Source organism: Enterobacter sp. RIT418 (genome assembly GCF_003057745.1).
Classification (GTDB): Bacteria; Pseudomonadota; Gammaproteobacteria; order Enterobacterales; family Enterobacteriaceae; genus Enterobacter.
In genome coordinates, this window is record NZ_QBJD02000002.1 from 113,752 (window position 1) to 171,422 (window position 57,671).

General features: G+C 57.9%; 50 protein-coding genes and 3 tRNA genes (2 of these 53 only partly in view). 15 read left to right on the forward strand and 38 right to left on the reverse strand.

Annotated elements, in window-relative coordinates; genetic code table 11:
• The 10 genes from surE to cysG all read right to left on the reverse strand — a co-directional run.
• A protein-coding gene (surE, locus tag DBY73_RS02805; RefSeq protein ID WP_112009701.1) for a 5'/3'-nucleotidase SurE crosses the window boundary here: on the reverse strand, positions 1-649 show its 5' portion. 107 nt of this gene lie to the left of the window's left edge; 649 of the gene's 756 nt are visible here — the first part of the coding sequence; it begins with the start codon at positions 647-649; the stop codon falls past the left edge of the window.
• A complete protein-coding gene (gene truD / locus DBY73_RS02810) occupies positions 630-1,679 on the reverse strand; it encodes a tRNA pseudouridine(13) synthase TruD (RefSeq protein ID WP_112009702.1) in 1,050 nt (349 codons plus the stop codon). Before truD ends, surE begins: the two co-directional genes overlap by 20 nt.
• The gene (gene ispF / locus DBY73_RS02815) at positions 1,676-2,155 is read right to left on the reverse strand and encodes a 2-C-methyl-D-erythritol 2,4-cyclodiphosphate synthase (protein ID WP_112009703.1); all 480 of its coding nucleotides are present in this window, start codon (positions 2,153-2,155) and stop codon (positions 1,676-1,678) included. The genes truD and ispF overlap by 4 nt, the downstream gene beginning before the upstream one ends.
• Positions 2,155-2,865: a 2-C-methyl-D-erythritol 4-phosphate cytidylyltransferase gene (gene ispD / locus DBY73_RS02820; RefSeq protein WP_112009704.1), complete on the reverse strand. Its 711-nt coding sequence runs from the start codon at positions 2,863-2,865 to the stop codon at positions 2,155-2,157. The genes ispF and ispD overlap by 1 nt, the downstream gene beginning before the upstream one ends.
• A gap of 19 nt (positions 2,866-2,884) precedes the next feature.
• The gene (ftsB, locus tag DBY73_RS02825) at positions 2,885-3,196 is read right to left on the reverse strand and encodes a cell division protein FtsB (protein ID WP_003862095.1); all 312 of its coding nucleotides are present in this window, start codon (positions 3,194-3,196) and stop codon (positions 2,885-2,887) included.
• Between the two features lie 165 nt (positions 3,197-3,361).
• Entirely contained in the window at positions 3,362-3,685 is a 324-nt protein-coding gene (locus tag DBY73_RS02830; protein ID WP_112009705.1) for a DUF3561 family protein, read from the reverse strand.
• A 58-nt stretch (positions 3,686-3,743) separates the two neighbouring features.
• Entirely contained in the window at positions 3,744-4,349 is a 606-nt protein-coding gene (gene cysC / locus DBY73_RS02835; protein WP_112009706.1) for an adenylyl-sulfate kinase, read from the reverse strand.
• Positions 4,349-5,773: a sulfate adenylyltransferase subunit CysN gene (gene cysN / locus DBY73_RS02840; protein WP_112009707.1), complete on the reverse strand. Its 1,425-nt coding sequence runs from the start codon at positions 5,771-5,773 to the stop codon at positions 4,349-4,351. Before cysN ends, cysC begins: the two co-directional genes overlap by 1 nt.
• A gap of 9 nt (positions 5,774-5,782) precedes the next feature.
• Positions 5,783-6,691 carry a sulfate adenylyltransferase subunit CysD gene (gene cysD, locus DBY73_RS02845; RefSeq protein ID WP_112009708.1) on the reverse strand — a complete coding sequence of 303 codons (909 nt, stop codon included), beginning with the start codon at positions 6,689-6,691 and terminating at the stop codon, positions 5,783-5,785.
• A 9-nt stretch (positions 6,692-6,700) separates the two neighbouring features.
• Entirely contained in the window at positions 6,701-8,059 is a 1,359-nt protein-coding gene (cysG, locus tag DBY73_RS02850; RefSeq protein WP_112009709.1) for a siroheme synthase CysG, read from the reverse strand.
• 239 nt (positions 8,060-8,298) lie between these two features.
• On the opposite strand from cysG, the gene DBY73_RS02855 reads away from it, so the two are divergent.
• Positions 8,299-9,342, forward strand: a complete 1,044-nt coding sequence (locus tag DBY73_RS02855; protein ID WP_112009710.1) for an aminopeptidase — start codon at positions 8,299-8,301, stop codon at positions 9,340-9,342.
• 55 nt (positions 9,343-9,397) lie between these two features.
• On the opposite strand, the gene cysH is transcribed toward DBY73_RS02855, so the two are convergent.
• The 3 genes from cysH to cysJ form a co-directional block, all read right to left on the reverse strand.
• Positions 9,398-10,132, reverse strand: a complete 735-nt coding sequence (gene cysH, locus DBY73_RS02860; protein ID WP_112009711.1) for a phosphoadenosine phosphosulfate reductase — start codon at positions 10,130-10,132, stop codon at positions 9,398-9,400.
• A gap of 89 nt (positions 10,133-10,221) precedes the next feature.
• The gene (gene cysI, locus DBY73_RS02865; RefSeq protein WP_112009712.1) at positions 10,222-11,934 is read right to left on the reverse strand and encodes an assimilatory sulfite reductase (NADPH) hemoprotein subunit; all 1,713 of its coding nucleotides are present in this window, start codon (positions 11,932-11,934) and stop codon (positions 10,222-10,224) included.
• Positions 11,934-13,739 carry an NADPH-dependent assimilatory sulfite reductase flavoprotein subunit gene (gene cysJ, locus DBY73_RS02870; RefSeq protein WP_112009713.1) on the reverse strand — a complete coding sequence of 602 codons (1,806 nt, stop codon included), beginning with the start codon at positions 13,737-13,739 and terminating at the stop codon, positions 11,934-11,936. The genes cysI and cysJ overlap by 1 nt, the downstream gene beginning before the upstream one ends.
• A 304-nt stretch (positions 13,740-14,043) precedes the next feature.
• Here cysJ and queD point away from each other — a divergent pair, with 304 nt between their 5' ends.
• A complete protein-coding gene (gene queD / locus DBY73_RS02875; protein WP_181573196.1) occupies positions 14,044-14,409 on the forward strand; it encodes a 6-carboxytetrahydropterin synthase QueD in 366 nt (121 codons plus the stop codon).
• Between the two features lie 28 nt (positions 14,410-14,437).
• Here queD and queE read toward each other — a convergent pair whose 3' ends face one another.
• The 3 genes from queE to DBY73_RS02890 are packed head-to-tail and all read right to left on the reverse strand — an operon-like array spanning position 14,438 to position 17,430.
• A complete protein-coding gene (gene queE / locus DBY73_RS02880) occupies positions 14,438-15,109 on the reverse strand; it encodes a 7-carboxy-7-deazaguanine synthase QueE (protein WP_112009714.1) in 672 nt (223 codons plus the stop codon).
• Positions 15,110-15,163: 54 nt separating this feature from the next.
• Positions 15,164-15,871, reverse strand: a complete 708-nt coding sequence (locus DBY73_RS02885) for an N-acetylmannosamine-6-phosphate 2-epimerase (protein ID WP_112009715.1) — start codon at positions 15,869-15,871, stop codon at positions 15,164-15,166.
• On the reverse strand, positions 15,868-17,430 hold the full coding sequence (locus tag DBY73_RS02890; RefSeq protein WP_112009716.1) for a maltose/glucose-specific PTS transporter subunit IIC: 1,563 nt from the start codon (positions 17,428-17,430) through the stop codon (positions 15,868-15,870). Before DBY73_RS02890 ends, DBY73_RS02885 begins: the two co-directional genes overlap by 4 nt.
• 166 nt (positions 17,431-17,596) lie before the next feature.
• Between DBY73_RS02890 and DBY73_RS02895 the strand changes: the two genes are divergently transcribed.
• Positions 17,597-18,421, forward strand: coding sequence for a MurR/RpiR family transcriptional regulator (locus DBY73_RS02895; RefSeq protein ID WP_112009717.1), 825 nt, complete (start codon positions 17,597-17,599; stop codon positions 18,419-18,421).
• Between the two features lie 54 nt (positions 18,422-18,475).
• Here the strand turns inward: DBY73_RS02895 and eno are convergent, their stop codons facing one another.
• From eno to rlmD, 5 genes are all read right to left on the reverse strand, one after another.
• Positions 18,476-19,774 carry a phosphopyruvate hydratase gene (eno, locus tag DBY73_RS02900; protein ID WP_112009718.1) on the reverse strand — a complete coding sequence of 433 codons (1,299 nt, stop codon included), beginning with the start codon at positions 19,772-19,774 and terminating at the stop codon, positions 18,476-18,478.
• A gap of 80 nt (positions 19,775-19,854) precedes the next feature.
• Positions 19,855-21,492 (reverse strand): glutamine hydrolyzing CTP synthase, encoded by a 1,638-nt coding sequence (gene pyrG, locus DBY73_RS02905; protein WP_112009719.1) that lies wholly within the window; start codon positions 21,490-21,492, stop codon positions 19,855-19,857.
• Positions 21,493-21,715: 223 nt separating this feature from the next.
• Positions 21,716-22,507 (reverse strand): nucleoside triphosphate pyrophosphohydrolase, encoded by a 792-nt coding sequence (mazG, locus tag DBY73_RS02910; protein ID WP_112009720.1) that lies wholly within the window; start codon positions 22,505-22,507, stop codon positions 21,716-21,718.
• Positions 22,508-22,573: 66 nt separating this feature from the next.
• Positions 22,574-24,805 (reverse strand): GTP diphosphokinase, encoded by a 2,232-nt coding sequence (relA, locus tag DBY73_RS02915; RefSeq protein WP_112009721.1) that lies wholly within the window; start codon positions 24,803-24,805, stop codon positions 22,574-22,576.
• A gap of 51 nt (positions 24,806-24,856) precedes the next feature.
• The gene (gene rlmD / locus DBY73_RS02920) at positions 24,857-26,155 is read right to left on the reverse strand and encodes a 23S rRNA (uracil(1939)-C(5))-methyltransferase RlmD (protein WP_112009722.1); all 1,299 of its coding nucleotides are present in this window, start codon (positions 26,153-26,155) and stop codon (positions 24,857-24,859) included.
• A gap of 57 nt (positions 26,156-26,212) precedes the next feature.
• On the opposite strand from rlmD, the gene barA reads away from it, so the two are divergent.
• Positions 26,213-28,978: a two-component sensor histidine kinase BarA gene (barA, locus tag DBY73_RS02925; protein ID WP_112009723.1), complete on the forward strand. Its 2,766-nt coding sequence runs from the start codon at positions 26,213-26,215 to the stop codon at positions 28,976-28,978.
• Positions 28,979-29,095: 117 nt separating this feature from the next.
• Here barA and DBY73_RS02930 read toward each other — a convergent pair whose 3' ends face one another.
• From DBY73_RS02930 to syd, 8 genes are all read right to left on the reverse strand, one after another.
• Entirely contained in the window at positions 29,096-30,235 is a 1,140-nt protein-coding gene (locus DBY73_RS02930; RefSeq protein WP_112009724.1) for a glycerate kinase, read from the reverse strand.
• A gap of 78 nt (positions 30,236-30,313) precedes the next feature.
• Positions 30,314-31,651: a glucarate dehydratase gene (gudD, locus tag DBY73_RS02935; protein WP_112009725.1), complete on the reverse strand. Its 1,338-nt coding sequence runs from the start codon at positions 31,649-31,651 to the stop codon at positions 30,314-30,316.
• Between the two features lie 15 nt (positions 31,652-31,666).
• On the reverse strand, positions 31,667-33,007 hold the full coding sequence (locus tag DBY73_RS02940; RefSeq protein ID WP_112009879.1) for an enolase C-terminal domain-like protein: 1,341 nt from the start codon (positions 33,005-33,007) through the stop codon (positions 31,667-31,669).
• Entirely contained in the window at positions 33,007-34,362 is a 1,356-nt protein-coding gene (gene gudP / locus DBY73_RS02945; protein ID WP_112009726.1) for a galactarate/glucarate/glycerate transporter GudP, read from the reverse strand. The genes DBY73_RS02940 and gudP overlap by 1 nt, the downstream gene beginning before the upstream one ends.
• A gap of 291 nt (positions 34,363-34,653) precedes the next feature.
• Positions 34,654-35,103 (reverse strand): flavodoxin, encoded by a 450-nt coding sequence (locus DBY73_RS02955; RefSeq protein ID WP_112009727.1) that lies wholly within the window; start codon positions 35,101-35,103, stop codon positions 34,654-34,656.
• A 24-nt stretch (positions 35,104-35,127) separates the two neighbouring features.
• Positions 35,128-35,904 carry a tRNA pseudouridine(65) synthase TruC gene (truC, locus tag DBY73_RS02960; protein ID WP_112009728.1) on the reverse strand — a complete coding sequence of 259 codons (777 nt, stop codon included), beginning with the start codon at positions 35,902-35,904 and terminating at the stop codon, positions 35,128-35,130.
• Positions 35,901-36,230 (reverse strand): YqcC family protein, encoded by a 330-nt coding sequence (locus DBY73_RS02965; RefSeq protein WP_112009729.1) that lies wholly within the window; start codon positions 36,228-36,230, stop codon positions 35,901-35,903. Before DBY73_RS02965 ends, truC begins: the two co-directional genes overlap by 4 nt.
• Positions 36,231-36,860: 630 nt before the next feature.
• Positions 36,861-37,406: a SecY-interacting protein gene (gene syd, locus DBY73_RS02970; protein WP_112009730.1), complete on the reverse strand. Its 546-nt coding sequence runs from the start codon at positions 37,404-37,406 to the stop codon at positions 36,861-36,863.
• Between the two features lie 69 nt (positions 37,407-37,475).
• Between syd and queF the strand changes: the two genes are divergently transcribed.
• From queF to xni, 5 genes are all read left to right on the forward strand, one after another.
• A complete protein-coding gene (gene queF, locus DBY73_RS02975) occupies positions 37,476-38,318 on the forward strand; it encodes an NADPH-dependent 7-cyano-7-deazaguanine reductase QueF (protein ID WP_112009731.1) in 843 nt (280 codons plus the stop codon).
• Positions 38,319-38,435: 117 nt separating this feature from the next.
• Positions 38,436-39,800 (forward strand): nucleotide 5'-monophosphate nucleosidase PpnN, encoded by a 1,365-nt coding sequence (gene ppnN / locus DBY73_RS02980; protein ID WP_100166313.1) that lies wholly within the window; start codon positions 38,436-38,438, stop codon positions 39,798-39,800.
• Between the two features lie 512 nt (positions 39,801-40,312).
• A complete protein-coding gene (locus tag DBY73_RS02985; protein ID WP_112009732.1) occupies positions 40,313-41,602 on the forward strand; it encodes an HAAAP family serine/threonine permease in 1,290 nt (429 codons plus the stop codon).
• Between the two features lie 63 nt (positions 41,603-41,665).
• Positions 41,666-43,033, forward strand: coding sequence for an L-serine ammonia-lyase II (gene sdaB / locus DBY73_RS02990; protein ID WP_112009733.1), 1,368 nt, complete (start codon positions 41,666-41,668; stop codon positions 43,031-43,033).
• Between the two features lie 112 nt (positions 43,034-43,145).
• Positions 43,146-43,901: a flap endonuclease Xni gene (gene xni, locus DBY73_RS02995; RefSeq protein ID WP_112009734.1), complete on the forward strand. Its 756-nt coding sequence runs from the start codon at positions 43,146-43,148 to the stop codon at positions 43,899-43,901.
• Positions 43,902-43,996: 95 nt separating this feature from the next.
• On the opposite strand, the gene rlmM is transcribed toward xni, so the two are convergent.
• From rlmM to DBY73_RS03015, 4 genes are all read right to left on the reverse strand, one after another.
• Positions 43,997-45,097 (reverse strand): 23S rRNA (cytidine(2498)-2'-O)-methyltransferase RlmM, encoded by a 1,101-nt coding sequence (gene rlmM, locus DBY73_RS03000; RefSeq protein ID WP_112009735.1) that lies wholly within the window; start codon positions 45,095-45,097, stop codon positions 43,997-43,999.
• Positions 45,090-45,485 carry a DUF423 domain-containing protein gene (locus tag DBY73_RS03005; RefSeq protein ID WP_112009736.1) on the reverse strand — a complete coding sequence of 132 codons (396 nt, stop codon included), beginning with the start codon at positions 45,483-45,485 and terminating at the stop codon, positions 45,090-45,092. The genes rlmM and DBY73_RS03005 overlap by 8 nt, the downstream gene beginning before the upstream one ends.
• Positions 45,486-45,524: 39 nt before the next feature.
• Positions 45,525-46,442 (reverse strand): glycine cleavage system transcriptional regulator GcvA, encoded by a 918-nt coding sequence (gene gcvA / locus DBY73_RS03010; RefSeq protein ID WP_112009737.1) that lies wholly within the window; start codon positions 46,440-46,442, stop codon positions 45,525-45,527.
• A gap of 347 nt (positions 46,443-46,789) precedes the next feature.
• A complete protein-coding gene (locus DBY73_RS03015; protein WP_112009738.1) occupies positions 46,790-47,017 on the reverse strand; it encodes a YgdI/YgdR family lipoprotein in 228 nt (75 codons plus the stop codon).
• Between the two features lie 192 nt (positions 47,018-47,209).
• Here DBY73_RS03015 and csdA point away from each other — a divergent pair, with 192 nt between their 5' ends.
• Complete coding sequence (csdA, locus tag DBY73_RS03020; RefSeq protein WP_112009739.1) at positions 47,210-48,415, forward strand: cysteine desulfurase CsdA; 1,206 nt, start codon at positions 47,210-47,212, stop codon at positions 48,413-48,415.
• Positions 48,415-48,861, forward strand: a complete 447-nt coding sequence (gene csdE, locus DBY73_RS03025; protein ID WP_112009740.1) for a cysteine desulfurase sulfur acceptor subunit CsdE — start codon at positions 48,415-48,417, stop codon at positions 48,859-48,861. The genes csdA and csdE overlap by 1 nt, the downstream gene beginning before the upstream one ends.
• On the opposite strand, the gene tcdA is transcribed toward csdE, so the two are convergent.
• Entirely contained in the window at positions 48,852-49,658 is an 807-nt protein-coding gene (tcdA, locus tag DBY73_RS03030) for a tRNA cyclic N6-threonylcarbamoyladenosine(37) synthase TcdA (RefSeq protein ID WP_112009741.1), read from the reverse strand. The genes csdE and tcdA overlap by 10 nt on opposite strands.
• Positions 49,659-49,732: 74 nt before the next feature.
• Complete coding sequence (mltA, locus tag DBY73_RS03035; protein ID WP_112009742.1) at positions 49,733-50,830, reverse strand: murein transglycosylase A; 1,098 nt, start codon at positions 50,828-50,830, stop codon at positions 49,733-49,735.
• A 208-nt stretch (positions 50,831-51,038) separates the two neighbouring features.
• Between mltA and DBY73_RS03045 the strand changes: the two genes are divergently transcribed.
• The 3 genes from DBY73_RS03045 (at position 51,039) to DBY73_RS03055 (ending at position 51,357) form a co-directional block, all read left to right on the forward strand.
• Positions 51,039-51,115: transfer RNA gene (locus tag DBY73_RS03045), tRNA-Met, on the forward strand.
• Positions 51,116-51,159: 44 nt separating this feature from the next.
• Positions 51,160-51,236: transfer RNA gene (locus tag DBY73_RS03050), tRNA-Met, on the forward strand.
• A gap of 44 nt (positions 51,237-51,280) precedes the next feature.
• Positions 51,281-51,357, forward strand: a tRNA-Met gene (locus DBY73_RS03055).
• Positions 51,358-51,443: 86 nt separating this feature from the next.
• On the opposite strand, the gene amiC is transcribed toward DBY73_RS03055, so the two are convergent.
• Entirely contained in the window at positions 51,444-52,697 is a 1,254-nt protein-coding gene (gene amiC, locus DBY73_RS03060) for an N-acetylmuramoyl-L-alanine amidase AmiC (RefSeq protein WP_112009744.1), read from the reverse strand.
• A 227-nt stretch (positions 52,698-52,924) separates the two neighbouring features.
• On the opposite strand from amiC, the gene argA reads away from it, so the two are divergent.
• A complete protein-coding gene (gene argA, locus DBY73_RS03065; protein WP_112009745.1) occupies positions 52,925-54,256 on the forward strand; it encodes an amino-acid N-acetyltransferase in 1,332 nt (443 codons plus the stop codon).
• Positions 54,257-54,291: 35 nt separating this feature from the next.
• On the opposite strand, the gene recD is transcribed toward argA, so the two are convergent.
• Together recD and recB are read right to left on the reverse strand one after the other, a co-directional pair.
• Positions 54,292-56,112: an exodeoxyribonuclease V subunit alpha gene (recD, locus tag DBY73_RS03070; RefSeq protein ID WP_112009746.1), complete on the reverse strand. Its 1,821-nt coding sequence runs from the start codon at positions 56,110-56,112 to the stop codon at positions 54,292-54,294.
• Positions 56,109-57,671, reverse strand: the end of a protein-coding gene (gene recB / locus DBY73_RS03075) for an exodeoxyribonuclease V subunit beta (RefSeq protein WP_112009747.1). 1,980 nt of this gene lie beyond the right edge of the window; only the last 1,563 of its 3,543 coding nucleotides appear in the window; the start codon falls outside the window, past its right edge — the gene reads right to left on this strand; its stop codon occupies positions 56,109-56,111. Before recB ends, recD begins: the two co-directional genes overlap by 4 nt.

The following is a 57,671-nucleotide window of genomic DNA, read 5'->3' on the forward strand; positions in this document are numbered from 1 at the left end:
CGGCGGCAAAGTCCGTGTCCGGCCCGGCATCGCACTTCTCGCCGGGAGGGCCGATCCAGTACAGCGTGTTCCCCCGCGGGTCCTGCTGCGGGATCACCTGATCGGCAGGATGACGGCTGCCGCAGCGCGTCACGCGGATGCCTTTGATCTCGTCAAGCGGCAAATCAGGGACGTTAATATTCAGGATGCGTCCAGTGCGCAGCGGCTCGCGGCCAAGCGCGCGAAGAAGCGTGCAGGTTATCGCCGCCGCCGTGTCGTAATGGGTGTGGCCGTTGAGGGAAACCGCCAGCGCCGGGAAGCCGAGGTGACGCCCCTCCATCGCCGCCGCAACGGTGCCGGAGTAGATCACGTCATCGCCCAGGTTTGGCCCGGCGTTAATGCCGGAGACGACGATATCGGGACGCGGGCGCATCAGCGCGTTCACGCCCAAAAAAACGCAGTCGGTTGGCGTGCCCATCTGTACGGCGATATCGCCGTTATCATAGGTAAAGGTACGAAGAGACGACTCCAGGGTTAAGGAGTTGGACGCACCGCTGCGGTTACGATCGGGAGCCACGACCTGAACGTCCGCAAACTCACGGAGGTGTTTCGCCAGCGTCTGAATGCCCGGCGCGTGTATCCCATCATCGTTACTCAGCAATATTCGCATAATCACCCGACGTGTTGATAAGTTCCCTGACTACGCTGGTGGCAAAGCTACCTGCCGGCAGCCAGAAGCGTAACTCAACGGTTACGTCATCCCACCAGTTCCAGCTAAGCTGTTGCGGATAGAGCAGCATCGCCCGGCGTGCCGCGTCGACTTTTTCCCGCACCAGCAATGCTTGTAATTCCGGCATATCCGCAACGGCGGACTGCTCCGCTGCGAGCGCGTCGCCCTGCGTGCCCCAGTCGCCCGTACCGGGCAATGCGGCGGTAATCATCAGCGCTTTTGCATCCACGCGCGCCTGTACGTCGGCCATTTCCTCCGCCGTCGCCACGAACCAGCTCCCGCGTCCCGCTAATTGTAGCGCATCGCCGACAACAACTTGATTCGCGTCCGGTTTTTTCAGCCGCTCGCTCACAATCTGATTAAACAACGCGCTGCGGGCCGCCGACAACCAAAAACTGCGCTTATTCCTGTCCCGGACCGGCGCGTCGCTTTGCGCCCAGCGCAGCGCGCCGAGCAGGTTGCTGCCGCCGATACCGAAACGCTGCGCGCCAAAGTAGTTCGGCACGCCCCGCTCGCCGATAGCGCTCAGGCGCTTTTCCACGTCGTCACGGTTGGTCACTTCGCGCAGCACGAGGGTAAACGCGTTGCCTTTCAGCGCGCCCAGACGCAGCTTGCGCTTGTGGCGGGCATATTCCAGTACCTTACAGCCTTCAAGCTCAAATTTGCTTAAATCAGGCATCGCGTTGCCCGGCACGCGGGCGCAAAGCCACTGCTCGGTGACCGCATGTTTATCCTTCTGTCCGGCAAAGCTCACTTCGCGGGCGTGAATTTTCAGGAATTTCGCCAGCGCGTCGGCCACGAAGCGCGTATTGCAGCCGTTTTTCAATATCCGCACCAGGATGTGCTCGCCCTCGCCGTCCGGCTCAAACCCTAAATCTTCTACCACCACGAAATCTTCAGGATTGGCCTTCAGCAGGCCGTGCCCCTGAGGTTTGCCGTGCAGGTATGTCAGGCTGTCGAAGTCCGTCATTTGGCCGCCTTCACCAGCAGCGCCACGGCTTCACAGGCAATGCCTTCGCCGCGGCCGGTAAAGCCAAGCTTCTCGGTGGTGGTCGCTTTGACGTTAACGTCGTCCATATGGCAGCCGAGATCTTCGGCGATGAACACGCGCATCTGTGGAATATGCGGCAGCATCTTTGGGGCCTGGGCGATGATGGTGACATCGACGTTGCCAAGGGCGTAGCCCTTCGCCTGAATGCGGCGCCAGGCTTCGCGCAGCAGCTCGCGGCTGTCCGCGCCTTTAAACGCCGGATCGGTGTCCGGAAACAGCTTGCCGATATCGCCCAGCGCGGCAGCGCCGAGCAGCGCATCGGTCAGCGCGTGAAGCGCCACGTCGCCATCAGAATGCGCCAGCAGCCCTTTTTCGTAAGGAATACGCACGCCGCCAATGATAATTGGGCCAACGCCTCCAAAGGCGTGTACATCAAAACCGTGTCCAATTCGCATTATGCTTTCTCCGGAGAGGTCGAACGGGTGAGATAAAATTCCGCGAGCTGCAGGTCTTCGGGGCGCGTCACCTTAATGTTATCAGCGCGTCCTTCAACAAGCGTTGGGTGGAAACCACAATACTCAAGCGCCGAGGCTTCGTCCGTAATGGTCGCCCCTTCGGTAAGCGCGCGCGTCAGGCAGTCGTGGAGGAGTTCGCGGGGGAAAAACTGTGGCGTCAGCGCGTGCCATAGATCGACGCGCTCAACGGTGTGGGCGATGGCCCGTTTGCCAGGCTCGGCGCGCTTCATGGTGTCGCGGACCGGAGACGCCAGAATGCCGCCAACCTTGCTGGTTTCGCTCAGCGCCAGCAGGCGCGCCAAATCGTCCTGATGCAGGCACGGGCGCGCGGCGTCATGCACCAGCACCCACTGCGCGCTTTTGGCAGCACGAAGGCCAGCCAGCACGGAATCGGCGCGCTCGGCGCCGCCGTCGACGACGGTAATCTGCGGATGGTTTGCCAGCGGCAGCTGCGCGAAGCGCGCATCGCCAGGGCTGATGGCGATCACCACGTGCGTCACCCTGGGGTGCGCCAGCAGCGCAGCCACGGCGTGCTCGAGGATCGTTTTATCGCCAATAGAAAGGTACTGCTTAGGACATTCTGTCTGCATGCGCCGGCCAAAACCTGCGGCCGGCACCACGGCACATACGTCCGAAAAAGTTGCTGCCATGTCGTAATCCTGGGCCTGATTATCGATTGTTTTGTGCTGAGCCCTGATTGCGTTTAGACGCATCCGGAACCAGACGATAAAACGTTTCGCCCGGCTTAGTCATACTGAGTTCATTGCGTGCGCGTTCCTCAATCGCCTCTTGCCCGCCATTGAGGTCATCAATTTCGGCAAAGAGCTGATCGTTTCGCGCCTTAAGTTTGGCGTTTGTCGCCTGCTGAGCCGCCACGTCATCGCTCACCCGGCTATAGTCGTGCAGCCCGTTTTTACCGAACCACAGCGAGTATTGCAGCCAGACCAGCAAAGCCAGCAACAGCAGCGTTAGTTTACCCATCCTGCCCCCTGAAAAACGGCATCATCATCCCAAAACGCCCCTGGACTCTACGCCGGGGTCACAGAGATGCCGCAACATCGCGGGCAAATGTACCACATTTTTTTCGCAGAATCGCCCTGCACAATATTGCCACACGGTTGTTTACGGTTTGAATTATGGCTGAAGTTAGCCCATGAGCCACAAAAATAACAGACCAAACATCGCCACCACCGTCACAATCGTGACCACGGCGCTGTAAAGCAGCCTGCCGTTGAGGAGCGAGTGCAGCGCAATCCCTACCACGACCGCAACGGGCATCAGCGCGAGGAAGAAAGGCCAGGTATACAGAAAGAAGAACAGCGTATTACCGCCGTAGATAAGAAAGGGAATGCCCAGCGCCAGCAGCCACGAAATGAAGCCGAGCGCGGCCCCGGGGAGGGACCAGGTCGTCTCGTCTTGCGTCGTCAACGGCTCTGATCCGGTGATAATGTAGTTTTCACTGTTGCGCATAGCTAATCCTGTGACTGTGACCTATCGTCCGGGACAACGGCTCCCGAACGATACCGTCTCAGGATCTGATAATATCGTCCCGCCTGAGCAGGTCTAATAATTGGCTTACTAAATTTGTTACCAATTGTTGACCCTCCAGGTGAATCTCAGGGGAATCAGGCGCTTCGTAAACCGAGTCGATTCCGGTGAAGTTTCGCAGCTCGCCCGCCCGCGCTTTCTTATAAAGCCCTTTCGGATCGCGCGCCTCGCAGATGTCCAGCGGGGTATCGACAAACACTTCGATAAAGCGATCGCGCCCGACGCGCTCGCGCACCATCTGCCGTTCCGCACGGTGCGGCGAGATAAACGCGGTCAGCACCACCAGACCGGCATCCGCCATGAGGCCGGCAACCTCGCCCACCCGTCGAATATTTTCTTTGCGGTCTTCGTCGCTAAACCCTAAATCGCTGCACAGGCCGTGGCGCACGTTGTCGCCGTCCAGCAGGTAGGTGCTCACGCCCTGCTGGTGGAGCGCCTCTTCCAGCGCGCCCGCGACGGTGGATTTACCGGAGCCGGAAAGCCCGGTAAACCACAGCACAACCCCACGGTGGCCGTGGAGCTGTTCCCGCTGGGCAACGGTAACCGGATGAGGATGCCAGACGACGTTCTCATCGTGAGCGGCCATTACTTGCCTCCCAGCAGATCGCGTGCGCCCCAGTGCGGGAAATGCTTACGCACCAGCGCGTTCAGCTCCAGCTCAAAGGCGCTAAATTCGCCGGTTGTGGCTGCCTGCGCGTTAGGCTCGCGCACCATCCCGGCCCCCACGGTGACGTTGCTCAGCCTGTCGATAAAGATCAGCCCGCCCGTTACCGGATTTTGCGCATACGGATCGAGCACCAGCGGTTCGTCGAAGGTCAGATCCACCAGGCCAATGCCGTTCAGCGGCAGTTCGTCCACCTCGCGCTGGGTCAGGTTATTGATATCAACCTGATACTGAATACCGTCCACGCGGGCGCGGGTTTTCTTGCCCGCGATTTTGATGTCGTAGCTCTGTCCTGCGGTCAGCGGCTGCTCGGCCATCCAGACCACGTCCACGGACGCGCCCTGCACCGCCGCCAGCGTTTCGCCCGCCTCCACCAGCAGATCGCCGCGGCTAATATCAATTTCATCCTTCAGCACCAGCGTCACCGCCTCGCCCGCGCCCGCTTCCGCCAGGTCGCCGTCGAAGGTCACGATGCGCGCAATGGAGGATTCCACGCCGGACGGCAGCACCTTAACGCGCTGCCCCACCTGCACGGTGCCGGAGGCAATCGTGCCGGAGAAGCCGCGGAAGTCGAGGTTTGGACGGTTAACGTACTGCACCGGGAAGCGCATCGGCTGGGTTTCCACCACGCGCTGAATCTCGACGGTTTCCAGCACTTCCAGCAGCGTCGGGCCGCTGTACCACGGCATGTTCGCGCTCTGGGAAGCCACGTTGTCCCCTTCCAGCGCGGAGAGCGGCACGAAGCGAATGTCCAGATTGCCCGGCAGCTGCTCGGCGAAGGTCAGGTAGCTCTGGCGGATCTCGTCGAAGCGCGCTTCGCTAAACTCAACGAGATCCATTTTGTTCACCGCCACCACCAGGTGCTTGATCCCCAGCAGCGTCGAAATAAAGCTGTGGCGGCGGGTTTGATCCAGCACGCCTTTGCGGGCGTCGATCAGCAGGATCGCCAGATCGCAGGTGGACGCGCCGGTCGCCATGTTGCGGGTGTACTGCTCGTGCCCCGGGGTATCGGCGATAATAAATTTGCGCTTCTCGGTGGAGAAATAGCGGTACGCCACGTCAATGGTGATGCCCTGCTCGCGCTCGGCCTGCAGGCCGTCCACCAGCAGCGCCAGGTCGAGCTTTTCGCCCTGCGTCCCGTGACGCTTGCTGTCGTTGTGCAGGGAAGAGAGCTGATCTTCATAAATCTGGCGCGTATCGTGCAGCAGGCGGCCAATCAGGGTGCTTTTCCCGTCATCGACGCTGCCGCAGGTCAGGAAGCGCAGCAGGCTTTTGTGCTGCTGTGCGTGCAGGTACGCTTCAACGCCGCCTTCATCGGCAATTTGTTGTGCAATCGTGGTGTTCATGGCGGCTCCTTAGAAATAACCCTGGCGTTTCTTCAGCTCCATGGAGCCTGCCTGGTCGCGGTCAATCACGCGGCCCTGTCGTTCACTGGTGGTCGAGACCAGCATCTCTTCGATGATTTCCGGCAGCGTCTGCGCGCTGGATTCCACCGCGCCGGTCAGCGGCCAGCAGCCGAGGGTGCGGAAGCGCACCATGCGTTTTTTGATCACTTCGCCCGGCTGCAGGTCAATGCGATCGTCATCGATCATCATCAGCATGCCGTCGCGCTCCAGCACCGGACGCTCCGCCGCAAGGTACAGCGGCACGATCTCGATATTTTCCAGGAAGATGTACTGCCAGATATCCAGCTCGGTCCAGTTGGAGAGCGGGAAAACGCGAATGCTTTCGCCTTTGTTGATCTGGCCGTTGTAGTTGTGCCACAGCTCCGGGCGCTGGTTTTTCGGGTCCCAGCGGTGGAAGCGGTCGCGGAAGGAGTAGATACGCTCTTTCGCGCGGGATTTTTCTTCGTCACGGCGCGCGCCGCCGAAGGCCGCGTCAAAGCCGTATTTGTTCAGCGCCTGCTTCAGCCCTTCGGTCTTCATGATGTCGGTGTGCTTTGCGCTGCCGTGCACGAACGGGTTGATGCCCATCGCCACCCCTTCCGGGTTTTTATGCACCAGCAGCTCGCAGCCGTAGGCTTTGGCGGTGCGGTCGCGGAACTCGTACATCTCGCGGAATTTCCAGCCGGTATCTACGTGCAGCAGCGGGAACGGCAGCGTGCCCGGATAAAACGCTTTACGCGCCAGGTGCAGCATTACGCTGGAGTCTTTGCCGATGGAGTACATCATCACCGGGTTAGAGAACTCGGCCGCCACTTCGCGGATAATATGGATACTTTCCGCTTCGAGCTGCCGCAGGTGAGTAAGTCGTTTTTGGTCCATAACCGTTCCTTAAGCCAGAGTCACCACAGATGAACGAAGGTTCTCTGCGTCTGTTGTATGTTGAAACCAGGCGAGCGTGTCGTGCAGCTGCACCACTTCCCCGACCACGATCAGCGCGGGCATCGGGGCGTCTTTCGCCAGGGCTGCAAGATCCTGTAATGTGCCGATCGCCACGTGCTGATCGGCGCGCGTGCCGCGGGAGATCACCGCGACCGGCGTGGCCGCATCGCGACCGTGTTGAATAAGCTGGGCGCTGATGTCCGCCGCCTTCATGGTGCCCATGTAGATCGCCAGCGTCTGGCGGCTTTGCGCCAGGTGCGACCAGTCAAACGGCGCGCTGTCGGGCTTGTAATGGCCCGTCACAAAGGTGACGCTCTGGGCAAAATCGCGATGGGTGAGCGGAATACCGGCATACGCCGTGACCGCAGAGGCCGCCGTGATGCCGGGCACCACCTGGAACGGTACGCCTGCCTCGGCGGCCGCCTGCAGCTCTTCGCCGCCGCGCCCGAAGATAAACGGATCGCCGCCCTTCAGGCGCACCACGGTTTTGCCGGCTTTCGCGGCGTCTATCAGCATCTGGTTGGTATCGTGCTGCGGCACGGCGTGCTCGCCCGCGCGTTTGCCCACGCAGATTTGCTCCGCGTCGCGGCGAATAAGCTCGCGCACCCCGTCGCTGACAAGGTGATCGTAGAAAACGATATCCGCCTGCTGGATAACCTGCAGGCCGCGCAGGGTTAACAGCCCCGCGTCACCCGGCCCCGCGCCGACGAGAATAATCTCGCCCTGCACCCGTTCCGGCTGCGCCAGAGAGGCTTCCAGCACCCGTTCAGCTTCCTGCTCGTTGCCCGCCGCCATCAGGCTGGCAAAGCGCCCGCGAAAGGCGCGGTCCCAGAAGCGGCGGCGGCCATCGGTAGTTTTGACCTGAGTCTTGAGACGATCGCGAAAGCGTCCTGCCACGTCCGCCATGCGCCCAAGGCTTGCGGGCAGCAGCGCTTCAAGCTTTTCGCGCAGCAGCCGGGCCAGCACCGGCGCGTTGCCGCCGGAAGAGATAGCCACCAGCAGCGGAGCGCGATCGACAATCGACGGAAAGATAAACGAGCATAGAGGCTGGTCGTCCACCACGTTTACCAGGCGGTGGCGCGCGTTTGCCGCATCGAACACGCGGCGGTTTAGCGCGCGATCCTCGGTGGCGGCAATCGCCAGCACCACGTTGTCCAGCAGCGCGTCATGGAAGTCTTTGCCCTCAATAACCAGCACGCGTGCGCCCGCACGTCGCAAAAAGGCAATTTTGCGATCGGCGATCTCGCCCGTCCCCACAACCAGTACGGGGCGATCTTGAATAGCAGCAAAGAGAGGCAGGTAATCCACGGCGCAACAGCTCAACTAAAAATGAGGAATAGAGGGACTATAGGGGGCGGCTTAGAGCGAATGAAATTACGAATTGGAATGAGTAGTTACTCAATGGAATAACGCGATGGAAAAGCTAATGTCAAAAAGTGCTTAACGCGCGAAATTTCGGGTATTTAAGCGCAATTCAAATTGTGTAAGCGGGATCACGGTTTCATACTAAGCGAGTTAAAATTTTGCTCTGTTTTTAAGGACTCACTATGTTTTCCGCAACGCGCCACCGTATTGCTGCCCTGGCGCTCGGCGTTTGCTTTATTTTTTCCGCCCAGGCAAAAAATCAACCGTATGGTGAAATCGCCAGCCAGCAGGCGCGGCATATTGCTACCGTGTTTCCTGGCCGCATGACCGGCACGCCGGCCGAGATGCTCTCCGCCGATTATATTCGCCAGCAGTTTGCCGACATGGGCTACCAGAGCGACATTCGGGCATTCCACAGCCGCTACATTTATACCTCGCGCAATAAAACGCAGAACTGGCGCAACGTGACGGGCAGTACGGTGATTGCCGCCCATGAGGGAAAAGCGCCTCAGCAAATTATCATCACGGCACACCTGGACACCTTTGCTCCACTAAGCGATGCCGACACCGATAATAATCTCGGCGGGCTGACGCTGCAGGGAATAGACGATAACGCCGCGGGCCTGGGCGTGATGCTTGAGCTGGCCGAGCGCATGAAAAATATCCCAACGCAGTACGGCATTCGCTTTGTCGCCACCAGCGGCGAAGAGGAGGGTTCGCTCGGCGCTGAGAATCTTCTTAAGCGCATGAGCGCAGAAGAGAAGAAAAATACCCTGCTGGTGATTAATCTCGATAATTTGATCGTCGGCGATAAGCTTTATTTCAACAGCGGAAAAAGCACGCCGAACAGCGTGCGGAAATTAACCCGCGACCGGGCGCTGGCGATTGCCCGCAGCCACGGCGTTTATGCCACCACCAACCCCGGCGGTAATCCGCATTATCCAAAAGGCACGGGCTGCTGTAACGACGGGGAAGTGTTTGATAAAGCCGGCATTCCGGTGCTGTACGTGGAGGCCACCAACTGGGGGCTGGGGAAGAAAGATGGTTACCAGCAGCGCGCCAAATCGAAAGCCTTCCCGGACGGGACGAGCTGGCACGACGTCAGGCTCGATAACCAGCAGCACATTGATAGCGCGCTGCCGCAGCGCATTGAGCACCGCAGCCGCGACGTGGTGAAGGTGATGCTGCCGCTGGTGAAGGAGCTGGCGAAGGCAAAGAAAGCTTAGTGCTGCCTGATGCCCTAACCCTGACCCTCTCTCACAGGGAGAGAGGGACATGGGATCACCCTTCGTGCAGCCCGCACTCGCGTTTGAGCCCAAAGAAGCGCGTCTCTTCTTCCGCCATGCCCGGCTCCCATTTGCGCGTGGTGTGGGTGTCGCCGACCGAAAGGTAGCCCTGGTCCCAGAGCGGATGGTATTTGAGCCCGTGCTTTTGCAGGTACTGGTAAATCGTGCGGTTATCCCAGTCGATGATTGGCAGCACTTTGAATACGCCACGCTGTATCGCCAGCACCGGCAGCGTCGCCCGGCTGCCGGACTGCTCGCGGCGCAGGCCGGCAAACCACGTCTGCGCGTTCAGCTCTTTCAGCGCGCGGTTCATCGGTCCGACCTTGTTGATCTCATTGTATTTCTCAATGCCCTCAACGCCCTGCTCCCAAAGCTTGCCGTAGCGCGCCTCCTGCCAGGCCGCACTGTGTTCCGCGCGGTAAATTTTCAGGTTCAGCTTGAGCTTGTCCGTCAGCTCGTCAATAAACTGATAGGTTTCCGGGAACAGGTAGCCGGTATCGGTAAGGATCACCGGAATGTCCGGTCGAATTTGATTCACCAGATGCAGGCTCACCGCCGCCTGTATACCAAAACTTGAAGAGAGTACGTACTCTCCCGGCAGGTTTTCCAGCGCCCACGCCACGCGCCCTTCGGCGTCCAGCTTTTCCAGCTGACCGTTGGTTTCCGCCAGCGCCAGAATGCGTTCGACTTTTGGCAGTTCATTAAGGTCATTTAGATCGAGTATGGACATAGAGACCTCGTTTTTGTGTTTCCCCTCCCCCCGGCCCTCTCCCCTGAGGGGCGAGGGTGAAAAACCAGGTTAGGGTGAGGGGATTTGGGTTACTCCCAGAAATCCCTCGCGGGATCGAGCACCGGGCGAATAATGCCCGCACGCACCGTAAAGTCGCCGAAGCCTTCACCCGCTTCGCGCTCTTTCGCCCAGCGCCCGACAAGCTCGTCGATGGAGTCGAGAATTTCCGGCTCCGTGATATTTTCGCGGTACATGCGCGGGATGCGCGTGCCCATGCGGTTCCCGCCAAGGTGCACGTTATAGCGCCCCGGCGCTTTCCCAACCAGGCCCAGCTCGGCCAGCATCGCGCGGCCGCAGCCGTTCGGGCAGCCGGTCACGCGCATGACGATATGCTCTTCAGGCAGACCGTGTTTTTCCAGAATCGCTTCCACTTTATCGGTGAACGACGGCAGGAAGCGCTCGGCTTCGGCCATCGCCAGCGGGCAGGTCGGAAACGACACGCAGGCCATGGAGTTTTCACGCTGCGGCTTGACCGCGTTCATCAGCCCGTGGTCGCGCGCCAGCTTCTCGATCTGCGCCTTATCGCTTTCCGGCACGCCCGCGATAATCAGGTTCTGGTTAGCGGTAATGCGGAACTCGCCTTTATGGATCTTAGCAATTTCCAGCAGGCCTGTTTTCAGCGGACGGCCCGGATAATCCAGAATACGGCCGTTTTCAATAAACAGCGTCAGGTGCCAGTTATTGTCGATGCCCTTCACCCAGCCGATGCGATCGCCGCGGCCGGTAAATTCGTAAGGACGGATTGGCTCAAACTTGATGCCCGCGCGACGCTCCACTTCCTCTTTGAACGTCTCGACGCCGACGCGCTCAAGGGTGTATTTGGTCTTGGCGTTCTTGCGATCGGTGCGGTTGCCCCAGTCGCGCTGGGTCGTCACCACCGCTTCCGCCACGGCCAGCGTGTGCTCAAGCGGGAGGAAGCCAAACTCGCTCGCGGTGCGGGCGTAGGTTTTCTTGTTTCCGTGCTCGATGGACAGACCGCCGCCCACCAGCAGGTTAAAGCCAACCAGCCTGCCGTTTTCGGCAATCGCCACGAAGTTCATGTCGTTAGCGTGCAGATCGATGTCGTTCTGCGGCGGGATCACCACCGTGGTTTTGAACTTGCGCGGCAGGTAGGTCTGACCGAGGATCGGCTCTTCGTCCGTGGTCGCGACTTTTTCCTGATCGAGCCAGATCTCCGCGTAGGCGCGGGTGCGCGGCAGCAGGTGCTCGGAGATCTTCTTCGCCCATTCGTACGCCTCGGCGTGCAGCTCGGACTCGTACGGGTTCGAGGTGCAGAGCACGTTGCGGTTCATGTCGTTGGCGGTCGCCAGCGCGTCCAGGCCAACGGAGTGCAGCATCTGGTGCACCGGCTTCACGTTCTTCTTCAGAATGCCGTGGAACTGGAAGGTCTGACGGTTGGTCAGGCGGATGCTGCCGTAAATCGTATTTTCACCCGCAAATTTATCAATCGCCTGCCACTGTGTGGTGGTAATCACCCCGCCCGGCAGGCGGCAGCGCAGCAGCATCGCGTGGCGCGGCTCCAGCTTTTGCTCCGCGCGCTCGGCGCGGATATCGCGGTCGTCCTGCTGATACATGCCGTGGAAGCGGATCAGCAGGAAGTTGTCGCCTTTGAAACCGCCGGTCAGGCCGTCATTTAAATCTTCGGCAATGGTGCCGCGCAGGTAGTTGCTCTCTACCTTCATGCGCTCGGCATCCGTCAGTTTGCCTTCGACCACCAGTGGGCCAGGATGTTTTTCGCTCATTAGTAGACATCTCGCTGATAACGGCGCTCAACGCGCAGCTCACTTAAAAATTCATCCGCCGTTTCGGCATCCATACCGCCGAATTGGGCAATCACGTCCAGCAGCGCCTGCTCAACGTCTTTCGCCATGCGATTGGCGTCGCCGCAGACGTAAATGTGGGCACCGTCATTGATCCAGCGCCACAGCTCTGCGCCCTGTTCGCGCAGTTTGTCTTGTACGTATATTTTTTGTGCCTGGTCGCGAGACCAGGCCAGATCGATGCGGGTCAGCACGCCCTCTTTGACGTAACGCTGCCACTCAACCTGGTAGAGGAAATCTTCGGTAAAGTGCGGGTTGCCGAAGAACAGCCAGTTTTTACCGGGCGCTTCATCCGCCGCACGCTGCTGCATAAAGGCGCGGAACGGCGCGATGCCGGTCCCCGGGCCAATCATAATGACCGGCGTTTCCGGGTTCTCGGGCAGGCGGAAGTTGTCGTTGTGCTCGATAAAGACGCGCACTTCGCCCTCTTCCTCCACGCGGTCAGCCAGGAAGCTGGACGCTCCACCGGCGCGCGCGCGGCCTTCGATGTCATAACGCACGACGCCGACGGTCACGTGCACTTCGCTCTCCACTTCCGCCTGCGAAGAAGCAATGGAGTACAGGCGCGGCGTCAGCGGACGCAGCAGGCTTACCAGCGCCTCGGCATCCAGCTGCGCCGGAGAGAAACGCACCATGTCGACAATTGGCGTCGTCGCCGCATAATGCTGCAGCTTCGCCTTATCGCCCACCAGCGGCAGCAGGGACTCGCTGCGCGTTAGGGTGGCATAATTTTCGACAATGTTCGTGGTGTTGACCGTCAGCTCGAAATGCCACTGCAATGCTTCGGAAAGCGCCAGCGTTTTGCCGTCGACGGTGACCGGCTCGTCGCCCTTCAGCCACAGCAGCTCGACCAGCTCTTTCACCAGCGCCGGATCGTTCTGGTACCAAACGCCCAGCGCGTCGCCCGGCCGATAGCGCAGGCCGGAATCGCCCAGGTCGATTTCGATATGGCGCACGTCTTTTTCCGAATCACGGCCGGTAATTTTTTGATTAACGGAGAGCGTCGCGGTCAGCGGCTCTTCTTTCGTATACGGGCTGGTGTGAATGTCGTTCACCGCGCCGGCGGCGGTGACCGCCGCCTGGGCCGGCGTTTCCTGCGGCACCCGGGCTTTTAGCACGTCAACGATGCGCGCGCGCCACTCGGCGGCGGCAGGCTGATATTCGACGTCGGCGTCTACGCGGTCCAGCAGGCGTTCGGCGCCCAGCTCGGCCAGCCTGCTGTCGAAGTCTTTGCCGGACTGGCAGAAGAATTCATACGAGGTATCCCCCAGGCCAAACACGGCAAAGGCCGTGCCGTCCAGCTTTGGCGCTTTCTTCGAGAACAGGAACTTGTGCAGCGCGACGGCTTCTTCTGCGGGCTCACCTTCCCCCTGCGTTGAAGCGACCACCACCAGCAGTTTTTCTGACGCGATTTGCTTAAATTTATAATCCCCGGCGTTGACCAGGTTCACGTTCAGCTTAGCGGCCAGCAGGTCATCACGCAGCGCTTCGGCCACGCGGCGGGCGTTACCCGTCTGCGAGGCAGAGATAAGCGTAATCGCCGGGATCTCAACGGCCGCAGGAGGAGCCGACGCCACGGCGCCAGGCTGCTGGTTAAGCATTCCCCAAAAATAGCCGGACACCCAGGCAAGCTGGGTCGGTGAAAAATCAGTGGTTGCGGCCTGGAGGCGCGCCAGCTGCTCCGGGTTAAGGGGAAGCAGGTTCGAAGGTGGGGCCTGTGTCGTCATGCGTCGTTTTGTTCCAGTAGCAAAGCGGAATTTATGCAAAAAAACCAAACTAGCGATAAGGTTAACGGCGAGGATAATAACAATTAAAGAAGGGATGGAAATAATAAATAACCAAATGGACTAACCTGTTTTAGCTATCGTTCTTAACGATAAAAACGATTAAGTAATTCTATGATTTTATTGCATAAAATTGAAAAAACGCCTCACTTCGGATGCTGGTTCAGGTAAAAGCCGTTTTAGTTAATGCTAAAAAATGTACTTTCCGGTACTATGCGCCGGTTTTTTCCGCATTTTTTGAGAGTTCATGATGTCCACCACACTGTTTAAAGATTTCACCTTCGAAGCCGCCCACCACCTTCCGCATGTGCCTGAAGGGCATAAATGCGGCCGCCTGCACGGGCACTCGTTTATGGTGCGTCTTGAGATCACCGGTGAGGTCGATCCGCATACCGGTTGGATCATGGATTTTGCCGAGCTGAAGGCCGCCTTTAAGCCGACGTACGATCGGCTCGATCACTACTACCTGAATGACATCCCGGGCCTTGAAAACCCGACCAGCGAAGTGCTGGCTAAGTGGATTTGGGATCAGATGAAGCCGCTGGTGCCGCTGCTAAGCGCGGTGATGGTCAAAGAGACCTGTACGGCAGGCTGCGTGTATCGCGGAGAGTAAAAATAGCCCGGCAAAACCGGGCTTTTTTTTAGGCAATATTCAAATACTTGTGCGTCTGCATCGACAGGCGCCAGTTGCGCGCGATGCAGGTTTCAATGCACAGGCGCGTCGCGTCGTCTTTCTGGCTGATCGGCTGCAGGGCAATCACGCGCTGCTTTTCATCCGTCAGCGTTGCCAGCAGCTCGTCCAGCGCTTCGATATCGCGCACGCGGCCCACCGGATGTTTGATCTCGTCCGCGCGCTCCAGCGCCTGAGAGAGCACGTCGTACCCGCCGCGCATATTCACCTTCGGCGATACCGTCACCCAGGTAGCGTGCGAGCAGCGCACCTCGTGCGTGCCGCTGGTCTCAATCTGGCAGCTGTAGCCGTTCTTTTCGAGCAGTGCGGTCAACGGCGTGAGATCGTGAATGCACGGCTCGCCGCCGGTAATCACCACGTGGCGCACCGTCCAGCCCTGACGACCAATAATCGCCAGCAGATCTTCCGCGCTGCCCCCGCCCCACTTATCGCTCTCTTTGGTTTTCGCCAGAATGCTAAACAGCGATACTTCCCGATCTGCGAGCTTATCCCACGTATGTTTAGTATCACACCAGGCGCAGCCAACCGGGCATCCCTGTAAACGAATAAAGATTGCGGGAACGCCGGAAAAGTAACCCTCGCCTTGCAGGGTCTGGAACATCTCGTTAATCGGGTACTGCATAGTCATCTCAGTTAAGGGGATAAACGATAAGTATCGCAGATCCCCGCCTGATGATCATGCCCCATCGGTGCTTTGCGCGCCGATCGCCGCCATAAACCGCTCGGTGATCTGCTGCGGACGGGTAATCGCCCCGCCGACCACGACCGTATGCGCGCCCAGCGCGAGGCACGTCGCCGCCCGCTCCGGCGTGTCCACGTTCCCTTCCGCCACCACCGGGATCGTGACGGCCGCCAGCACGTCGCGAAGAAACGCGCAGTTATCGTCCGGCAGGGCATGGCCCTTCGTTCCTGCGGTGTAGCCGTAGAGCGTGGTGCCGACGCAGTCAAACCCCAGCGCCTGCGCCGTCGCGGCCTCTTCCACCGTGGAAATATCCGCCATCAGCAGGAGCGAGGGATAGCGGGCGCGGATTTGCGCCACCAGCGCGTCGAGCGATTGCCCGCCGGGACGCGGACGCGCCGTGGCGTCCAGGGCAATAATCTCCGGCGAGACGCCCATCAGCGCATCCACCTCTTTCATCGTCGCGGTGATAAAGACGTCACTTCCCGGATAGTCGCGCTTGATGATGCCGATAATCGGCAGCGAAACCTGCTTTTTAATCGCATCGATATCCACCACGCTATTCGCGCGGATCGCCGCGGCTCCGCCCTGCGCCGCCGCCAGCGCCATTCGCGACATAATAAACGGGCTGTGCAGAGGTTCGTTTTCCAGCGCCTGACAAGAGACGATCAGCTTTCCCTTCAGGTTATCCAGTACGGTTTTCATGACGATAAGCTCTCTTCTACTTCATTTTTGATAATTGTGACGTGCGGGCCGTAAATGACCTGAACACCGTTGCCGCGCATAATCACGCCGCGCGCGCCGGTGGCCTTGAGCGCCGCTTCATCCACCTTGCTCCCCTCCTTCACCGTGACGCGAAGGCGCGTGGCGCAGCAGTCCACCTCTTCCAGATTGTCTTTGCCTCCTAGCCCGGCAATCACGGCGGCGGCGCGTTCGCTTTGCGACAGCGCGACGTCGTCCGCCATGGCCTCTTTTTCACGGCCCGGGGTCAAGAAATTGAAGCGGTTAATCAGATAGCGGAAGGTGAAGTAGTAAAGGAAGAACCACGGCACGCCCACCAGCGGCACGAACATCCAGTGAGTTTTGGCCTCGCCCTGAAGAATGCCGAACAGCACGAAGTCAATAAATCCGCCGGAGAAGGTCTGCCCGATGGTGATGTGCAGAATATGCGCGAGCATAAACGCCAGTCCGTCAAACACCGCGTGGATGACATACAGCACCGGCGCAACGAACAGGAAGGAAAACTCAATCGGCTCCGTGATGCCCGTCAGGAAAGAGGTTAACGCCGCGGAGAGCAGCAGGCCCGCAACGCGCTTTTTGTTTTCCGGCTTTGCCGTGTGGTACATGGCAAGACAGGCGCCCAGCAGGCCAAACATCATGGTGATAAAGCGCCCGGACATGAACCGGGAGGTGCCTTCATAAAACTGGCGAGTGGTCGGGTCCGCCAGCTGGGCGAAGAAGATTCGCTGTGTGCCTTCCACCAGATGGCCGTTGACTATCTCGCTGCCCCCGAGCGCGGTAGTCCAGAAGGGAAGATAAAAAATATGGTGTAACCCAAACGGCCCAAGCATGCGCAGGATAAAGCCGTAAAGCATCGTGCCCACATAGCCCGTGGCGTCCACCAGGCCACCTAAGCCGAAAATCAGCTTCTGGAAGTGCGGCCATACCACGGTCATTGCCGCACCAACCAGGATGGCCGCCAGAGAGCTCACGATGGGTACGAAGCGGGAACCGCCGAAAAACCCCAGGAACTGAGGCAGCGCAATCTTGTTGAAGCGGTGGTGCAACGAGCAGGTCACAAGACCAATCACCACGCCGCCAAACACGCCGGTTTCCAGCGTCTGGATGCCCAGCGTCATCCCCTGCCCCACGGCGCCCGGATTTTCCAACGCCAGCTTGCCGGTCAGGATCAGCAGCGCGTTGATGGTGGCATTCATCACCAGAAATGCGAGCAGCGCCGCCAGCCCCGCGGTGCCTTTATCGTTTTTCGCCAGCCCGACCGCGACCCCCACCGCAAACAGCACCGAAAGGTTCGCAAAGACAATCGAACCCGCGCTGCTCATGATGGTAAAGATAGCCTGCAGCCAGCCGACGTCTAAAAAAGGGTACGCCGTCAGCGTGTTTGGATTCGACAATGCCCCACCGATCCCCAGCAGCAATCCCGCCGCGGGCAGTACCGCGATCGGCAGCATGAAGGATTTGCCAAAGCGCTGCGCCTTTTCAAACCATCCGCCTGAAGACGCTCCACTCAACTTTTGCATCATTTTTTTCATTCCTCTGTGTGTTGGTGGTAATTTTTATCATATAAATAATTAAAACCGAAAATTATCACCAACAACCTGGACGGAGATCATACTTTTTAAAATGACTGGCATCTTTCCCCTGCTTTCCGCCACACTAGCCAACGGAGAAACGCATTAAGGATTTTGCATGTCAGAAAATGAAAATCTGCTGCTGAGGCTGCGTCAGGAGCTCTCTGGATACAGTCCAACGCAGCAAAAACTGGGAGAGTTCGTGCTTCACGATCCGGCGCGGGTGCTCTACCTCACCATTACCGAGCTGGCGCGTGAAAGCCACACCAGCGAGGCAAGCGTAACGCGCCTGTGCCGCACGCTGGGCTGTAAGGGCTATAACGAATTTAAAATGGCGCTGGCGCTCGATATCCAGCAGGGGCAGCCCGCCCGTCAGCACGGCGATGCGATCGACAGCGCTGTCGACGAATCCGTTCAGGCGCTGCAGGACACCGCCAGGCTGCTCGACAGGGCATTACTGGAAAAAGCCGCGCTTGCGCTGCATCAGGCGCGGTCCGTGCAGATTTACGGCGTGGCCGCCAGCGCGATTCTGGGGGAGTATCTGCACTACAAGCTGCTGCGTTTTGGCAAACCGGCGCAGCTGTTTAGCGATATGCACCGTGCGGCAATGAACGCGGCTACGCTTTCTGAAGACTCGCTGGTAGTCGCGATTTCCAGCTCCGGTTCAACGCGCGATTTGCTCCACGTGGTTAAGCTGGCGCGCAAGCGTGGAGTTCCGGTGCTGGCGCTCAGCAATACGCCGCGCAGCCCGCTGGCCTCACTCTGCGATATACAGCTGGTGGCAGCCAAGCCTGAAGGACCGCTAAGCGCGGGGGCATTGAATGCAAAGGTAGGTGTGATGCTGCTGATCGAACTGCTGAGCACGTCGCTTATCGCGCTTGATGGGCACTACGGCGAGGTCAGTCAGCAGACGGCCAGCGCAACGCTGCCTCTTCTGCTTTAGGCCAGACATAAAAAAACCCGCCGAAGCGGGTTTTTTTAGAACTAAAGCTCAGGATTACGCCTGACCTTTGATCTCTTTACGACCATTGTATGGTGCTTTTTCGCCCAGCGCTTCTTCGATACGAATCAGCTGGTTGTACTTAGCAACACGGTCAGAACGGCTCATAGAACCGGTTTTGATCTGGCCAGCAGCGGTACCCACAGCCAGGTCAGCGATGGTTGCGTCTTCAGTTTCGCCAGAACGGTGAGAGATCACAGCGGTGTAGCCAGCGTCTTTCGCCATTTTGATCGCAGCCAGCGTTTCGGTCAGGGAACCGATCTGGTTGAATTTGATCAGGATGGAGTTAACGATGCCTTTCTCGATGCCTTCTTTCAGGATCTTGGTGTTGGTTACGAACAGATCGTCACCAACCAGCTGGATTTTGTCGCCCAGTACTTTGGTCTGGTATGCGAAACCATCCCAGTCAGACTCGTCCAGACCGTCTTCGATAGAAACGATTGGGTACTGTTTGGTCAGGTCTTCCAGGAAGTGGGTGAATTCTTCAGAGGTAAACGCTTTGTTGCCTTCGCCCGCCAGAACGTATTTACCGTCTTTGTAGAACTCAGATGCTGCACAGTCCATCGCCAGGGTGATGTCTTTGCCCAGCTCGTAGCCTGCAGCTTTTACAGCTTCAGCGATAACAGCCAGCGCTTCTGCGTTAGAACCCAGGTTTGGCGCGTAGCCACCTTCGTCACCAACAGCCGTGTTCATACCTTTAGCTTTCAGAACTTTTGCCAGGTTATGGAACACTTCAGAACCCATACGAACCGCTTCTTTCAGGGATTTCGCGCCAACTGGCTGAATCATGAATTCCTGAATATCAACGTTGTTGTCCGCGTGCTCACCACCGTTGATGATGTTCATCATTGGTACTGGCATGGAGTATTTGCCTGGGGTGCCGTTCAGTTCAGCGATGTGCTCGAACAGTGGCATACCTTTGGCAGCAGCAGCTGCTTTAGCGGTCGCCAGGGACACAGCCAGGATTGCGTTCGCACCGAAGTTAGATTTGTTTTCAGTACCGTCCAGATCGATCATGATCTTGTCGATGCCAGCCTGGTCTTTAGCGTCTTTGCCAATGATTGCCTGAGCAATAGGACCGTTTACAGCGCCAACCGCTTTCAGTACGCCTTTGCCCATGAAACGGGATTTGTCGCCATCGCGCAGTTCCAGCGCTTCGCGGGAACCAGTAGAAGCACCTGATGGAGCAGCTGCCATACCGACGAAACCACCTTCCAGATGAACTTCAGCTTCAACGGTCGGGTTACCACGGGAGTCGATGATTTCACGACCGATGACTTTAACGATTTTGGACATTAGATTTTCCTCAGTACAAGTTAAACTAAAACTCCAGACAAACAACGCGTACCAAGGGTACGCGTTGTCGTTCTAACTTTTTACTTCGCCTGACGCTTTTGATAGTCGCTGGCGGCTTTCACGAAGCCTGCAAACAGCGGATGTCCATCACGTGGCGTTGAAGTAAATTCCGGGTGGAATTGGCAGGCAACGAACCACGGATGGTTTGGTACCTCAATGATCTCGACCAGCTGATCGTCCCCGGAGCGGCCCGCAACGCGCAGACCCGCAGCTTCAATTTGTTTCAACAGCATGTTGTTGACTTCATAGCGGTGACGATGGCGCTCGGTGATGACCGGCTCGCCGTACAGCTTGCGAACCACGCTATCGTCGGACAGCTGGCAGGCCTGTGCGCCAAGACGCATCGTGCCACCCAGATCGCTCTTCTCAGTACGGACTTCGACGTTACCGTCTTCGTCACGCCACTCGGTAATCAGCGCCACAACAGGGTACTTACAGTCTGGCACAAATTCCGTAGAGTTCGCGTTTTCCATTCCCGCTACGTTGCGCGCAAATTCGATCAGCGCAACCTGCATACCCAGGCAAATGCCGAGGTAAGGAATATTGTTTTCACGCGCATAGCGCGCAGTGGCGATCTTGCCTTCTACACCGCGGTAGCCGAAGCCGCCAGGGATCAGAATCGCATCCAGATCTTTCAGGATTTCAACGCCGCGCGTTTCAACATCCTGTGAATCAATCAGCTTAATGTTCACGGAAACGCGGTTTTTCAGACCACCGTGTTTCAGCGCTTCGATAACGGACTTGTAGGCATCCGGCAGTTCAATGTACTTGCCAACCATACCGATAGTCACTTCGCCTGCCGGGTTCGCTTCTTCGTAGATCACCTGTTCCCATTCTGACAGGTTTGCTTCCGGACAGTTCAAGCTGAATCGTTTACAAATATAATCGTCCAGGCCCTGAGATTTCAACAGGCCAGGGATTTTATAAATGGAATCGACATCTTTCATTGAAATAACGGCTTTTTCCGGCACGTTACAGAACAATGCAATTTTTGCGCGTTCGTTCGCAGGGATAGCACGGTCAGAACGGCATACCAGGATGTCTGGCTGAATACCGATGGAAAGCAGCTCTTTAACGGAGTGCTGGGTCGGTTTGGTTTTCACCTCACCTGCGGCCGCCATGTAAGGCACCAGCGTCAGGTGCATGAACAGCGCGTTTTCACGGCCAATATCTACCGCCAGCTGGCGAATCGCCTCCAGGAACGGCAGAGATTCGATGTCACCCACGGTACCGCCGATTTCAACCAGCACCACGTCATGACCTTCGCCACCGGCAAGGACACGCTCTTTAATGGCGTTAGTGATGTGTGGGATAACCTGAACGGTTGCACCAAGATAGTCACCGCGGCGCTCTTTACGCAGAACGTCGGAGTAAATACGGCCCGTCGTGAAGTTGTTACGACGGGTCATTTTGGTGCGGATGAAGCGCTCGTAGTGGCCAAGATCCAGATCGGTTTCAGCGCCGTCTTCAGTAACGAACACTTCCCCGTGTTGGGTTGGGCTCATGGTGCCAGGATCGACGTTAATGTACGGATCCAGTTTCATCATGGTCACATTGAGGCCACGGGCTTCAAGAATGGCTGCGAGGGAGGCTGCGGCAATGCCTTTACCCAGAGAGGATACGACCCCGCCGGTCACAAAAATATAGTTCGTTGTCATGCTGAACCTGAGAAGTTAGGGTGAAACGATGGAATAACCAGGACGGGAAAGTAGTATACCCGAACACGGCGAGCGCCACAAACATTCATTCTCCGTCTCCATCTCAGGCCATGACAAACATAAGGAGTGAGAAAATAGCCCCTTTTGGGTAAATGTTTTTGACACAAATCAAGCGCTTGTCATTTAAAAAATCACACAAATAGCGCTTGATCGCAAAATTCCGTTAGAGATCAGATTCCTGGCGTTTTACTTCCTGCCATACCTCTTCCATCTGATCGAGGTCGATTCCGGTCATTTCCAGGCCGCGTGAGGCAACGATACGCTCAACTTCGCGAAAACGGCGCTCAAACTTGATGTTCGCTTTTTGCAGCGCGGTTTCCGCTTTTACACCCAGGTGGCGAGAAAGGTTGACGGTTGCGAACAGCAGATCGCCCATCTCCTCCTCCAGCTTCGCTTCATCCACCACGGCCTGCTGCGCTTCGTGCATGACTTCGTCAATCTCTTCATGCACTTTATCCAGCACCGGGCCGAGGGAGGTCCAGTCAAAGCCTACGCCAGAGCAACGTTTTTGGATTTTATGGGCGCGCATCAGCGCGGGCAGGTTCAGCGGGATGTCGTCCAGCGCAGAGTGCTGGGATTTTTCCGCGCGTTCGGCGCTTTTAATTGACTCCCAGCGGGCCAGCACTTCCGCACTATCACCCGCGGTGGCATCGCCAAAAATGTGCGGATGACGGCGCTCCAGCTTGTCGCTGATGGCGGCGCAGATATCATCAAAGTTAAAGCGCCCTTCTTCCTGCGCCATCTGGGCGTAGAACACCACCTGGAAAAGCAGGTCGCCGAGTTCCCCGCGCAGGTCGTCAAAATCCTCGCGGGAGATCGCGTCCAGCACCTCATAGGTCTCTTCGAGAGTGTAGGGCGCGATGGTGGCGAAAGTCTGCTCTTTGTCCCACGGGCAGCCGTTTTCCGGGTCGCGCAGGCGTTTCATGATGCCGAGCAGGCGGTCGATTTGAGTCATAGTGTTTTCCATTAAAAAACAAGCCGGGTGGCGGCAACGCCTTACCCGGCCTTCAGAAGAGTGTGTTTAACCGCCGTGCAGACGACGCGCGTCAATCACGTCCGGCACCTGGTTCAGTTTGCCAAGCACGCGGCCCAGCACCTGCAGGTTGTAGATTTCGATGGTCATATCAATGGTGGCAAGCTGCTCGCGGGTATCGCTGCGGCTGGCGACGCCCAGCACGTTAACCTTCTCGTTGGCGAGAATAGTCGTGATGTCGCGCAGCAGGCCGCTGCGGTCGTTGGCGGTGACGCGCACCACCAGCGAATAGCCCGCGGAGTAGCTCTCGCCCCAGACGGCTTCCACGATGCGCTCCGGCGCGTGCGACTGCAGTTCAGCAAGCTGGTCGCAGTCCGAGCGGTGGATGGAGATCCCGCGCCCCTGGGTGATAAAGCCCACGATATCGTCGCCCGGAATCGGCTGGCAGCAGCGGGCAATGTGGTGCATCAGGTTGCCTACGCCCTCAACCACCACGCGGCCGTTATCCTTGCTGCGCTGCTGCGGCGCGTAGGTTTTCTGCTGCAGCTGCTTCAGCGCTGCCGCATCCTGCTCTTCGGCGCTGGGCTTGTTGAACTGCGCCTGCAGGAAGTTGACCATCTGATTCAGACGAATATCGCCGCCGCCAATGGCCGCTAACAGCTCGTCCAGCTCGTTGAAGTTGTAGCGCGGCAGCAGGAATTTCTCCGCCTCTTTCAGGCTGATCCCAATATGTTCCAGCTCGTCGTCAAGGATCTGGCGACCGGCAAGGATATTCTTATCGCGATCCTGCTTGCGGAACCAGGCGTGGATCTTAGAGCGCCCGCGGCTTGTTGTGACATAGCCCAGGTTTGGATTGAGCCAGTCGCGGCTTGGGTTCGGCTGTTTCTGAGTGATGATTTCAATCTGGTCGCCCATCTGCAGCTGATAGGTGAACGGCACAATGCGCCCACCGATTTTCGCGCCGATGCAGCGGTGCCCCACATCGCTGTGGATGTGGTACGCAAAATCGAGCGGCGTCGAGCCTGCCGGAAGATCAACAACGTCGCCTTTCGGGGTAAAGACGTAAACGCGGTCATCAAAGACCTGGCTGCGGACTTCGTCGAGCAATTCACCGGAATCCGCCATTTCTTCCTGCCACGCAATCAGCTTACGCAGCCAGGCAATGCGGTCCTCATGGCCGGAGCGCGCGCCGCCGGTCGTGCCCTCTTTGTATTTCCAGTGCGCGGCCACGCCCAGTTCGGCGTCTTCGTGCATCTGCTTTGTGCGGATCTGTATCTCAACCGTTTTGCCGCCGGGCCCAAGCACCACGGTGTGAATAGACTGGTAGCCGTTCGGTTTTGGGTTCGCGACGTAGTCATCGAACTCGTCCGGCAGGTGACGGAAGTGAGTGTGCACTATCCCGAGCGCAGCGTAGCAATCCTGCAAACGTTCCGCCACGATGCGCACCGCGCGCACGTCAAACAGCTCGTCAAAGGCAAGATGCTTTTTCTGCATTTTGCGCCAGATGCTGTAGATATGCTTCGGACGACCGTACACTTCCGCGCGCACGTTCTCCTCCTTCATCGCCTGGCGCAGTCCGCCGACGAACTCCTCGATATAGTGCTCGCGGTCAATGCGGCGCTCGTGCAGCAGTTTGGCGATGCGCTTGTATTCCGCCGGGTGCAGGTAGCGGAAACAGTAATCTTCCAGCTCCCATTTAAGCTGGCCAATCCCCAGGCGGTTCGCCAGCGGAGCATAGATGTTTGTACACTCCTTGGCGGCCAGCACGCGCTCGTCTTCCGGCGCATCCTTCACTTCGCGCAGGTGGGCAATACGCTCGGCCAGCTTGATGACCACGCAGCGGAAGTCATCCACCATCGCCAGCAGCATCCGGCGCACGTTGTCGACCTGCTCCGATGAGACGGAATCAGTGTGTGCCGCCTTAAGCTGGCGGATGGCTGCCATATCACGTACGCCGTGGATCAACGCTACCACGGGTTTCCCAACGCTTTCGCGCAGCACGTCTTCACTAACGACGTCAGCGTCAGCGAGCGGAAACAGCAGCGCGGCCTGCAGCGTTTCGATATCCATGTTCAGCATGGATAAGATTTCAACCATCTCCACGCCGCGCCACAGAAGGAGGTCGGCGTCCGAATGCCCCGTAGTGGTGCGCAAACAGTAGGCCCAGGTTTCGGTTAAGCGTTCACACGACTGCTGGCTGGAAATCCCCAGACTTGCGATCCATTTTTGTGGGTCAAACTCCCCAGCCTTATTGAGATGTGCACTTCTTACCGCAACCATCGTCCTCTCCTTTAGGGACAAGGGCCTGTCGAAGTCGACAAGCCAAACAAATTAGATACGTTCAAACAACACCATCGATTCCAGATGTCCAGTGTGCGGGAACATGTCCAGCATTGCCAGACGCTGAATCTGGTAACCCGCCGCCGTTAATGCCTCGCTGTCCCTGGCAAGCGTTGCCGGGTTACAGGAAACATAGACCACGCGCGTCGGCGCGAGGGTAATAATATGTGCCATTACGCCCGGGGCGCCTGCGCGCGCTGGATCGAGGAGAATCTTGTCAAAACCCTGCGTCGCCCAGGGCTGCTTCGTAACATCGTCCTCGAGGTTCTGATGAAAGAATGTCACGTTCTGCAAGCCGTTCTGCCGGGCATTCTCCTGCCCTTTCGCCACCAGCGCCTCGACGCCTTCTACGCCCACCACACTCGCCGCCCGTTGCGCCAGCGGCAGCGTGAAGTTGCCCATGCCGCAGAAGAGATCGAGCACGCGATCGGTGGGTTGAACGTCCAGCCACGCCAGCGCCTGCGCAATCATCTTCTGGTTGACGCCGTCGTTCACCTGGATGAAATCACGCGGGCTGAACGTTAAGCGTAGCCCGTTTGCGGCGTACCAGGGCGCTTCTCCCGTTAGCGGCTCCAGTATCTCGCTTTGCGGCGCGAGGAAAAGCGCGAGCTCCTGGGAATGCGAAAAGCGTTCCAGTTTTTCCCGGTCTTTTTGCGACAGCGGTGCGGTATGGCGTAAAACCATCAGCGGGCCGTTGTTCGCCTGGACCAGCTCAGCGTGGCCGAGATGACGAACGCCCTCCAGCGACGAGAGGCAGGCGCGTACGTCAGGAAGCAATGCCTCAAGGCGGGGCACCAAAATGGGGCACTGCGTGATATCGACAATATCGCTGGAGCCTGATTGACGAAAGCCCATCTCCAGCCGCCCGGCCTTTGGAGAATAGTTCAGGCTCAGGCGCGCGCGGCGGCGGTAGCCCCAGGGCTGGTCGGCAATAATCTCATTAACGTCGTGCTTGAGCAGGCGGGCCAGCGCGCGGCTTTTGCTCTGCTGCTGCAGCGCAACGCTGGCGTGCTGCTGCTGACACCCGCCGCAGACGCCAAAGTGCGGGCAGCGCGGCACGGCGCGTTCAGGGCTATCATTAAGACGACGCTTTACCCGGCCGCGGGCGTACTGCCGTTTATCTTCCGTTAGCGTGATTTCAGCGCGTTCCGTTGGCAACAAGCCTGTAACAAACAAGGCCTTACCGTTGTGGCGTGCAACGCCCTGACCAAAGGGATCGAGGTCCGTTGCTTCAACAGTTATGATCTGACGCGTCGTCACGCGTCGCTTTGCAGAGTAGAATTGCGCCATCGCCGAGATTTTTCTCAAATATACATAATTGTCCTAATTGTCCCATAACGGAACGCCATGACCAACTACAGCCTGCGTGCTCGCATGATGATTTTGATCCTCGCCCCCACCGTGTTAATCGGTTTGCTGCTGAGTATCTTCTTTGTGGTGCATCGCTATAACGACCTGCAGCGTCAGCTTGAAGACGCGGGAGCGAGCATTATTGAACCGCTCGCCGTCTCCAGCGAATACGGGATGAACCTGCAAAACCGTGAATCCATTGGCCAGTTAATCAGCGTGCTGCACCGCCGTCATTCCGAGATCGTGCGGGCCATTTCCGTGTATGACGAACATAACCGCCTGTTCGTAACGTCAAATTTTCATCTCGACCCGGCGGAGCTGCAAATCCCGGACGGTACGCCGTTCCCGCGCCATCTGAGCGTATTGCGCCGCGGGGATATCATGATCCTGCGCACGCCGATTATCTCCGAGAGCTATTCACCTGATGAATCCGCCACCTCCGACGCCAAAGCCGGCAATAACATGCTCGGGTATGTTGCGCTGGAGCTGGATCTCAAGTCGGTGCGGCTACAGCAGTACAAAGAGATTTTTGTCTCCGGCATGATGATGCTGTTCTGCATCGGTATTGCCCTGATTTTCGGCTGGCGATTGATGCGCGACGTGACGGGCCCGATTCGCAACATGGTGAATACCGTTGACCGCATTCGCCGCGGCCAGCTCGACAGCCGCGTGGAAGGATTTATGCTCGGCGAGCTGGATATGCTCAAGAACGGCATCAACTCTATGGCAATGTCGCTGGCGGCGTACCACGAGGAGATGCAGCACAACGTCGATCAGGCGACCTCCGACCTGCGCGAAACGCTCGAGCAGATGGAAATTCAGAACGTCGAGCTGGATCTGGCGAAAAAGCGCGCCCAGGAAGCGGCGCGTATTAAGTCCGAGTTCCTGGCCAACATGTCGCACGAGCTTCGCACGCCGCTCAATGGCGTCATCGGCTTTACCCGCCTGACGCTCAAGAGCGAGCTGAACCCAACCCAGCGCGATCATCTGCATACCATCGAGCGCTCGGCCAACAACCTGCTGGCGATCATTAACGACGTACTGGACTTTTCGAAGCTCGAAGCGGGCAAGCTGATCCTGGAAAGCATTCCGTTCCCGCTGCGCAGCACGCTGGATGAGGTGGTGACGCTTCTTGCCCACTCGTCGCACGACAAGGGCCTGGAGCTGACGCTCAACATCAAAAACGACGTCCCGGATAACGTCATCGGCGACCCGCTGCGCCTGCAGCAGGTCATTACCAACCTGGTAGGGAACGCCATCAAGTTCACCGAAAGCGGTAATATCGATATTCTGGTGGAGAAACGGGCACTCAGTAACAACAAGGTGCAGGTTGAAGTGCAGATCCGCGATACCGGGATTGGTATTCCGGAGCGCGATCAGTCGCGCCTCTTCCAGGCGTTTCGTCAGGCGGATGCCAGCATCTCGCGCCGCCACGGCGGTACCGGTCTGGGGCTGGTGATCACGCAAAAGCTGGTCAAAGAGATGGGCGGAGATATCTCCTTCCACAGCCAGCCAAACCGCGGCTCAACCTTCTGGTTCCATATCAATCTCGACCTCAACCCAAACGTGCTGACGGACGGCCCGATGACCGGCTGCCTGAAAGGCATGCGACTGGCTTACGTTGAGCCTAACGCCGCGGCGGCGCAGTGTACGCTGGATATTTTAAGCACCACGCCGCTTGAGGTGATCTACAGCCCGACCTTCTCGGCGCTGGCTATCGATCATTACGATATTCTGCTGATGGGTATCCCGGTGACCTTCACCGGCGAGCTAACCATGCAGCAGGAGCGGCTGGCTAAGGCCGCCTCAATGACCGACTATCTGCTGCTGGCTCTGCCTTGCCATGCGCAGATTAACGCCGAAGAGCTGAAAAACGACGGTGCCGCCGCCTGTCTGCTTAAGCCGCTTACCGCTACGCGCCTGCTTCCGGCACTGACGGAATATTGCCGCCTGAGCAAGCACGCCCTGCCGCTGATAGAGGAAGAAAGCAAGCTGCCGATGACGGTGATGGCGGTCGATGACAACCCGGCGAACCTCAAGCTGATTGGCGTGCTGCTGGAGGATCAGGTTCAGCACGTTGAGCTGTGCACCAGCGGGGCGCAGGCGGTCGAGCAGGCCAAACAGATGCAGTTCGATCTGATTCTGATGGATATTCAAATGCCGGGTATGGACGGCATCCGCGCCTGCGAGCTGATCCGCCAGCTGCCGCACCAGCAGCAGACGCCCGTGATTGCCGTTACCGCCCACGCGATGGCTGGCCAGAAAGAGAAGCTCCTTAACGCCGGGATGAACGATTATCTGGCGAAACCGATCGACGAAGAAAAGCTGCACAACCTGCTGCTGCGCTACAAGCCCGGTCAGATTGGCGGATCATATACGTTTTCTGCCCAGCCGAGCGAACCGGTTATTGAGGCTAACCCTAACGCGACGCTCGACTGGCAGCTGGCGCTGCGCCAGGCCGCGGGTAAAACCGATTTGGCGCGCGAGATGCTGCAAATGCTGATCGCGTTCCTGCCGGAGATCCGCAACAAAGTGGAAGAACAGCTGGTGGGCGAGAACCCGGAAGATTTGCTGGACGCTATCCACAAGCTGCACGGCAGCTGCGGCTACAGCGGCGTGCCGCGGCTGAAAAACCTCTGCCAGCTGCTGGAGCAGCAGCTGCGCGGCGGCACGCCGGAGGCCGAGCTTGAGCCCGAGTTTCTGGAACTGCTGGATGAGATGGATAACGTGACGCGGGAAGCGAGGAAGGTGCTGGGGGTGTGATACGAAGATCGGGCCCCCTCACCCTAACCCACTCCCCATAGGGGAGAAGGGACAGCTCGGTGCGGTTTTTTCTCCCTCGCCCCTTTGGGGAGAGGGCCGGGGTGAGGGGAATCCCCCCTACAACCCTTTCCCAACCTTAAGCACCGCCGCGATATTCCGCGCGGTCATGCGCAGGTTCGCCTGGGCATTTCCCAGCGCGTCTTCAAGCGAACAGATGCTATAAAGCACGCTAAACACCGCGTCGATGCCGTGGTCATGCACTACGCCGACGTCTGCCGTCAGGCTGCCAGCGATACCGATCACCGGCTTGCTGTAGCGCTTTGCCACCTTCGCCACGCCCACGGGCACCTTGCCGTGAATGGTCTGGCTGTCGATACGGCCTTCTCCGGTTATTACGATATCCGCGTCCGCAACCTGCTCATCCAGACGCAGGGCGTCGGTTACAATCTCAATGCCCTGGCGCAGCGTCGCGCCGCAGAAGGCGTACAGCGCCGCGCCCATGCCGCCCGCCGCTCCGCCGCCCGCAAGAGAGAGCACGTCGATATCCAGATCCCGGGCGATGATCTTTGCATAATGCCCCAGCGCGTTATCCAGCGCGGCGACCATCTCGGCCGTTGCCCCTTTCTGCGGCCCGAATACCGCGGTGGCGCCTTCAGGCCCGGTCAGAGGATTCGTGACGTCGCAGGCCACCTCAATGCGGCACTCGGCCAGACGCGGGTCCAGCCCGCTGAGATCGATCTGCTTAAGCGTCGCCAGCTCCCCGCCGCCATAGCCAAGCGGCTGCCCCTGTTCGTTCAGCAGCGTCGCGCCCAGCGCCTGCACCATTCCCGCGCCACCGTCGTTGGTGGCACTGCCGCCAATTCCGATGATGATATGGTTTACGCCCGCGTCCAGCGCGTGGCGAATCAGCTCACCCGTTCCCCACGAGGTCGTTTTCAGCGGGTTACGCGCTGAAGCAGGCACAAGCTCAAGGCCGCTCGCCGCAGCCATTTCAATAAAGGCGCTCTGCTTATCGCCGGAGATGCCATAAAATGAGGAGATGCGCGTTCCGAGCGGGCCAGTGACCTCAACGACTACGCGCTCGCCGGAGGTTGCCGCCACCATGGCATCCACCGTTCCCTCCCCGCCATCGGCAACCGGGATTTTCACATATTCCGCATCAGGCCAAATTTCACGGAAACCGTCCTCAATAGCCGTCGCCACCTCAAGGGCGCTCAAGCTTTCCTTCCAGGAATCCGGTGCGATAACGAGTTTCATATAGCATCCTTACGCATGTTGACTTTGTTAAGCATACATCAGGGAAAACGACCGCTCGTGGGAGCGGTCCCAATGCCTTTAGCGTACCATGCACGGACGCTTATTGTCGAATGTCCAGTCAGGGATCAGATACTGCATGGCAAGCGCATCATCGCGCGCGCCGAGGCCGTGTTTTTGGTATAGCTCGTGAGCCTGCATAAGCCGATCCATATCCAGCTCCACGCCCAGCCCCGGCGTAGTAGGAACCTGAACCATACCGCCCTTAATCTCGAAAGGCTGCCTGGTCAGGCGCTGATTTCCCTCCTGCCAAATCCAGTGGGTATCAATGGCGGTAATGTTACCCGGCGCGGCGGCGGCGACGTGGGTGAACATCGCCAGCGAAATATCAAAGTGATTGTTGGAGTGCGAGCCCCAGGTCAGGCCAAATTCGTGGCACATCTGCGCCACGCGCACCGAGCCCTGCATCGTCCAGAAGTGCGGGTCCGCCAGCGGGATGTCAACCGACTGAAGCGAGAGCGTGTGCCCCATCTGACGCCAGTCGGTGGCGATCATGTTGGTGGCGGTCGGCAGGCCGGTAGCGCGGCGAAACTCTGCCATCACCTCGCGGCCGGAGAAGCCCTGCTCCGCGCCGCACGGATCTTCCGCATACGCCAGCACGCCTTTCAGCTGCTTGCCAATGGCGATCGCCTCGTCGAGTGACCAGGCTCCGTTCGGGTCCAGCGTGACGCGCGCCTGCGGGAAACGTTTTGCCAGCGCAGAAATCGCCTGTGCCTCTTCCTCACCGGCCAGCACGCCGCCCTTCAGCTTGAAATCGTTGAAGCCGTATTTTTCGTAAGCCGCTTCCGCAAGACGCACCACCGCGTCCGGGGTCATGGCTTCGTCGTGACGAATGCGATACCAGTCGCACGCCTCGTCCGGCTGGCTTTGGTAAGGCAGCGGCGTCTGCTTGCGGTTGCCGACGAAGAACAGATAGCCCAGCATTTCGACTTCGCTGCGCTGCTGGCCCTCGCCGAGCAGGGAGGCCACGTTGACGCCCAGATGCTGGCCAAGCAGATCCAGAAGCGCGGCTTCAATGCCGGTCACAACGTGAATGGTGGTGCGCAGATCGAACGTCTGGAGGCCGCGACCGCCCGCGTCGCGGTCGGCAAAGGCGTTACGCACGGCGTTCAGGACATTTTTATATTCTCCCAGCGCTTTGCCGACCACCAGCGGAATGGCGTCTTCCAGGGTCTTGCGGATCTTCTCGCCGCCGGGGATTTCGCCCACGCCGGTATGACCGGAATTGTCCTTGATGATAACGATGTTGCGGGTAAAAAATGGCGCGTGGGCTCCGCTCAGGTTCATCAGCATGCTGTCATGTCCGGCAACCGGAACGATCTGCATGTCGGTAACGACGGGAGTGGAAAATGTGCTCATTGTTCAATCCTTTTATCAGTGACGTCCAAAAACAGGGCGCTTGCGGTCAAAAGTCCAGCCGGGGATAAGGTACTGCATCGGGCCCGCATCGTTACGTGCGCCACCCGGCAGTTTTTTATAGGCTTCGTGCGCCTGATGGATCTGATCCCAGTCAAGCTCTACGCCCAGCCCCGGTGAATCCGGCACGGCAATGGTGCCGTTTTTAATCTCCAGCGGATTTTTGGTCAGACGGGCTTCCCCCTCCTGCCAAATCCAGTGGGTGTCGATAGCGGTCGGATGACCCGGCGCCGCCGCGCCTACGTGGGTAAACATCGCCAGCGAGATATCGAAATGGTTATTGGAGTGGCAGCCCCAGGTCAGGCCCCAGTCGTCGCAAAGCTGCGCTACGCGGACCGCGCCGGAAAGCGTCCAGAAGTGCGGATCGGCCAGCGGGATGTCCACCGCGTTGAGCATGACCGCGTGGCCCATTTCGCGCCAGTTGGTGGCGATCATGTTGGTCGCGACCGGCAGCCCGGTGGCGCGACGAAATTCCGCCATCACCTCACGGCCGGAGAAACCCTGCTCCGCGCCGCACGGGTCCTCCGCGTAGGTCAGCACGTCGCCGAGGCCTTTGCACAGGGCGATGGCCTCATCCAGCAGCCACGCGCCGTTGGGATCGACGGTGATCCGCGCCTCCGGAAAGCGTTTTTTCAGCGCGCGGGCGCTTTCAATTTCCTGCTCGCCCGGCAGCACGCCGCCCTTCAGCTTAAAGTCCTTAAAGCCGTAGCGATCCTGGGCAGCTTCCGCGAGGCGGACAACCCCCTCGCTGGAAAGCGCCTCCTGGTGGCGAAGGTGATACCACTCGTGGCGCCCCGGCGAACTCGCCAGATACGGCAGATCGGTTTTGTTACGATCGCCGACATAGAACAGATAGCCCAGCACGGTCACCGCGTCGCGCTGCTTGCCCGGCCCCAGCAGCTCACACACCGGGACGTTGAGCGCTTTGCCCAGCAGATCGAGCAGCGCGGCTTCCAGCGCGGCCACCGCGTTGACGCGCAGCTCGAACGTCCAGGCGCCTTTGCCGAAGGTGTCGAAGTCCGCGGACTGGTTGCCCTTGTGCACCCGCTGAACCACCTTGTTTAAACGGGCTATTTCCTGCCCGACGACCTGTGGAATAGCCTCTACCAGCGTCTGGTAGATGACCTCTCCGCCGGGCGCCTCGCCGACGCCGGTATGGCCCGCGCTGTCGGTGAGTACCACGATATTGCGGGTAAACCAGGCGTTATGCGCGCCGCCGATATTCAGCAGCATGCTGTCCTGTCCGGCCACCGGAATGACCTTCATATCGGTTACGACCGGGCTCGATTGGGTTGTCATCATCCGCGCTCCGCAACAGGTTTAAGCTCGACGCGCTTAATGTCGCCCACCAGCACCAGGTAGCTCAGTACGGCCACCAGCGCGTGGATGCCCACGTAGATTAACGCGCCGTTGAAAGAGCCCGTCGTGCCGACGATGTAGCCGATGGCAATTGGCGTCACGATCCCGGAAATGTTGCCGAACATGTTGAACAGCCCGCCGCTCAGGCCGCTGATCTCCTTCGGCGCGGTATCCGCCATCACCGCCCAGCCCAGCGCGCCAATTCCCTTCCCGAAGAACGCCATCGCCATAAAGCCGATGATCATCCACTCTGCGTTAACGTAGTTGCAGAACACCATGGTCATGGAGAGCAGCATGCCCAGCACGATAGGCGTTTTGCGCGCGATATTCAGCGAGCCCGTTCGGCGCATCAGCCAGTCGGAAATTACGCCGCCCAGCACGCCGCCGACGAAACCGCAGATGGCCGGAACCGAGGCCACAAAGCCCGCTTTCAGAATCGACATACCGCGCGCCTGCACCAGGTAAACCGGGAACCAGGTGATGAAAAAGTAGGTTAAGGCATTGATGCAGTACTGGCCCAGGTAGATGCCAATCATCATGCGCGAGCCGACGAGCTGCTTGATTTGCGCCCATTTCTGGCTGAACGGCACTTTGGCCTTCTCGGTTTTCAGATCCATATTGATCAGCGCGCCGCCTTCGGCAATGTACTCCAGCTCTTTTTTGTTCACGCCGGGATGCTGATTCGGCTCGTGGATCACCTTGAGCCAGATAAAGCTGATAACGATCCCCAGCCCGCCCATGAAGAAGAAGACGTGCGACCAGCCCACCTCATGCGTCAGCCAGCCCATGATCGGCGCGAAGATGACGGTCGCAAAATATTGTGCCGAGTTAAAAATGGCGACTGCCGTTCCCCTCTCCTGCGCCGGGAACCAGGCCGCGACGATTCGGCTATTGCCGGGGAAGGAAGGCGCTTCCGCGAGCCCTACCAGGAAGCGGAGGGTGAAGAGCGCAATGATAATGCCGAAGCCGCTAAAGATGTCGACAAAGCCCTGCAGCAGGGTAAACATCGACCAGATAAAGATGGACCAGAAGTAAACGCGTTTAGAGCCAAAGCGGTCAAGCAGCCATCCGCCGGGAATTTGGCCGATAACATAGGCCCATGAAAATGCAGAGAAAACATAACCCATACCGACCGGATCGAGCCCGATATCTTTTGCCATTTCAGAGCCGGCAATCGACAGCGTTGCGCGGTCCCCATAGTTAAAGGACGTGACGATAAACAGCATCACCACAATCCAGTAGCGAGCGTTGGTGCGCTTTTCAGCGCTGCTCGCCGCGTGGCTTAATGTACTCATTGATGCACTCCTGAATCATAGCTTTCGCCTGGTTCATTCTGTAACGCACCTGTAGGGTAATCAGAATGAGAGGTTAGCGGTTGGCAGTTTTGGTACGGCTACGTGCCGTTTTATAGTGACGGGAAAAGTATAAGTAAGGGGGGGTAAGTCCCTCACCGTGCAGGAACACAACATTGAAGGGAGTGTGGAACGTTGTTTGGGGCATAAGCCCAAAGCGGTGGAAGATGGTTCACGGAATTGGCGTTTGGCGGGGGTGATGCAGGCCCGCGCAGGCGAAGCGCGGGCATGATGTTATTTGAGGAGCGTCGCCCAGTGCTCAACCCAGGGATTGGATTCGCTTTCGGGTTCCGGATGTTCGCCGGCGTCGATCAGCAGCATTTCACCCACGCGCTGGGCGCTCTGCTCCTGAAGGAGCGCGTCGAACTGCTTGCCGCCTCCGCAGAAGTTAGCATAGGAGCTGTCGCCGAGCGCAATGATCCCGTAACGCACGTCGGGCTGGTAGCCCAGCTGGTCTTTAATGCCCTGGAACAGGGGAACAATGCTGTCCGGCAGATCGCCCTGCCCCGTTGTCGACGTCACGACCAGGATGTATTTGTCTTTATACTTTTCCCAGTCGGCCAGTTCCGGGTCTTCGTAGACCGTAGCCTTATGGCCCTGATTTGCAAGGATCGCTTCGGCTTCTTCCGCCACCAGCAGCGAGTTACCGTACATTGTGCCGACAAAAATACCCACTTCAGCCATGCTTTGCTCCGTTAATTTTCACAGTTATTGTTCATCCTGAACGCTGCCCGCCGCAAACTCAACCCTTTCATTTTCGGGGAGTTGTCCCAGCCAGCCAAACTGTGACAGCGCCTGCATCCACACGTCGTCCAGCCCTGCGCGAAGGGTCAGCGGCCTGCCGGTAAACGGGTGGGTCAGGCTGAGTTCGCTGGCGTGGAGCATCAAACGGTTGCAGCCAAAGTGCTCTGCCGCGCTGCGGTTCTGGCGCAAATCTCCGTGCTTGCTGTCGCCGATAATCGGGTGGCGAAGGTGCGCAAGGTGGCGGCGAAGCTGGTGCTTGCGCCCGGTTTTGGGCAGAAGCTCAACCAGGCTGTAGCGCGTGGTGGGAAATTTACTGGTCGCCACCGGCATTTCCGCAGTGGCCATCCCGCGATAGTCGGTAACCGCAGGCTGCGGGCCTTTATCATCGCGGGCAAACTTATCGGCAATCTTGTCCAGCTCTTCCACGAGCGGGTAGTCAAGCCGGTCCGACCCGGTCAGCCAGCCGCGCGCGATCGCGTGATAGCGCTTTTGGATCTGGTGCAGTTCAAACTGCTGTGACAGCAGGCGCCCCGCCTCGCTTGAAAGCCCCATCAGCAGGACGCCAGAGGTTGGCCTGTCGAGACGATGGGCGGTAAAAACGTGCTGACCAATCTGGTCGCGCACGGTCTGCATTACCACGACCTTCTCGTCACGATCGAGCCAGCTGCGGTGTACCAGCCATCCCGATGGCTTATTCACCGCCACCAGCCACTCGTCCTGATAGAGGATTTCAATCGTCATGCATCAGCACCGGCAAAAAGCGCGTCCAGGCGAGCCAGCTCGGCGAGCACAGCCTCGCGGGCGGGATGGGTTTGCTCCAGCGCCATTTCATAATAGGGGGAAACGGCAAACGCCTGCGGCAGCGGGTGGCCGCCTTCAAGCAGCGCGTGCATGCGCGGAATCAGCACCCACTGCAGCCACTCAAAGGGTGCCAGGGTATCGAGGCAAAACGGCTGGGTGCTGGCGAAGGCTTCAGGCTGCGGCGCGGTCTCCTGCCACAGCTGGTGATGGCGAAGAAGGGCTTCGATGGCGTGCAACTGCGCACGAACGCTCTCGTGATGCGTCATGGTAACCTCAACTGAAAATCTGAACGGCGCGCAGCATAGCATTGCAGGAAGCAGAAATAAAAAAAGGGAGCACTGTAAAAACAGTGCTCCCGGTTCGTTCCGCAGCATTCCAGCTACAATTTGTGCTCCCTGCTCATCCGTGACAACTTTTCCTGCGCCCAGGGGCGTGTTCATCCGTTAACCGTTGCATCCTGCTCACATCGTCCTGACGTGATTGTTTCATCCTGAAACGTCCTGGCCTTCCTGACCCACCGACCATCCTGACCGGCTCTCTTTCTCCTTCCTGGAGGTGTCCCTTACGCGTCCAGCGTTATCCTCTTTGCTTCATCCTGAAGCCTTCCTGCAGCGCCATCCTGACGTGTCCTGTGTGAAAAACGTCATCATCCTGATGTTCGTTCTTCGTGTCGGCGTCCTGTCGACGGAGATAGAATCCTCTATTCCGCTTCGTCTTACAACCCACCTTATTCGTAGTGTAAGTCTTAAGAAACGCTATCCAGGGTCGCAACAACACCCTAACCAATTGATTTAACAATGAATGATATTTTAAAAAAATTAAGGCAATACTGAAAGTAACGCCGATCTCCTACAAACCTTGTAAGAGATCTCTCACACGTTCGATAGCATCCTGGATTACAGAAGCGGCTCAATTCTGGTAAGGAAATCCGCAAGAGAAGGCGCGAGCACGTCGCGATTGCGGGTACCGATGGTCTCTTTAATCACTTCACCTGACAGATTGCAGACGGAAATGACGTCCAGCTCGCTGTCGAGCGTGGCGATAAAGAGCGTCGGAGAAAGCTTAAGGCGTTTTTGCGTAACCAGGTGACCAATCAGGTTCTCCTGTACGCGCTGGAGATCGTCCTCACTCCAGGTTTGCAGCAGGGTTATTTCCACATCAGCAAAGCGCGCGGTCATATCACCGGCAAACTGGGTGGTATAAAACGCGTGAACCGCGGGTTGTACCACAAGGTCCATTGCGCGTTCAACCGCATTTACATTTTGTTCGTCCGTAAAAGGTTTCGGCTGCCAGATGACGCTGTCTTCAAGCGTAGAGATAATGCACGGCGAAGGCACGCCATATAATTCAGCGCTTTGCGGCCACGTTCCCTGTTTTTCATGCCAGGCGTCGCAATAGCGGGTCGTAAAGTTCGTCAGGGCATTAGCAGTTTCGATATCCACCGATTTCTCTCTTCGTGTAAGACAGGATAAACTCAGCCCATAAGTGTACCTGTAAAGTGGCAACGAAACATGTCTTACGAAAATCATCAGGCGTTAACGGGCTTAACGCTGGGCAAATCGACCGATTACCGCGACACCTATGATGCCTCGCTGCTTCAGGGCGTACCGCGCAGTCTTAACCGCGATCCGCTCGGCCTGCGCGCCGACGCGCTGCCGTTTGTCGGCGGTGATATCTGGACGCTGTACGAGCTCTCCTGGCTTAACGCGCGCGGCCTGCCGCAGGTCGCCGTCGGCCACGTAGAGCTGGATCATGCCAGCATCAACCTGGTGGAGTCGAAAAGCTTCAAGCTGTATCTCAACAGCTTTAACCAGACGAAATTCAGCAGCTGGGAAGACGTTCAGCGCACGCTTGAGCGGGATCTACGTGCGTGCGCGCAGGGTGACGTCTCCGTGTCACTGTATCGCCTGCACGAGCTGGAAGGCCAGCCGATCGCCCACTTCAGCGGGACCTGCATCGACGATCTGGACATTGAGGTGGACAGCTATGAGTTCAGCACCGATTACCTTGAAAACGCGGCAGGCGGCAAGGTGGTGGAAGAGACGCTGGTCAGCCACCTGCTGAAGTCCAACTGCCTGATCACCCATCAGCCTGACTGGGGCTCAGTGCAGATCCAGTACCGCGGCCCGCGGATCGATCGTGAAATGCTGCTGCGCTATCTGGTGTCATTCCGCCACCATAACGAATTTCACGAGCAGTGCGTGGAGCGCATCTTCAACGACCTCCTGCGTTTCTGCCGACCGGAAAAGCTGAGCGTGTACGCGCGCTATACCCGCCGCGGGGGTTTAGACATCAACCCGTGGCGGACCAACACCGACTTTGTGCCCGCAACGGGCCGCCTGGTGCGCCAGTAATATAAATATTTTTCACAATATGCGCGGTCTATTCCGCGCTTAGAGTTGTGAAACGTCATAAGCCAGGGCTATTGTAATCAACAGGGAAAGACGATTTTCGTCCCGTAAGGAGCTCACTTGATTACACATATTAGCCCGCTGGGCTCAATGGATATGTTATCGCAGCTGGAAGTGGACATGCTTAAACGCACGGCCAGCAGCGATCTCTATCAACTGTTTCGTAACTGTTCACTTGCCGTCCTGAACTCCGGAAGCCTGACCGACAACAGCAAAGAGCTGCTGTCACGCTTCGAAAGCTTTGATATCAACGTGCTGCGCCGCGAGCGCGGCGTGAAGCTTGAGGTGATCAACCCGCCGGAAGACGCCTTCGTTGACGGGCGCATTATCCGTTCGCTGCAGGCCAACCTGTTTGCCGTGCTGCGCGACATCCTGTTTGTTAACGGACAAATTCATAACGCCGGGCGCTTCCAGCACCTGGATCTTGAAAGCTCCGTTCACATTACCAACCTGGTGTTCTCCATCCTGCGCAACGCCCGCGCCCTGCACGTTGGCGAAGCGCCAAATATGGTCGTGTGCTGGGGTGGCCACTCGATTAACGAGACGGAATACCTCTATGCGCGCCGCGTGGGCACGCAGCTCGGCCTGCGTGAGCTAAACATTTGTACCGGCTGCGGTCCGGGTGCAATGGAGGCGCCGATGAAGGGTGCCGCCGTGGGCCACGCGCAGCAGCGCTACAAAGAGGGCCGCTTTATCGGCATGACCGAACCGTCGATCATCGCGGCTGAACCGCCGAACCCGCTGGTCAACGAGCTGATCATCATGCCGGATATCGAAAAACGCCTTGAAGCGTTTGTCCGTATCGCCCACGGGATCATCATCTTCCCGGGCGGCGTGGGGACGGCGGAAGAGCTGCTTTATCTGCTTGGTATCCTGATGAACCCGGCGAACAAAGATCAGGTACTGCCGCTGATCCTGACCGGGCCGAAGGAGAGCGCCGACTACTTCCGCGTGCTGGATGAATTTATCGTCCATACGCTGGGCGAAGCGGCACGCCGCCACTACCGCATTATTATTGACGATGCGGCTGAAGTGGCGCGTCAGATGAAAAAAGCCATGCCGCTGGTGAAAGAGAACCGCCGCGATACGGGCGATGCGTACAGCTTTAACTGGTCAATCCGCATTGCCCCGGATCTCCAAATCCCATTCGAGCCGTCGCACGAGAATATGGCAAACCTGAAGCTCTACCCCGATCAGCCGGTTGAAGTGCTGGCGGCCGACCTGCGTCGCGCCTTCTCCGGGATCGTTGCGGGCAATGTGAAAGAGGTTGGCATTCGCGCCATTGAGGAGTTTGGACCTTACAAAATCCACGGTGACCCGGAAATGATGCGCCGCATGGACGACATGCTGCAGGGCTTCGTTGCCCAGCACCGCATGAAGCTGCCGGGCTCCGCGTATATTCCGTGCTACGAAATCATTAAGTAACGTTTCAACTCCCGCATAACGCCGGATAACGAGCGATCGTTATTCGGCTTTTTTATTACCGATGCCATTCATAGCCCTGCTTTATATCAAATGCAGAGTTCACTCAAACGCAAACGATTACCTCGCCTGGTGAACCGAAAATAATTGCCCTTAAACCAAATTTAACGCCAGAAAACTCCAAAAACCCACTTTTTTACAGCAAAAGGCTCCTATCTCGCGGCGCAGGCTTTCGGGCTGCATGTTGTTAATGTTAGCCTTCGCGCCCGTAAATTCTCTTTGACGTTTTTTTAGTAGATAAATGGTCTAAATATATCCATATCAAAAGTGGATTATTGCAATTGGGATCGCGATCACTGAAGGATTCATAACTAGAATGTATCTTTCCGCCCGCCAATAGTTACGGGCAAAAATTATTAAAAAACCGTCACTGAACGAATTTCATATTACCGTCAGGCACTTTTTCATCGGATTTGACTAGAAACCTGACAATTTGCTTCCTCCAGGAGATATAGATGGAAACCACTCAAACCAGCACCGTTGCTTCGATTGATTCCCGAAGCGGTTGGCGCAAAACGGATACCATGTGGATGCTTGGCCTGTACGGCACGGCAATCGGCGCTGGTGTACTGTTCCTTCCTATCAACGCAGGCGTCGGCGGCCTGATCCCGCTGATCATCATGGCGATCATCGCCTTCCCGATGACCTTCTTCGCACACCGCGGCCTGACCCGCTTCGTGCTGTCCGGTAAAAATCCGGGCGAAGACATTACCGAAGTGGTTGAAGAACACTTTGGCGTAGGCGCAGGCAAGCTGATCACCCTGCTCTACTTCTTCGCGATTTACCCAATCCTGCTGGTTTACAGCGTGGCGATTACCAACACCGTTGAAAGCTTCATGGCACACCAGCTGCATATGACGCCGCCACCGCGCGCCATTCTGTCTCTGATCCTGATCGTGGGCATGATGACCATCGTTCGCTTCGGCGAGCAGATGATCGTTAAAGCGATGAGCGTGCTGGTATTCCCGTTCGTTATCGCGCTGATGGTGCTGGCCTGCTACCTGATTCCTAACTGGAATGGCGCAGCGCTGGAAACCCTCTCGTTAAGCAGCGCGTCAGCAACCGGTAACGGCCTGTGGATGACTCTGTGGCTGGCGATCCCTGTGATGGTGTTCTCCTTTAACCACTCGCCTATCATCTCCTCCTTCGCGGTTGCGAAGCGTGAAGAATACGGCCAGGGCGCTGAGAAAAAATGCTCCAGCATTCTTGCCCGTGCGCACGTGATGATGGTTCTGACCGTTATGTTCTTCGTATTCAGCTGCGTGCTGAGCCTGTCCCCGGCGGACCTGGCAGCAGCGAAAGAGCAGAACATCTCCATTCTGTCTTACCTGGCGAACCACTTTAACGCACCGGTTATTGCGTGGATGGCGCCAATTATCGCGATTATCGCTATCACCAAATCCTTCCTGGGCCACTACCTGGGCGCGCGTGAAGGCTTTAACGGCATGGTGATCAAGTCTCTGCGCGGTAAAGGCAAGAGCATTGAAATCAACAAGCTGAACAAAATCACTGCGCTGTTCATGCTGCTCACCACCTGGGCGGTAGCGACCCTGAACCCAAGCATCCTGGGGATGATTGAAACTCTGGGCGGCCCGATTATCGCGATGATTCTGTTCCTGATGCCGATGTACGCGATTCAGAAAGTGCCTGCGATGCGTAAATACAGCGGCCATATCAGCAACGTGTTCGTTGTGGTTATGGGTCTGATTGCCATCTCCGCCATTTTCTACTCACTGTTCAGCTAATACCTCCCGCGCCGCCTTCGGGCGGCGCACTCCTCTCCTCTGACTGATAGCAATGGACGCATCATGATTAGCGTATTCGATATCTTCAAAATCGGTATTGGTCCTTCCAGCTCTCACACCGTCGGACCAATGAAGGCTGGTAAACAATTCACGGACGACCTGATTGCGCGCGGCATTTTGCACGACGTGACCCGCGTGGTTGTCGATGTATACGGGTCCCTTTCCCTGACCGGTAAAGGTCACCACACCGATATCGCCATTATCATGGGCCTGGCGGGCAACCTGCCGGACACCGTTGATATTGATGCGATCCCTGGCTTTATCCAGGACGTGAACACGCACGGCCGCCTGCTGCTGGCGAACGGCGAGCACGAAGTCGAATTCCCGGTCGATCGCTGCATGAATTTCCATGCCGACAACCTGTCGCTGCACGAAAACGGCATGCGTATCACCGCGCTGGCAGGCGACAAGGCGATTTACAGCCAAACGTATTATTCCATCGGCGGCGGTTTTATCGTCGATGAAGAGCACTTCGGGCAAACCAACAGCTCGCCGGTGCAGGTGCCTTATCCTTATAAAAACGCGGCAGATTTACAGCGCCACTGCCAGGAGACGGGCCTCTCCCTTTCCGGGCTGATGATGAAAAACGAGCTGGCGCTGCACAGTAAAGAAGAGCTGGAACAGCACTTCGCGAACGTCTGGGACGTGATGCGCGGCGGCATCGAGCGCGGCATTACTACCGAAGGCGTCTTGCCCGGTAAACTTCGCGTTCCGCGCCGTGCGGCCGCGCTGCGCCGCATGCTGGTCAGCACCGACAAAACCACCACCGACCCGATGGCGGTCGTGGACTGGATCAACATGTTCGCGCTGGCGGTTAACGAAGAGAACGCCGCGGGCGGGCGCGTGGTGACGGCGCCAACCAACGGCGCGTGCGGTATCGTTCCGGCGGTGCTGGCGTACTACGACAAGTTTATTCGTGAAGTGAACGCTAACTCGCTGGCGCGCTATCTGCTCGTGGCGAGCGCGATCGGCTCGCTGTACAAGATGAACGCCTCCATTTCCGGTGCGGAAGTGGGCTGTCAGGGCGAAGTCGGCGTGGCCTGCTCAATGGCTGCAGCTGGCCTGGCAGAGCTGCTGGGCGCAAGCCCAACGCAGGTGTGCATCGCGGCGGAAATCGGCATGGAGCACAATCTCGGCTTAACGTGCGATCCGGTTGCAGGCCAGGTACAGGTGCCGTGCATCGAGCGTAACGCGATTGCCTCCGTCAAAGCGGTTAACGCCGCGCGTATGGCGCTGCGCCGTACCAGCGAGCCGCGCGTGTGCCTCGATAAAGTGATCGAAACCATGTACGAAACCGGTAAAGACATGAACGCCAAATACCGCGAAACCTCTCGCGGCGGCCTGGCGATGAAGATCGTCACCTGCGATTAAGCCTCTCAGGAAGCCTCGTTTTGCGAGGCTTCTTCCCGTTTTTCCCACCGCACATAGTTTCAGGCTGCTGACAGTGTTACCCTTCACCCATTAGATAGAAGGGAGATTATCTGTGGCCGTTCATTTGCTTATCGTCGACGCGCTTAATTTGATCCGCCGTATTCATGCGGTCCAAGGCACGCCCTGCAAGGACACCTGTCTGCACGCGCTGGAGCTGCTTATTCGCCACAGTGAACCTACTCATGCGGTCGCCGTGTTTGATGACGAAGCGCGAAATACCGGCTGGCGGCACCAGCGCCTGCCCGACTACAAAGCAGGACGCGGGCCCATGCCGGACGATCTGCATGCGGAAATGCCCGCAATACGCGCCGCCTTTGAGCAGCGCGGCGTTCCCTGCTGGGGTGCACACGGCAGTGAAGCCGACGATCTGGCCGCGACGCTTGCGGTCAAAGTGGCCAGCGCCGGACATCAGGCCACCATCGTCTCAACCGACAAAGGCTACTGCCAGCTGCTCTCTCCGACTATCCGTATTCGCGACTATTTTCAAAAACGCTGGCTCGACGCGCCGTTTATCGCCAGTGAGTTTGGCGTATCACCTGAGCAACTCCCTGACTACTGGGGGCTTGCCGGAATCAGCAGTTCTAAGGTTCCAGGCGTAGCAGGCATCGGGCCGAAGAGCGCCTCGCAGCTGCTAAAGGACTTTGGAACTCTGGAGGGGATCTACGCCCGGCTTGATGACGTACCGGAGAAATGGCGTAAAAAGCTGGAAGCGCATAAAGAGATGGCGTTTATCTGCCGGGAGATTGCAACGCTACAGACAGATTTGCATCTCGACGGGAATTTGCAGCAGCTAAGGTTAGAACGGTAATAACCCCTCTCCCCAGAGGGGCGAGGGTAAAAAAACTGCACGGGGCAATCCCCTCTCCCCTCCGGGGAGAGAGTTAGGGTGAGGGGAAATTTTGATTATCGCTCGTCGCGACGCCCGCCCACCGCTGCCCACCAGCGGCGAATGTGTACCGTCACTTCCTCGCGATCGTGATACAGCTGACGCGCCTGGATCTCCGCATTAATCCCGTGTTCGTCCAGCTGCGCCTGAATGTAGGCCAGGTTCTGCGAAACTTCCTCATAGCGCTTCTTCATCGGCAGCTTGAGGTTGAAAATGGTTTCGCGGCACCAGCCGTTGACCAGCCAGGACGCCATCAGCGCAGCCACCTTCGCCGGCTTTTCCACCATATCGCACACCATCCAGGAGATGTTGTTGCGGTTTGGACGATAGCGAAAACCGTCTTCACGCAGCCAGGTCACCTGCCCGGTATCCATCAGGCTCTGCGCCATTGGGCCGTTATCTACGGAAGAGACCCACATGTTGCGCTTCACCAGCTGATAGGTCCACCCGCCAGGACACGCGCCGAGATCGACCGCGTACATGCCGTTAGCCAGACGCTCGTCCCACTCGTCGGCCGGGATAAAGACGTGGAACGCCTCTTCCAGCTTCAGCGTTGAACGGCTCGGCGCATCCGCCGGGAAGCGCAGGCGCGGGATCCCCATAAAGAACGGCGAGTTGTTGATGGTGTACGAGTAGCCGGCGTAGCAGCAGCCAGGGGCGATAAAGAAGATATGTACCACCGGACGTTTTGGCGTCTCGTAGTTCGTCAACACGCCCGCATCGCGCAGCGCGGCCCGCAGCGGCACGGTGAACTTACGGCAGAACTTCATCAGCTCTTTGCTTTCGTTGGTGTCAGCTACCTCAACGCGCAGTTCGCCGCCCTTCTCAACAACGCCTTGCAGCATACCGACAATGGGCGAAACGCGATCTTCAGGAGGAAGATCTTTCAGCAGCTCACCGGCAACAAACATCTGGCGCGCAAAAATAAGCGAACTAAACGGCAGCTCACGCACCAGCTTTTCAGCATCGTCGGGCTGGTAGCATTCAAACACCACGTAGCCCGCGTTCTCTTTCACGCGCGCAAAACCGAAGACTTCGCGCTTCGCCGCTTTATCCGTAATTTCCGCGGCGCACTCTTTCTCAAACCCCGGGCGACAATATAAAACAACCTTATTCATGAACAACGCCCTTGCGTTTCAGACGGATAGCTCCGATAAACATTAATACCCACCCCACCAGGAAGCTGACGCCTCCGACCGGGGTAACAAACGCCCACAGGCGCAGATGCGACAGCGCCAGGCAGTAGAGGCTGCCGCTAAACAGCACGGTCCCCAGCGCCAGGAAAACGCTACTCCAGTAAAACCAAATGCTGATGCGGCGCTGCATCGCCACCGCCAGACCAAAGATAGCGAGGGTATGGAACGCCTGATATTCAAGGCCGGTCTGAAGCCAGCCCATTTCCACTACCCCTAGAGATTTGCTTAACACATGTGCCCCAAAGGCGCCCAGTGCCACAAAAATAAAGCCACTCACCGCGGCAAAAATCAGCATGAATCGGCTGGTCATGGTTCAATCCTAAAGTGATGCGTGCTCAGCACACAAAAGTTATTGTTCATACCTGAAGCGGAATTTTTCTTGCTCGTTCGCCGCTTTGGACAGTATCCACTGCCGGAAGGCGGCTATTTTACCCAGTTCTGCCTGACTGTCATGACAAACCAGATAAAATGCGTTCTTGCTGACCAAAACATCATTAAAGGGACAAACCAGACGGCCTGCCTCAATCTCGGACTGGGCCATGACGTTGTTCGCCAACGCCACGCCCTGCCCGTGAATGGCAGCCTGTAACACCATCGCACTGTGGCTAAAAATGGGGCCCTGCTGCACGTTTATATGATTAAGACCTAATTGACGCGTATAAGTTTGCCAGTCGCGGCGAGAAGCATCGTGTAAAAGCGTATGTTGCGCCAAATCAGCGGGTGCTTTCAGCGCCTTTTCGCCCGTGAGCAGCAGCGGCGAACAGACCGGCAGCAGATATTCTGCGTACAATTTTTCAACGCGCAGGCCCGGCCAGTTGCCGCGACCATAGAAAATGGCAACGTCCACGTCATCCGCCAGCTTGTCCTCCTGGCGGTCCACCGCCTGAATACGAACATCGATTCCCGGATAAGCTGAGTTAAAGCTTGAGAGCCTCGGCACCAGCCAATGAATGGCAAAACTGGGCAATAAACTGACGGTAAGCGCCCCTTTTGCACTTCGCGCCTGAAGCTTTCGGGTGGCCTCGGTGAGCTGGGAAAAAATCTCTTTGATATCCTGAAAATAGCTCTGACCTTCTTCAGTCAAAAGCAGAGAACGGTTGCGGCGGCGGAACAGCTTAAGGCCCAGAAAATCCTCAAGAGACTTGATTTGGTGGCTTACTGCGGCCTGCGTCACAAAAAGCTCATCGGCTGCGCGGGTGAAGCTAAGGTGACGTGCTGCTGCATCAAATACACGTAATGCATTAAGAGGTGGCAATCGCTTGGACATGGTTATCTGGCTTAGATGTTAACGAGATTTAACATATAGGAAACAACGTTTAACCTATTAGTTTTTTTTATCTGAGCCATTATAATTTGTCCGTTGAGGAACTACCAGCAAATACCTATAGTGGCGGCACTTCCTGAGCCGGAACGAAAAGTTTTTTGGAATGCGTGTTCTGAAGGGCTTTTGGCTTACGGTTGTGATGTTGTGTTGTTGTGTTTGCAATTGGTCTGCGATTCAGACCACGGTAGCAACGCTACCAATTTTTCACTTCCTGTACATTTACCCTGTCTGTCCATAGTGATTAATGTAGCACCGCCAATTTGCGGTGCTTTTTTTTGCTTATCTCGCTGTTAATGCTCGATTTCTTTCATTTCTTTCACATCACTGCGATTGATTTGCTGCTTGTTGCCGTTCGCATCTTTGTAGGAAATCATCCCGGTATCGTTATCGGTTGTCGGTTTCCCTTCAGATACGATAGAACGGCCATCGTTCGTGTGCATAACGTAGTTATTACCGGAGCAGGCGCTCAGGGCAAAGGTAAATACACAGGCGGAAATAACTGCGGCTGTCTTTTTCATGCTTATTCTCCTTTAGCAATAAATGCTATTCAAACATCGTTTTAAAACAGGCTTAAACATTCACCTAACACTATTTAGCATAACCTGCTTTTTCAATGTCGCCAGGATAAGCAGACAAATCTGATAGATATCAACTCCCTTGCCCTGCTGCTGAAATTGCGCGACGATCGCGGTATTGAGATGAGGAATAACATGAACGCTTTCAGTCCCGCGCAGTTTCGCGCGCAGTTTCCGGCGCTGGTTGATGCCGGTATATACCTTGATAGCGCCGCGACCGCGCTGAAGCCGCTGGCGGTGATTGAGGCAACGCAGCGCTTCTACAGCCTGAGCGCGGGAAATGTGCATCGCAGCCAGTTTGCCGAGGCCCAGCGCTTAACCGCACGCTACGAGGCTGCACGCGATCGTGTTGCGCGCCTGATCAATGCCGAAAGCGGAAAACATATCGTCTGGACGCGCGGCACGACCGAGGCCATAAACATGGTCGCCCAGTGCTACGCCCGTCCCCTGCTGCAGCCGGGCGATGAGATCGTTATCAGCGAGGCCGAGCACCACGCCAACCTGGTACCGTGGCTGATGCTGGCTGAACAGACGGGCGCCCGGGTCGTTAAGCTTCCTTTGGGGGCTGATTTACTTCCTGACGTGGCCCGACTGCCCGAATTCATCACTCCACGCAGCCGCATTCTGGCGCTGGGGCAGATGTCTAACGTCACCGGCGGCTGCCCGGATCTGGCGCGCGCCATTGATATCGCTCACGCCAGCGGCATGGTGGTGGTGGTTGACGGCGCGCAGGGCGTGGTGCATTACCCGGCGGACGTTCAGAAGCTCGATATCGACTTTTATGCTTTTTCCGGGCACAAGCTTTACGGCCCTACCGGCATCGGCGTGCTGTACGGCAAGCCGGAGCTGCTGGCACAGATGACGCCGTGGCTAGGCGGCGGCAAGATGATTACCGAAGTGACCTTCGACGGATTCAAAACGCAGGATGTGCCCTATAGTCTGGAGGCCGGTACGCCGAACGTTGCAGGCGTGATTGGCCTGAGCGCCGCGCTGGACTGGCTGGAAGAAACGGATATCGTTCAGGCGGAGAGCTGGAGCCGGGGGCTGGCGACACTTGCGGAAGAAGCGTTGAAAAAGCGCCCGGGCTTTCGCTCGTTCCGGGTGCAGGACTCTAGCCTGCTAGCCTTTGATTTTGAAGGCGTTCATCACAGCGATATGGTGACGCTGCTGGCCGAATACGGCATCGCCCTGCGCGCCGGGCAGCACTGTGCTCAGCCGCTGCTGGCCGCCCTTGGCGTGAGCGGAACGCTGCGCGCGTCCTTCGCGCCCTATAATACAAAAAGCGACGTCGACGCGCTGGTTTCCGCCGTTGACCGCGCTCTTGAACTCCTGGTGGATTAATGACTCTTTCAGCCTTGGCCGGACATCCTTTTGGTACCACGATTACGGAAGCGACCTTAAAGCAGACCTTCGCCCCCCTCACCCAGTGGGAGGAGAAATATCGCCAACTGATTTTGCTCGGCAAACAGCTGCCCGCGCTGTCGGACGAGCTGAAAGCGCAGGCAAAAGAGATAGCGGGCTGCGAGAACCGCGTCTGGCTGGGGTTTTGCACATCGGGGGGTAAGCTGCACTTTTTCGGCGACAGCGAGGGGCGAATCGTTCGCGGCCTGCTGGCGGTGCTGCTGACCGCCGTGGAAGGAAAAAGCGCCGCAGAGCTGCTGACGCACTCTCCGCTGGCGCTGTTCGACGAGCTGGGGCTTCGCGCGCAGCTTAGCGCCTCGCGCGGTCAGGGCCTGATTGCACTCAGCGACGCGGTGCTAGACGCCGCGCGTCAGGCTCAGGCCTGACGCTCCGCCTTCGCCATCATCTTTTTCAGGGCATGCGATACGGCCACAAAGCCAAATGAGGCGGTCACCATGGTGGCCGCGCCAAACCCTGAAGCGCAATCCATTCGCTTAGGGCCTTCCGCCGTGCTTTTCATCGCACATACCGAACCGTCGGACTGCGGATAGACCAGCGCCTCGGTCGAGAACACGCAGTCGACGCCCAGCTTGCCTTTGCTGTTTTTCACGACGTTAAAATCGCTTTTTAGCCGCTCGCGAAGCTTAGCCGCCAGCGGATCCTGGATGGTTTTTGCCAGATCCGCGACCTGGATCTGCGTCGGATCGATCTGCCCGCCCGCGCCGCCCGTGGTGACCAGCGGCACTTTATAGCGGCGGCAGTAGGCGATCAGCGCGGCCTTTGGGCGCACGCTGTCGATAGCGTCGATCACGTAGCTGTAGCCTTTACTCATATACTCGGCCACGTTATCGGCCGTCACGAAGTCATCAATCACCGTAACGCGACATTCCGGGTTGATCAGGCGAATACGTTCCGCCATCACCTCAGACTTTGCCAGGCCGACGCTGTCGCGCAGCGCGTGAATTTGACGGTTGGTGTTGGTTACGCAGACGTCATCCATATCAATCAGCGTAATCGCGCCGATACCGGTTCTGGCCAGCGCCTCTGCCGCCCAGGAGCCTACGCCGCCAATCCCGACCACGCAGACGTGCGCATCCGCAAACAGCTGCAGGGCCTTCTCACCATAAAGACGTGCCGTACCGCCGAAACGCTGGCGCCAGGCATCGCTGATTACAACAGACATAACACCTCAGATGTAAAAAGGGTGAGGTTAATCCCTCACCCCTGCTCGTTTATATGCCGCTCAGAATACCACACTCAGCCGCTGAATACGTTTCCCGCCCCCGGCGCGGTTTTCAACACCCACACGCGCCCGTAGTGGTTATACCAGCCCGCGCGGTGTCCGGCATCCGGACCGATTCCCTGGTAAATGTCGAAGTGCTGGCCTTTGATTGCACCGCCTACGTCCAGTGCCACCATCAGGCGTAGCTCGTACTGACCGTTAAATTTACCGTTATTGTCGAGCAGCGGCACTTCCGCAAGCAGCGTAGTGCCGGCGGGGATAATAGAACGGTCCGAGGCCACGGACGCGCGGCCAATCAGCGGTACCGCGCTTGCTCCTTTCACTGGCGCAAAGTTCTGCGGTTTAAAGAAGACGAACGACGGGTTCTGCTCAAGCAGCTCGCGCACTTCGGCTTCGCTGTGTTTTTCGCCCCACTCGCGGATCGCCTGCATCGACATATCTTCTTTCTTCACTTCGCCTCTGTCGATCAGCACCTTACCAATGCTGCGGTAGGCATGGCCGTTTTTACCGGCGTAGCTAAAGAAGTTCAGCGGCGAGCCGTCGCCAAAATCAATGTATCCGCTTCCCTGAACGTCCATGATGAAGTTGTCCATCAGGGAGTTGCTGTACGCCAGGACATAGTTTTCGCTCAGCGCGCCGGAATATATTTCCGCGCGGGACGGCAGGCGGCCACGTTTTGGCGGCATGCGATAAATAGGGTACTGGAACTCTCCCTGGCGGGTATGTCGTGCCTGGATAACCGGCGTGTAGTAGCCGGTGAACTGGACGTTGCCGTAGTTATCCGCCCCTTCCATCTGCCAGGCATCAATACCAAACTGGCGCATATTGCGGGTATCGCCGCCCGCGCGCAGCCAGTCCTGTACCGCGCTATAAACATTGTTCTGTGAGCTATACAGACGCGGCGACGCGTTGCGGATCTGGTAGACCTGCTCGGAAAAATCACCGGCGTTAATCGGCGCGCCTACGGCATCCGGCTGGTTAACTAAGGAGAAAGGCTGGGATAATTTCCCGTCTTTATACTGTTGACCGCGATCGGTCGGTTTAGAAGAGCAGGCCGCAAGAATGGCTACCATTGCGCCCGTCATTAGATACTTCGCCCATCGTCCTTTCATTATATCTCGTCTTTAAGTTGCCCATTTCCGCGTGATGAAGATAACAAACCGTCATGGCTAATGAAATGCAATCGCATGCCCTTTGGCAAATTTTGCGCAAAAAACAAACCAAACAGCGCTATAGCGTTCAATTTACAACCAAAATCATGATTTATGTGAAAAAGGGGTTGCATCACAAACCTATCCGAGTATAGTGCGCATCCACGGACGCGGGGTGGAGCAGCCTGGTAGCTCGTCGGGCTCATAACCCGAAGGTCGTCGGTTCAAATCCGGCCCCCGCAACCAATTAAAATTTGATGAAGTATCTTCTACGACTGTAGAAAGACGGACGCGGGGTGGAGCAGCCTGGTAGCTCGTCGGGCTCATAACCCGAAGGTCGTCGGTTCAAATCCGGCCCCCGCAACCAATCAAATTTGAAGAAGTAAATTTCTACAAGAGTAGAAAGACGGACGCGGGGTGGAGCAGCCTGGTAGCTCGTCGGGCTCATAACCCGAAGGTCGTCGGTTCAAATCCGGCCCCCGCAACCAATACTTCTAAAACAATAAACACCCTTAAGGGTGTTTTTTTGTGTCTGCCGTTTAGGAAATTGCCGGGAACATCCCGGCGAATGAAACTATCCGAGCCGCGCCAGCGTCGCCCCGTCCGAGAAGTATGCCTTAATCCCCGCCAGAATAGATTCTGCCACTTCCTGCTGGAACTTCGCCGTTTTGAGCTTCCGCTCTTCCTCTACGTTACTGATAAACGCCGTTTCGACAAGGATAGATGGAATATCCGGGGCTTTCAGTACCGCAAACCCGGCCTGCTCCACGCTGTTTTTATGCAGCTTGTTAATATTGCCAAGCTTGCCCAGCACCGCCTTACCAAACTTCAGGCTATCGGTAATGGTAAGAGACTGGACCATATCGAACATGGTGTGATCGACGTAGCGGTCACCGCTTTTCCCCACGCCGCCGATAAGATCCGAGGCGTTCTGCGTGTCGGCAAGATATCTCGCCGCGGTACTGGTTGCGCCTTTTGTGGAAAGCGCAAACACTGACGAACCGCTAGGCTGGCGGCTGGTAAACGCATCCGCGTGGATGGATACAAAAAGGTCCGCACGCTGTTTTTGCGCTTTCGCCACGCGGACCTTCAGCGGAATAAAGACATCCTCGTTACGCGTCATGTAGGCGCGCATATTGCCTTCTTTATCGATCAGCGCCTTCAGGCGGCGAGCGATCTGCAGCACCACGTCTTTTTCCCGGGTGCGATATTTCCCCACCGCGCCGGAGTCCTCCCCGCCGTGTCCCGGATCGAGCATGATCACAATCGGACGATCGCGCCCCGCCCTGCCCGGCTGCGGGCCGCTTTGCGCAGGCGGAACCTGACGATCGAGATCGCCTTTGTTGTAATCTTCGAGGAGCGCCAGCAGCGGGTCCTGAATGTCCGTGGCATTCGCCGGATAGAGATCCATCACCAGACGCTCTTTAAACGTGGCAACGGGCGCCAGCGCGAACAGCTGCGGCTTAACGTTCTGCTTGAGCTCGAACACCATGCGCACGGTTTGCGGATCGAACTGCCCGACGCGCGCCGACTTGATGTAAGGATCGTCAGCCCGAATTTGGGCCGCCATGCCTTTAAGCACCGAGTTCAGGTTTACGCCTTCAAGATCCACCACAACGCGCTCGGGGTTGCTGAGTGCAAACTGCTTATATTTCAGCACCCGATTGGATTCGACCGTTACGCGCGTATAGGTCGACGACGGCCAGACGCGAACCGCAACGATCTGACTGGTGGCGGCAAGACCTACCTGGCTGACGCTGAGCAACCACATCGCTCCGGCCCCTTTTAACAGGCGGCGACGGCTTATTGCTGAATTGGATCCCGACATGCTTCTCCCGAGCAAGTAACCTGATTAAAAACGAAAACGTCCAAATTGACCGAAAACTTTAACGAATGACGCATAAACTGTCATCTATAAAAGGGTAAACATTCACACGCTAACGCACGTATTACTTATACATTTCTGTGCGTCGCGGAAAATTTAGGCTTGCGCGCGCGCCCACGATCGAATAAAAATACATTAAATTCGAATAAACATTCATTAAGGGTTGTGCCATGGTGAAGGAACGTAGAACCGAACTGGTCCAGGGATTCCGCCATTCTGTTCCCTATATCAACACCCATCGCGGGAAAACGTTTGTGATTATGCTCGGTGGCGAAGCCATTGAGCATGAGAACTTCTCCAGCATTGTTAATGACATAGGGCTACTTCACAGCCTCGGCATTCGCCTGGTCGTGGTGTATGGCGCACGTCCACAAATCGACGCCAACCTGGCGGCCCACCACCACGAGCCGATTTATCATAAAAATACCCGCGTAACGGACGCCAAAACGCTTGAGCTGGTTAAGCAGGCCGCGGGCCTGCTGCAGCTGGATATCACCGCGCGCCTGTCGATGAGCCTGAACAATACGCCGCTTCAGGGGGCGCATATCAACGTTGTGAGCGGTAACTTTATCATTGCCCAGCCCCTCGGCGTGGACGACGGCGTGGATTATTGCCACAGCGGGCGCATCCGCCGCATCGACGAGGAGGCGATCCACCGCCAGCTGGACAGCGGCGCCATCGTGCTGATGGGCCCCGTGGCGGTTTCCGTCACCGGAGAGAGCTTCAACCTGACCTCAGAAGAGATCGCCACTCAGCTAGCCATCAAGCTGAAGGCGGAAAAAATGATTGGCTTTTGCTCCTCGCAGGGCGTCGTTAACGATGAAGGGGCGATCGTGCCGGAACTTTTTCCCAACGAAGCGCAGGCGCGCGTCGAATCCCTTGAAGCCGAAGGTGACTACTACTCCGGCACCGTTCGCTTTCTGCGCGGCGCGGTAAAAGCCTGCCGCAGCGGCGTGCGCCGCAGCCACCTGATTAGCTATCAGGAAGACGGCGCGCTGCTGCAGGAGCTGTTCTCGCGCGACGGCATTGGAACGCAGATAGTAATGGAGAGCGCGGAGCAAATCCGCCGCGCCACCATTAACGATATCGGCGGCATTCTGGAGCTGATTCGCCCGCTTGAACAGCAGGGCATTCTGGTGCGCCGCTCGCGCGAACAGCTGGAGATGGAAATCGACAAATTCACCATTATTCAGCGCGATAACCTGACCATCGCCTGCGCCGCGCTCTACCCCTTCCCGGAAGAGAAAATTGGCGAAATGGCCTGCGTGGCCGTCCACCCGGACTACCGAAGCTCATCGCGCGGTGAAGTGCTGCTGGAGCGCGTGGCGGCACAGGCGCGCCAGATTGGCCTCAGCAAGCTGTTCGTCCTGACCACGCGCAGCATTCACTGGTTCCAGGAACGCGGCTTTACGCCGGTGGACATTGATTCACTGCCGGAGAGCAAGAAAGAGATGTACAACTATCAGCGTCGTTCAAAGGTGCTGATGGCGGATTTGGGATAAAGGTTATGCCCTCACCGGAAAGTGAGGGCGACGGCTTAATGCATTTCGAATATCGCGCTCAGGCCGCTTCTGCGCTCCGTGCGGGTCGCAATGGCCTGCGCGAGAATACGCTCATCGGCATACAGCGACAGCCGCTGGCGCGCGCGCGTAATCGCGGTATAAATCAGCTCGCGCGTAATCACCGGTGAAAGCTGCGTCGGCAGAATCAGCGCCGCATGGTTGAACTCCGATCCCTGGGATTTATGCACCGTCATCGCCCAGGCGGTTTCATGCTCAGGAAGACGGCTCGGCTGCACGGATTTCACGCTGCCGTCCGGCATCTGGAACCACACGCGCGTCCCCTGACCGCGGTCCAGCGCGATGCCGATATCACCGTTAAACAGGCCCAGCGCGCTGTCGTTGCGCGAAATCATCACCGGCCGCCCCTCGTACCAGCGGGAATGCGGCTGGCGGGTGATTTTGCGCTTCTGAACCAGCAGATGTTCCAGCCTTTCGTTCAGACCCGACACGCCGAACGGCCCTTCCCGCAGCCCGCAAAGAAGCTGGTATTCGCCAAAGGCGGCAATCACCTGCTCTGGCGCGGCGTTTTGCTGCACGCAGCTCAGGAAATGGTGGTAGCCCTGAAGAGCCTCTTCCAGCATGACCTGATACTCCTCTCCACTCTGGAGCGACTTTTTCTCAATGTCCGCAAAGCTGCCGTCAAACACCGCGCGGGTCGTATGGCGATCGCCCCGATTAACCGCGGCCGCCAGCCGTCCAATGCCGGACTCGCTGCCAAAACGATAGCTTTTTTGCAGCAGGCACAGGCTGTCGCGCAGTGCGCCGGCCCGAGGCGAGCTATCGCCTTCCAGCACGCAGCCGGTCAGCCGGGTCAGCTCCTGAGCACGCTCAGCGGTGTAGCCCAGGCTGGCAAAGGTGCAAATATCCCCCAGTACCGCGCCCGCCTCGACGGAGGCCAGCTGGTCCCTGTCGCCCAGGAAAATCACCCGCGCGTGCGGCGGTAGGGCATCAATGAGCCGCGACATCATGGTCAGATCGATCATCGAGGCTTCATCCACCACCAGCACGTCCAGATGCAGCGGATTGCCCGCATGGTAGCGCAGGCGCTGGCTGCCGGGCTGTGCGCCAAGCAGGCGGTGCAAGGTGCTGGCCTCGCTGGGGAAAAGCGCGCGCCGATCGTCGTCGAGCGGAAGCTTCTGCACTGCGCCGCCCAGGGATTCCGTGAGGCGAGCCGCCGCTTTACCGGTCGGGGCCGCGAGGCGGATCCGGCACTTTTGGTCGCCGGAAAGCTGGATCAGCGCCGCGAGCAGCTTTGCAACGGTGGTCGTTTTGCCCGTACCCGGGCCGCCGGAGATAACGGAAATTCGCCGGGTTAAGGCGACGGCAGCAGCCACTTTTTGCCAGTCGACGGCCTCGCTCGAGGGAAACAGGTCATCCAGCGTTTGCCTGAGCCGGGCTTCGTCGCAGGGGAGCGGCGCGTTGGTTTCACTAAAAAAGCGTGCAACGGCCAGCTCGTTTCGCCACATTCGGTTCAGGTACAGCCGGCCAGCAATGAGGATGAGCGGGGCCTGGCCCTCTCCCTGACTGACGGCGCTGGAGTGCATAAGCTCGGCTTCCCAGTCCACCGGCTCGCCAAGCAGCGCGAAGCAGGCCTGAAGTGCCGGGGGCATTTTCTCATCAACCGCCAGGCGCGTCAGGGGCAGGCAGACGTGACCTTCCCCGGCATCTTTGCTGAGCATCGCCGCCGCCAGCATGACGGCCGGCTGCTCATGCGCAACCATCATGGCGAACTGGACGTCCAGCGGGCGCAGCAGGCGCTGCTCCGCCGCATTAAGCAATAGTTCCTGCATCGTCATGCCAGCGCCTCCGTGCCTGCTGCAAACAAGCTGTCCATTTTTTCAATTAACGCCTCGTCCGGCCGGGTACTAAAAATGCCCGAGCTCGCGTCGTCCGCATTCACGCCGCGCAGGAACAGGTAGATCACGCCACCAAAATGTTTTTCGTAGCGGTAATCCGCAATGCGATGGCGCAAATAGCGATGCAGCGCCAGGGTGTAAAGCTGATACTGCAGATCGTATCGGTGCGACTGCATGGCAGCCGCCATCGCCTGCTGCGTGTAGGCTTCGCTGTTTTCACCCAGCCAGTTTGATTTGTAATCCAGCAGGTAGTAGCGCCCGTCGTGGCGAAACACAAGGTCAATAAAGCCCTTGAGCATACCCTGCACCTGACGGAAATTCAGCGGCGGGCAGCCGGCAGATAGCGCATCGTGCTCGCGAATAAGCGCGTCAAGCGCATCCGCCCTGAGCGGGCTCGCGATGGGGAGATAAAACTCCATTTCCACCTGTTTATCTTTGGCCGACAGCTGGCGAAGCGACATGCCGCTTTCGGTGAGCGGCGCGCGCAAAACTGCGTCGAGCCACGCGGTCAGCACCGGCTGCCATTCTGCGCCATATCCTCCGGCCTGGAGCATCCTGAGCACCCACTCTTCTGAAACAGGCTGCGTAAAATCCAGCTCTTCGAACAGGCTGTGTAAAAACGTCCCCGGCGATGCGCCGCGTGGAAACTGATGCGGCGTAAGAGCGGGTTCTGCGGGAACATCCCCTACCCCTGCGGCATCCACGTCCAGCTTCGGCATCAGGTCCAGTGCGATATTTTGCCCATGCTGCTGCAGGCCGGAATAGCTTGTCACCCGCCAGTCGTCGGCAACGGTTCGCGTAACTGGTCGGGCATGCAGGGCATCTTCACGCGACTCGGGCATGTGCCAGCGGCTGCCGTCCGGCTCTGAAGGGGTATGCAGCGCAATAGCTTCACCGCAAAGCGATTCAATGCACTGGCGCAAACCGGCAGCATCCTTTGGCTCTCCGAGCTGAATGAGACGGCCCAGCGCGCTTAAATGAAAATCGGTCTCGCCCGTTTTTTCACCGCGGCGACGGAAAAGCGGCGCGACGCCCAGGCTACAGTGCCAGACGGAACGGGTCAGCGCCACGTACAGCAAGCGTAAATCCTCCGCCAGACGCTCGGCCTCTGCCAGCTCAACGCTGGACTCTGCCTTGCTGAGATCGAGCACCGCTTCAAACGATTCGCGGTCGTGGTAGAACGCCTGATCCTGCGCGCGATAGTTGGCGATAAACGGCAGCCAGACCAGCGGATACTCTAGCCCCTTCGACTTGTGGATAGTGACGATTTGCACCAGATGCTTATCGCTTTCAAGGCGCATCTGCTGGCTCGCCGAGTTGCTATTGGGGTCCGCGATCTGCTGCGCAAGCCAGCGGACCAGCGCATGCTCGCTTTCAAGCTGCGTTCCCGCCTCCTGCAACAGCTCGCTGATGTGCAGGATGTCCGTGAGCCGCCTTTCGCCGCCGGTCGTCGCAAGCAGATTTTCTGCGATATGGCGCTGCTTCATAACGTCGCGCAG

Excerpts from the sequence above, each read along its gene's own strand:
- truD (WP_112009702.1), bottom strand. The coding sequence starts at position 1,679 with ATGACGGACTTCGACAGCCTGACATACCTGCACGGCAAACCTCAGGGG.
- ispF (WP_112009703.1), bottom strand. The coding sequence starts at position 2,155 with ATGCGAATTGGACACGGTTTTGATGTACACGCCTTTGGAGGCGTTGGC.
- ispD (WP_112009704.1), bottom strand. The coding sequence starts at position 2,865 with ATGGCAGCAACTTTTTCGGACGTATGTGCCGTGGTGCCGGCCGCAGGT.
- ftsB (WP_003862095.1), bottom strand. The coding sequence starts at position 3,196 with ATGGGTAAACTAACGCTGCTGTTGCTGGCTTTGCTGGTCTGGCTGCAA.
- DBY73_RS02830 (WP_112009705.1), bottom strand. The coding sequence starts at position 3,685 with ATGCGCAACAGTGAAAACTACATTATCACCGGATCAGAGCCGTTGACG.
- cysC (WP_112009706.1), bottom strand. The coding sequence starts at position 4,349 with ATGGCCGCTCACGATGAGAACGTCGTCTGGCATCCTCATCCGGTTACC.
- cysN (WP_112009707.1), bottom strand. The coding sequence starts at position 5,773 with ATGAACACCACGATTGCACAACAAATTGCCGATGAAGGCGGCGTTGAA.
- cysD (WP_112009708.1), bottom strand. The coding sequence starts at position 6,691 with ATGGACCAAAAACGACTTACTCACCTGCGGCAGCTCGAAGCGGAAAGT.
- DBY73_RS02855 (WP_112009710.1), top strand. The coding sequence starts at position 8,299 with ATGTTTTCCGCAACGCGCCACCGTATTGCTGCCCTGGCGCTCGGCGTT.
- cysH (WP_112009711.1), bottom strand. The coding sequence starts at position 10,132 with ATGTCCATACTCGATCTAAATGACCTTAATGAACTGCCAAAAGTCGAA.
- cysI (WP_112009712.1), bottom strand. The coding sequence starts at position 11,934 with ATGAGCGAAAAACATCCTGGCCCACTGGTGGTCGAAGGCAAACTGACG.
- cysJ (WP_112009713.1), bottom strand. The coding sequence starts at position 13,739 with ATGACGACACAGGCCCCACCTTCGAACCTGCTTCCCCTTAACCCGGAG.
- queD (WP_181573196.1), top strand. The coding sequence starts at position 14,044 with ATGATGTCCACCACACTGTTTAAAGATTTCACCTTCGAAGCCGCCCAC.
- queE (WP_112009714.1), bottom strand. The coding sequence starts at position 15,109 with ATGCAGTACCCGATTAACGAGATGTTCCAGACCCTGCAAGGCGAGGGT.
- DBY73_RS02885 (WP_112009715.1), bottom strand. The coding sequence starts at position 15,871 with ATGAAAACCGTACTGGATAACCTGAAGGGAAAGCTGATCGTCTCTTGT.
- DBY73_RS02890 (WP_112009716.1), bottom strand. The coding sequence starts at position 17,430 with ATGATGCAAAAGTTGAGTGGAGCGTCTTCAGGCGGATGGTTTGAAAAG.
- DBY73_RS02895 (WP_112009717.1), top strand. The coding sequence starts at position 17,597 with ATGTCAGAAAATGAAAATCTGCTGCTGAGGCTGCGTCAGGAGCTCTCT.
- eno (WP_112009718.1), bottom strand. The coding sequence starts at position 19,774 with ATGTCCAAAATCGTTAAAGTCATCGGTCGTGAAATCATCGACTCCCGT.
- pyrG (WP_112009719.1), bottom strand. The coding sequence starts at position 21,492 with ATGACAACGAACTATATTTTTGTGACCGGCGGGGTCGTATCCTCTCTG.
- mazG (WP_112009720.1), bottom strand. The coding sequence starts at position 22,507 with ATGACTCAAATCGACCGCCTGCTCGGCATCATGAAACGCCTGCGCGAC.
- relA (WP_112009721.1), bottom strand. The coding sequence starts at position 24,805 with ATGGTTGCGGTAAGAAGTGCACATCTCAATAAGGCTGGGGAGTTTGAC.
- rlmD (WP_112009722.1), bottom strand. The coding sequence starts at position 26,155 with ATGGCGCAATTCTACTCTGCAAAGCGACGCGTGACGACGCGTCAGATC.
- barA (WP_112009723.1), top strand. The coding sequence starts at position 26,213 with ATGACCAACTACAGCCTGCGTGCTCGCATGATGATTTTGATCCTCGCC.
- DBY73_RS02930 (WP_112009724.1), bottom strand. The coding sequence starts at position 30,235 with ATGAAACTCGTTATCGCACCGGATTCCTGGAAGGAAAGCTTGAGCGCC.
- gudD (WP_112009725.1), bottom strand. The coding sequence starts at position 31,651 with ATGAGCACATTTTCCACTCCCGTCGTTACCGACATGCAGATCGTTCCG.
- DBY73_RS02940 (WP_112009879.1), bottom strand. The coding sequence starts at position 33,007 with ATGACAACCCAATCGAGCCCGGTCGTAACCGATATGAAGGTCATTCCG.
- gudP (WP_112009726.1), bottom strand. The coding sequence starts at position 34,362 with ATGAGTACATTAAGCCACGCGGCGAGCAGCGCTGAAAAGCGCACCAAC.
- DBY73_RS02955 (WP_112009727.1), bottom strand. The coding sequence starts at position 35,103 with ATGGCTGAAGTGGGTATTTTTGTCGGCACAATGTACGGTAACTCGCTG.
- truC (WP_112009728.1), bottom strand. The coding sequence starts at position 35,904 with ATGACGATTGAAATCCTCTATCAGGACGAGTGGCTGGTGGCGGTGAAT.
- DBY73_RS02965 (WP_112009729.1), bottom strand. The coding sequence starts at position 36,230 with ATGACGCATCACGAGAGCGTTCGTGCGCAGTTGCACGCCATCGAAGCC.
- queF (WP_112009731.1), top strand. The coding sequence starts at position 37,476 with ATGTCTTACGAAAATCATCAGGCGTTAACGGGCTTAACGCTGGGCAAA.
- DBY73_RS02985 (WP_112009732.1), top strand. The coding sequence starts at position 40,313 with ATGGAAACCACTCAAACCAGCACCGTTGCTTCGATTGATTCCCGAAGC.
- sdaB (WP_112009733.1), top strand. The coding sequence starts at position 41,666 with ATGATTAGCGTATTCGATATCTTCAAAATCGGTATTGGTCCTTCCAGC.
- rlmM (WP_112009735.1), bottom strand. The coding sequence starts at position 45,097 with ATGAATAAGGTTGTTTTATATTGTCGCCCGGGGTTTGAGAAAGAGTGC.
- DBY73_RS03005 (WP_112009736.1), bottom strand. The coding sequence starts at position 45,485 with ATGACCAGCCGATTCATGCTGATTTTTGCCGCGGTGAGTGGCTTTATT.
- gcvA (WP_112009737.1), bottom strand. The coding sequence starts at position 46,442 with ATGTCCAAGCGATTGCCACCTCTTAATGCATTACGTGTATTTGATGCA.
- DBY73_RS03015 (WP_112009738.1), bottom strand. The coding sequence starts at position 47,017 with ATGAAAAAGACAGCCGCAGTTATTTCCGCCTGTGTATTTACCTTTGCC.
- csdA (WP_112009739.1), top strand. The coding sequence starts at position 47,210 with ATGAACGCTTTCAGTCCCGCGCAGTTTCGCGCGCAGTTTCCGGCGCTG.
- csdE (WP_112009740.1), top strand. The coding sequence starts at position 48,415 with ATGACTCTTTCAGCCTTGGCCGGACATCCTTTTGGTACCACGATTACG.
- tcdA (WP_112009741.1), bottom strand. The coding sequence starts at position 49,658 with ATGTCTGTTGTAATCAGCGATGCCTGGCGCCAGCGTTTCGGCGGTACG.
- mltA (WP_112009742.1), bottom strand. The coding sequence starts at position 50,830 with ATGAAAGGACGATGGGCGAAGTATCTAATGACGGGCGCAATGGTAGCC.
- amiC (WP_112009744.1), bottom strand. The coding sequence starts at position 52,697 with ATGTCGGGATCCAATTCAGCAATAAGCCGTCGCCGCCTGTTAAAAGGG.
- argA (WP_112009745.1), top strand. The coding sequence starts at position 52,925 with ATGGTGAAGGAACGTAGAACCGAACTGGTCCAGGGATTCCGCCATTCT.
- recD (WP_112009746.1), bottom strand. The coding sequence starts at position 56,112 with ATGACGATGCAGGAACTATTGCTTAATGCGGCGGAGCAGCGCCTGCTG.